General features: G+C 42.0%; 60 protein-coding genes, 2 tRNA genes, 2 pseudogenes and 1 riboswitch (2 of these 65 only partly in view). Of the genes and pseudogenes, 26 read left to right on the top strand and 38 right to left on the bottom strand.

The genetic code is table 11. The annotated features are described in order from the left end of the window. Window positions 1–416, top strand: the 3' portion of a protein-coding gene (locus ACRQ5D_RS23820; protein WP_432326816.1) for a S1 family peptidase. The gene continues 706 nt to the left of window position 1, outside the view; only the last 416 of its 1122 coding nucleotides appear in the window; its start codon lies beyond the left edge, outside the window; the stop codon is at window positions 414–416. Further along, a complete protein-coding gene (locus ACRQ5D_RS23815; RefSeq protein ID WP_431200584.1) occupies window positions 332–673 on the top strand; it encodes a PDZ domain-containing protein in 342 nt (113 codons plus the stop codon). Before ACRQ5D_RS23820 ends, ACRQ5D_RS23815 begins: the two co-directional genes overlap by 85 nt. A gap of 298 nt (window positions 674–971) precedes the next feature. Here ACRQ5D_RS23815 and ACRQ5D_RS23810 read toward each other — a convergent pair whose 3' ends face one another. The 10 genes from ACRQ5D_RS23810 to ACRQ5D_RS23765 all read right to left on the bottom strand — a co-directional run bounded on the left by ACRQ5D_RS23810 (window position 972) and on the right by ACRQ5D_RS23765 (window position 8818). Next, a complete protein-coding gene (locus ACRQ5D_RS23810; protein WP_218134380.1) occupies window positions 972–3428 on the bottom strand; it encodes a M1 family metallopeptidase in 2457 nt (818 codons plus the stop codon). 145 nt (window positions 3429–3573) lie between these two features. Continuing rightward, on the bottom strand, window positions 3574–4371 hold the full coding sequence (locus tag ACRQ5D_RS23805) for an ISAon1 family transposase (RefSeq protein WP_256337374.1): 798 nt from the start codon (window positions 4369–4371) through the stop codon (window positions 3574–3576). A 6-nt stretch (window positions 4372–4377) separates the two neighbouring features. After that, a complete protein-coding gene (locus ACRQ5D_RS23800) occupies window positions 4378–4557 on the bottom strand; it encodes a hypothetical protein (RefSeq protein WP_256337375.1) in 180 nt (59 codons plus the stop codon). Continuing rightward, on the bottom strand, window positions 4550–4906 hold the full coding sequence (locus ACRQ5D_RS23795) for an ISAon1 family transposase N-terminal region protein (protein WP_091164422.1): 357 nt from the start codon (window positions 4904–4906) through the stop codon (window positions 4550–4552). Before ACRQ5D_RS23795 ends, ACRQ5D_RS23800 begins: the two co-directional genes overlap by 8 nt. Before the next feature lie 166 nt (window positions 4907–5072). Further along, a tRNA-Ser gene (locus ACRQ5D_RS23790) sits at window positions 5073–5159 on the bottom strand. Window positions 5160–5257: 98 nt separating this feature from the next. Continuing rightward, on the bottom strand, window positions 5258–6238 hold the full coding sequence (locus ACRQ5D_RS23785; RefSeq protein ID WP_091164424.1) for a YihY/virulence factor BrkB family protein: 981 nt from the start codon (window positions 6236–6238) through the stop codon (window positions 5258–5260). Between the two features lie 11 nt (window positions 6239–6249). After that, on the bottom strand, window positions 6250–6657 hold the full coding sequence (locus ACRQ5D_RS23780; protein WP_091164427.1) for an acyl-CoA thioesterase: 408 nt from the start codon (window positions 6655–6657) through the stop codon (window positions 6250–6252). Then, complete coding sequence (mltG, locus tag ACRQ5D_RS23775; RefSeq protein ID WP_091164431.1) at window positions 6657–7709, bottom strand: endolytic transglycosylase MltG; 1053 nt, start codon at window positions 7707–7709, stop codon at window positions 6657–6659. The genes ACRQ5D_RS23780 and mltG overlap by 1 nt, the downstream gene beginning before the upstream one ends. Before the next feature lie 28 nt (window positions 7710–7737). Continuing rightward, window positions 7738–8046 (bottom strand): rhodanese-like domain-containing protein, encoded by a 309-nt coding sequence (locus ACRQ5D_RS23770; RefSeq protein WP_091164434.1) that lies wholly within the window; start codon window positions 8044–8046, stop codon window positions 7738–7740. Further along, window positions 8024–8818 carry a PASTA domain-containing protein gene (locus ACRQ5D_RS23765; RefSeq protein ID WP_090525919.1) on the bottom strand — a complete coding sequence of 265 codons (795 nt, stop codon included), beginning with the start codon at window positions 8816–8818 and terminating at the stop codon, window positions 8024–8026. The genes ACRQ5D_RS23770 and ACRQ5D_RS23765 overlap by 23 nt, the downstream gene beginning before the upstream one ends. 254 nt (window positions 8819–9072) lie before the next feature. Between ACRQ5D_RS23765 and ACRQ5D_RS23760 the strand changes: the two genes are divergently transcribed. The 3 genes from ACRQ5D_RS23760 to ACRQ5D_RS23750 all read left to right on the top strand — a co-directional run bounded on the left by ACRQ5D_RS23760 (window position 9073) and on the right by ACRQ5D_RS23750 (window position 11921). Beyond that, window positions 9073–10062: a D-alanine--D-alanine ligase gene (locus ACRQ5D_RS23760; protein ID WP_091164440.1), complete on the top strand. Its 990-nt coding sequence runs from the start codon at window positions 9073–9075 to the stop codon at window positions 10060–10062. 114 nt (window positions 10063–10176) lie between these two features. Then, entirely contained in the window at window positions 10177–10812 is a 636-nt protein-coding gene (locus ACRQ5D_RS23755; RefSeq protein WP_091164444.1) for an ABC transporter ATP-binding protein, read from the top strand. Further along, complete coding sequence (locus ACRQ5D_RS23750) at window positions 10812–11921, top strand: hypothetical protein (protein WP_091164448.1); 1110 nt, start codon at window positions 10812–10814, stop codon at window positions 11919–11921. Before ACRQ5D_RS23755 ends, ACRQ5D_RS23750 begins: the two co-directional genes overlap by 1 nt. A 4-nt stretch (window positions 11922–11925) precedes the next feature. Here the strand turns inward: ACRQ5D_RS23750 and prmC are convergent, their stop codons facing one another. Continuing rightward, the gene (gene prmC, locus ACRQ5D_RS23745) at window positions 11926–12789 is read right to left on the bottom strand and encodes a peptide chain release factor N(5)-glutamine methyltransferase (RefSeq protein WP_176844405.1); all 864 of its coding nucleotides are present in this window, start codon (window positions 12787–12789) and stop codon (window positions 11926–11928) included. 33 nt (window positions 12790–12822) lie between these two features. Between prmC and ribD the strand changes: the two genes are divergently transcribed. The 6 genes from ribD to bioB all read left to right on the top strand — a co-directional run bounded on the left by ribD (window position 12823) and on the right by bioB (window position 18047). Beyond that, window positions 12823–13878: a bifunctional diaminohydroxyphosphoribosylaminopyrimidine deaminase/5-amino-6-(5-phosphoribosylamino)uracil reductase RibD gene (gene ribD, locus ACRQ5D_RS23740; protein ID WP_431200583.1), complete on the top strand. Its 1056-nt coding sequence runs from the start codon at window positions 12823–12825 to the stop codon at window positions 13876–13878. Beyond that, window positions 13879–14481 (top strand): hypothetical protein, encoded by a 603-nt coding sequence (locus ACRQ5D_RS23735; protein WP_431200582.1) that lies wholly within the window; start codon window positions 13879–13881, stop codon window positions 14479–14481. Continuing rightward, entirely contained in the window at window positions 14478–14756 is a 279-nt protein-coding gene (locus ACRQ5D_RS23730) for a hypothetical protein (RefSeq protein ID WP_431200581.1), read from the top strand. Before ACRQ5D_RS23735 ends, ACRQ5D_RS23730 begins: the two co-directional genes overlap by 4 nt. 9 nt (window positions 14757–14765) lie before the next feature. Then, a complete protein-coding gene (locus tag ACRQ5D_RS23725; RefSeq protein ID WP_091164463.1) occupies window positions 14766–15380 on the top strand; it encodes an IMPACT family protein in 615 nt (204 codons plus the stop codon). Between the two features lie 88 nt (window positions 15381–15468). Next, window positions 15469–16821 carry a magnesium transporter gene (mgtE, locus tag ACRQ5D_RS23720; protein ID WP_090525911.1) on the top strand — a complete coding sequence of 451 codons (1353 nt, stop codon included), beginning with the start codon at window positions 15469–15471 and terminating at the stop codon, window positions 16819–16821. A 218-nt stretch (window positions 16822–17039) separates the two neighbouring features. Continuing rightward, window positions 17040–18047, top strand: a complete 1008-nt coding sequence (bioB, locus tag ACRQ5D_RS23715) for a biotin synthase BioB (protein WP_090525910.1) — start codon at window positions 17040–17042, stop codon at window positions 18045–18047. A gap of 92 nt (window positions 18048–18139) precedes the next feature. Here bioB and ACRQ5D_RS23710 read toward each other — a convergent pair whose 3' ends face one another. Then, on the bottom strand, window positions 18140–18631 hold the full coding sequence (locus ACRQ5D_RS23710) for a YajQ family cyclic di-GMP-binding protein (protein ID WP_090525909.1): 492 nt from the start codon (window positions 18629–18631) through the stop codon (window positions 18140–18142). 193 nt (window positions 18632–18824) lie between these two features. Here ACRQ5D_RS23710 and ppk1 point away from each other — a divergent pair, with 193 nt between their 5' ends. The 6 genes from ppk1 (at window position 18825) to ACRQ5D_RS23680 (ending at window position 26319) form a co-directional block, all read left to right on the top strand. Next, window positions 18825–20870, top strand: coding sequence for a polyphosphate kinase 1 (gene ppk1, locus ACRQ5D_RS23705; RefSeq protein ID WP_091164470.1), 2046 nt, complete (start codon window positions 18825–18827; stop codon window positions 20868–20870). A gap of 186 nt (window positions 20871–21056) precedes the next feature. Beyond that, the gene (locus tag ACRQ5D_RS23700) at window positions 21057–21749 is read left to right on the top strand and encodes an exopolyphosphatase (RefSeq protein WP_432326809.1); all 693 of its coding nucleotides are present in this window, start codon (window positions 21057–21059) and stop codon (window positions 21747–21749) included. 173 nt (window positions 21750–21922) lie between these two features. Beyond that, complete coding sequence (locus ACRQ5D_RS23695) at window positions 21923–22486, top strand: UbiX family flavin prenyltransferase (RefSeq protein WP_176844406.1); 564 nt, start codon at window positions 21923–21925, stop codon at window positions 22484–22486. Window positions 22487–22883: 397 nt separating this feature from the next. Beyond that, on the top strand, window positions 22884–23495 hold the full coding sequence (locus tag ACRQ5D_RS23690) for a hypothetical protein (protein ID WP_432326807.1): 612 nt from the start codon (window positions 22884–22886) through the stop codon (window positions 23493–23495). A 68-nt stretch (window positions 23496–23563) separates the two neighbouring features. After that, window positions 23564–23857, top strand: coding sequence for a helix-turn-helix domain-containing protein (locus tag ACRQ5D_RS23685; RefSeq protein WP_432326806.1), 294 nt, complete (start codon window positions 23564–23566; stop codon window positions 23855–23857). Window positions 23858–23913: 56 nt separating this feature from the next. After that, window positions 23914–26319 (top strand): ABC transporter permease, encoded by a 2406-nt coding sequence (locus ACRQ5D_RS23680; protein ID WP_431200579.1) that lies wholly within the window; start codon window positions 23914–23916, stop codon window positions 26317–26319. A gap of 153 nt (window positions 26320–26472) precedes the next feature. Here the strand turns inward: ACRQ5D_RS23680 and ACRQ5D_RS23675 are convergent, their stop codons facing one another. From ACRQ5D_RS23675 to ACRQ5D_RS23640, 8 genes are all read right to left on the bottom strand, one after another. Beyond that, window positions 26473–28644 carry a TonB-dependent receptor gene (locus ACRQ5D_RS23675; RefSeq protein WP_091164477.1) on the bottom strand — a complete coding sequence of 724 codons (2172 nt, stop codon included), beginning with the start codon at window positions 28642–28644 and terminating at the stop codon, window positions 26473–26475. Window positions 28645–28693: 49 nt separating this feature from the next. Continuing rightward, a complete protein-coding gene (locus ACRQ5D_RS23670) occupies window positions 28694–29092 on the bottom strand; it encodes a hypothetical protein (RefSeq protein ID WP_091164479.1) in 399 nt (132 codons plus the stop codon). A 63-nt stretch (window positions 29093–29155) separates the two neighbouring features. Then, a complete protein-coding gene (locus tag ACRQ5D_RS23665) occupies window positions 29156–29500 on the bottom strand; it encodes a DUF1259 domain-containing protein (RefSeq protein WP_256337377.1) in 345 nt (114 codons plus the stop codon). Window positions 29501–29549: 49 nt separating this feature from the next. After that, window positions 29550–30134 carry an NAD(P)H-binding protein gene (locus ACRQ5D_RS23660; protein ID WP_091164483.1) on the bottom strand — a complete coding sequence of 195 codons (585 nt, stop codon included), beginning with the start codon at window positions 30132–30134 and terminating at the stop codon, window positions 29550–29552. A 17-nt stretch (window positions 30135–30151) separates the two neighbouring features. Then, a complete protein-coding gene (locus tag ACRQ5D_RS23655; RefSeq protein ID WP_176844407.1) occupies window positions 30152–30592 on the bottom strand; it encodes a nuclear transport factor 2 family protein in 441 nt (146 codons plus the stop codon). 17 nt (window positions 30593–30609) lie between these two features. Beyond that, window positions 30610–31596: an aldo/keto reductase gene (locus ACRQ5D_RS23650; RefSeq protein ID WP_091164490.1), complete on the bottom strand. Its 987-nt coding sequence runs from the start codon at window positions 31594–31596 to the stop codon at window positions 30610–30612. Between the two features lie 38 nt (window positions 31597–31634). Further along, complete coding sequence (locus tag ACRQ5D_RS23645; protein ID WP_091164494.1) at window positions 31635–32477, bottom strand: SDR family oxidoreductase; 843 nt, start codon at window positions 32475–32477, stop codon at window positions 31635–31637. Between the two features lies 1 nt (window position 32478). Next, on the bottom strand, window positions 32479–33459 hold the full coding sequence (locus tag ACRQ5D_RS23640; protein WP_091164497.1) for an aldo/keto reductase: 981 nt from the start codon (window positions 33457–33459) through the stop codon (window positions 32479–32481). 166 nt (window positions 33460–33625) lie between these two features. Between ACRQ5D_RS23640 and ACRQ5D_RS23635 the strand changes: the two genes are divergently transcribed. Beyond that, window positions 33626–34519, top strand: coding sequence for a helix-turn-helix domain-containing protein (locus ACRQ5D_RS23635; RefSeq protein ID WP_091164500.1), 894 nt, complete (start codon window positions 33626–33628; stop codon window positions 34517–34519). Between the two features lie 204 nt (window positions 34520–34723). Here ACRQ5D_RS23635 and ACRQ5D_RS23630 read toward each other — a convergent pair whose 3' ends face one another. From ACRQ5D_RS23630 to ACRQ5D_RS23620, 3 genes are all read right to left on the bottom strand, one after another. After that, window positions 34724–35596, bottom strand: coding sequence for a serine hydrolase domain-containing protein (locus ACRQ5D_RS23630; RefSeq protein WP_091164503.1), 873 nt, complete (start codon window positions 35594–35596; stop codon window positions 34724–34726). Next, on the bottom strand, window positions 35593–36075 hold the full coding sequence (locus ACRQ5D_RS23625; RefSeq protein WP_432326801.1) for a serine hydrolase domain-containing protein: 483 nt from the start codon (window positions 36073–36075) through the stop codon (window positions 35593–35595). Before ACRQ5D_RS23625 ends, ACRQ5D_RS23630 begins: the two co-directional genes overlap by 4 nt. A 219-nt stretch (window positions 36076–36294) precedes the next feature. Beyond that, window positions 36295–36367 (bottom strand) — tRNA-Lys (locus ACRQ5D_RS23620). A 266-nt stretch (window positions 36368–36633) separates the two neighbouring features. Between ACRQ5D_RS23620 and ACRQ5D_RS23615 the strand changes: the two genes are divergently transcribed. Continuing rightward, window positions 36634–36816 carry a hypothetical protein gene (locus ACRQ5D_RS23615; RefSeq protein ID WP_091164514.1) on the top strand — a complete coding sequence of 61 codons (183 nt, stop codon included), beginning with the start codon at window positions 36634–36636 and terminating at the stop codon, window positions 36814–36816. A gap of 64 nt (window positions 36817–36880) precedes the next feature. Here the strand turns inward: ACRQ5D_RS23615 and ACRQ5D_RS23610 are convergent, their stop codons facing one another. The 3 genes from ACRQ5D_RS23610 to pyrE form a co-directional block, all read right to left on the bottom strand. After that, a complete protein-coding gene (locus ACRQ5D_RS23610) occupies window positions 36881–38509 on the bottom strand; it encodes an ABC-F family ATP-binding cassette domain-containing protein (RefSeq protein WP_091164517.1) in 1629 nt (542 codons plus the stop codon). 382 nt (window positions 38510–38891) lie between these two features. After that, a complete protein-coding gene (locus ACRQ5D_RS23605; RefSeq protein ID WP_091164520.1) occupies window positions 38892–39293 on the bottom strand; it encodes an orotate phosphoribosyltransferase in 402 nt (133 codons plus the stop codon). Window positions 39294–39393: 100 nt separating this feature from the next. Continuing rightward, window positions 39394–40053: an orotate phosphoribosyltransferase gene (pyrE, locus tag ACRQ5D_RS23600; RefSeq protein WP_091164523.1), complete on the bottom strand. Its 660-nt coding sequence runs from the start codon at window positions 40051–40053 to the stop codon at window positions 39394–39396. Between pyrE and ACRQ5D_RS23595 the strand changes: the two genes are divergently transcribed. Then, a complete protein-coding gene (locus ACRQ5D_RS23595) occupies window positions 40052–40690 on the top strand; it encodes an NUDIX domain-containing protein (RefSeq protein WP_091164526.1) in 639 nt (212 codons plus the stop codon). The genes pyrE and ACRQ5D_RS23595 overlap by 2 nt on opposite strands. Here the strand turns inward: ACRQ5D_RS23595 and coaD are convergent. Both coaD and nudK read right to left on the bottom strand, forming a co-directional pair. Then, window positions 40659–41120 (bottom strand): pantetheine-phosphate adenylyltransferase, encoded by a 462-nt coding sequence (coaD, locus tag ACRQ5D_RS23590; RefSeq protein WP_091164529.1) that lies wholly within the window; start codon window positions 41118–41120, stop codon window positions 40659–40661. The genes ACRQ5D_RS23595 and coaD overlap by 32 nt on opposite strands. 125 nt (window positions 41121–41245) lie before the next feature. Continuing rightward, window positions 41246–41821: a GDP-mannose pyrophosphatase NudK gene (gene nudK, locus ACRQ5D_RS23585; RefSeq protein ID WP_091164533.1), complete on the bottom strand. Its 576-nt coding sequence runs from the start codon at window positions 41819–41821 to the stop codon at window positions 41246–41248. A 59-nt stretch (window positions 41822–41880) separates the two neighbouring features. Between nudK and ACRQ5D_RS23580 the strand changes: the two are divergent. Further along, window positions 41881–42632, top strand: a pseudogene (locus ACRQ5D_RS23580) (DeoR/GlpR family DNA-binding transcription regulator). On the opposite strand, the gene rsmD reads toward ACRQ5D_RS23580, so the two are convergent. The 4 genes from rsmD to ACRQ5D_RS23560 form a co-directional block, all read right to left on the bottom strand. After that, a complete protein-coding gene (rsmD, locus tag ACRQ5D_RS23575; RefSeq protein WP_091164540.1) occupies window positions 42629–43165 on the bottom strand; it encodes a 16S rRNA (guanine(966)-N(2))-methyltransferase RsmD in 537 nt (178 codons plus the stop codon). The pseudogene ACRQ5D_RS23580 and the gene rsmD sit on opposite strands and share 4 nt — an antisense overlap. Further along, window positions 43141–43953: a DUF3822 family protein gene (locus ACRQ5D_RS23570; RefSeq protein WP_091164544.1), complete on the bottom strand. Its 813-nt coding sequence runs from the start codon at window positions 43951–43953 to the stop codon at window positions 43141–43143. Before ACRQ5D_RS23570 ends, rsmD begins: the two co-directional genes overlap by 25 nt. Window positions 43954–44074: 121 nt before the next feature. After that, entirely contained in the window at window positions 44075–44278 is a 204-nt protein-coding gene (locus ACRQ5D_RS23565; RefSeq protein WP_432326796.1) for a hypothetical protein, read from the bottom strand. Further along, window positions 44236–44493, bottom strand: a complete 258-nt coding sequence (locus tag ACRQ5D_RS23560) for a hypothetical protein (RefSeq protein ID WP_432326794.1) — start codon at window positions 44491–44493, stop codon at window positions 44236–44238. Before ACRQ5D_RS23560 ends, ACRQ5D_RS23565 begins: the two co-directional genes overlap by 43 nt. A 57-nt stretch (window positions 44494–44550) precedes the next feature. Between ACRQ5D_RS23560 and ACRQ5D_RS23555 the strand changes: the two genes are divergently transcribed. Further along, entirely contained in the window at window positions 44551–45972 is a 1422-nt protein-coding gene (locus tag ACRQ5D_RS23555) for an ATP-dependent DNA helicase (protein ID WP_091164553.1), read from the top strand. Window positions 45973–46059: 87 nt separating this feature from the next. Next, complete coding sequence (locus ACRQ5D_RS23550) at window positions 46060–46497, top strand: DUF5675 family protein (RefSeq protein ID WP_091164557.1); 438 nt, start codon at window positions 46060–46062, stop codon at window positions 46495–46497. Window positions 46498–46731: 234 nt separating this feature from the next. Here the strand turns inward: ACRQ5D_RS23550 and ACRQ5D_RS23545 are convergent, their stop codons facing one another. Then, on the bottom strand, window positions 46732–47391 hold the full coding sequence (locus tag ACRQ5D_RS23545) for a sensor histidine kinase (RefSeq protein ID WP_431200574.1): 660 nt from the start codon (window positions 47389–47391) through the stop codon (window positions 46732–46734). Window positions 47392–47530: 139 nt separating this feature from the next. Beyond that, the gene (locus tag ACRQ5D_RS23540; protein ID WP_431200573.1) at window positions 47531–48070 is read right to left on the bottom strand and encodes a hypothetical protein; all 540 of its coding nucleotides are present in this window, start codon (window positions 48068–48070) and stop codon (window positions 47531–47533) included. A gap of 190 nt (window positions 48071–48260) precedes the next feature. Here ACRQ5D_RS23540 and ACRQ5D_RS23535 point away from each other — a divergent pair, with 190 nt between their 5' ends. Then, window positions 48261–48692: a hypothetical protein gene (locus ACRQ5D_RS23535; protein ID WP_143020716.1), complete on the top strand. Its 432-nt coding sequence runs from the start codon at window positions 48261–48263 to the stop codon at window positions 48690–48692. Between the two features lie 367 nt (window positions 48693–49059). Next, window positions 49060–51679, top strand: a pseudogene (gene clpB / locus ACRQ5D_RS23530) (ATP-dependent chaperone ClpB). Window positions 51680–51754: 75 nt separating this feature from the next. Here the strand turns inward: clpB and ACRQ5D_RS23525 are convergent. The 4 genes from ACRQ5D_RS23525 to ACRQ5D_RS23510 form a co-directional block, all read right to left on the bottom strand. Next, entirely contained in the window at window positions 51755–52990 is a 1236-nt protein-coding gene (locus ACRQ5D_RS23525; protein ID WP_091164571.1) for a homoserine dehydrogenase, read from the bottom strand. Continuing rightward, the gene (locus ACRQ5D_RS23520) at window positions 52990–54045 is read right to left on the bottom strand and encodes a homoserine O-acetyltransferase family protein (RefSeq protein ID WP_091164575.1); all 1056 of its coding nucleotides are present in this window, start codon (window positions 54043–54045) and stop codon (window positions 52990–52992) included. The genes ACRQ5D_RS23525 and ACRQ5D_RS23520 overlap by 1 nt, the downstream gene beginning before the upstream one ends. Window positions 54046–54135: 90 nt before the next feature. Then, the gene (locus tag ACRQ5D_RS23515; RefSeq protein WP_091164579.1) at window positions 54136–55455 is read right to left on the bottom strand and encodes an O-acetylhomoserine aminocarboxypropyltransferase/cysteine synthase family protein; all 1320 of its coding nucleotides are present in this window, start codon (window positions 55453–55455) and stop codon (window positions 54136–54138) included. A 246-nt stretch (window positions 55456–55701) separates the two neighbouring features. Beyond that, window positions 55702–55812, bottom strand: a riboswitch (SAM riboswitch). Between the two features lie 226 nt (window positions 55813–56038). Continuing rightward, window positions 56039–57154 (bottom strand): trans-sulfuration enzyme family protein, encoded by a 1116-nt coding sequence (locus ACRQ5D_RS23510; protein ID WP_091164582.1) that lies wholly within the window; start codon window positions 57152–57154, stop codon window positions 56039–56041. 96 nt (window positions 57155–57250) lie between these two features. On the opposite strand from ACRQ5D_RS23510, the gene ACRQ5D_RS23505 reads away from it, so the two are divergent. Continuing rightward, on the top strand, window positions 57251–57277 hold the 5' portion of the coding sequence (locus ACRQ5D_RS23505; RefSeq protein ID WP_432326791.1) for a hypothetical protein. The gene runs 492 nt beyond the window's last position; 27 of the gene's 519 nt are visible here — the first part of the coding sequence; the start codon lies at window positions 57251–57253; its stop codon lies beyond the right edge, outside the window.

Raw genomic sequence — 57277 nt, 5'->3', positions numbered from 1 at the left:
ATGATGTCAATGTAAAAACCGCTTTCAAAAATTCAGATATCATTTTGACTAAAAGTTCAATGATTGGCGAGGAACCTTTTATTACATTATCGGGCGGCAAGACTGTTAAGGCAAATATTATCAGACGAGACAGAATTAATGACCTTGTGATATTATTGCCCGTTTCAAAGTTAGGGAAGGAAGGTATCAGGCTTGGAATGTTATTGGCAGATACACTTAGTAATAACGATTTGGGTAGTTTTTTGATTTCTCTTCGCGCTGATTCTCCGTATTGTAGTAGTGTTTTGGGAAGCGTTGGCGTAAGCTTGCCAAAAAAACCAGCTACGGCTATTTGGGAGCTGTTGCCCGGCAAAAGGGACAGACGTTATTATTTACTTTTATTCAGCCCAACAGCGCGGCTGAGGCTGCCGGACTAATAACCGGCGATGAGCTTTTAGCAATTGATGACAAAACTGTAAATGACGAACTGGATATGTTTAAAGCCCTTCAAAAATTCCGCGCCGGAGATACTACTTTAATAACAATCAATCATAAGGGAGAAAAGTTAATAAAAAAAGTCGCCCTAAAATATCCAACCCAAAAAATTACCAATCATCCGGCCGACCACTTCATAGGGGGAAAAGCATTCGAAAAGATGGGTTTGGGAATGTATTTGTTCATGATGCAAGAATAAAACCGTGGGAGTGCGGAGGGGCCGTATTTGATATCACCGGAAAGTTTTTGGGCATTAATATAGCAAGATTGAGCAGAACAAGCACAATTACGATACCAGCCGTCGCAGTAAATCAATTTATAGTAACTGCCATTAACGACAGCAAAGAGGGTAATTAATTATCCGTACAAGAGTCCATTCGCATTGCTGCAGGTTCTTTCGGCCTACTTTAGATCTTGCTAACTCATTCAGAACCGTTGCTTTCGGATAACCAAATCTAGTTCGGAAGATGAACCGTACAGAGCAGGAAATTGAAAGCCTATTTAGCATTTTCGATCAGCTTCATTGCTTCTGTAATATCCTTTGAAGCCGTTATGTCATTTGTCTTATCCCGTGCTTCTTTAACCGCTTTTAAATATTTGATAATATATGGAGCTGCACCGTCTTTTTTGTAGGTTATTCCCATATACTTGAGCTCGGCAATTCCTTGTCGAACATATTCCGGATTCTTCAAACTTTCTATCATTCTGGAGAATTTTTCGGTCAGATGAATTTGTTCCTGCAAGGTTCCGTTAACATAGCGCTGATAAACATAAGGCCATTTGGCATCTCCTCCACTTGCTGCATACACCCTGACAATAGCTTGCGTCAAGTCGCCTATATTATCATCCTCAAATCTGGCCGCAAATTTCAGAGCGGCAACGGGATCGACCTCATTGATTCCAATAAGCCCCGCCGCGTCAACCTGGTAGGAAGGACTCGATAGGGCTTTTTTGAAAATCTCCATATACTTAAGGTTTTTTAAGCTGCCGAGTATTCTTAATGCATAAGTTTTCACTAAAGTGTTGTCATCATTTTTTGCCAGTTCCATTACTCGCGGCAGAGTGATGTCTTTTAGGTCTTTATCCAGAGTCATAAAGTCTTTTTTATCGCTGGCCAACGTTTCCAGGGCTTTGAGGCGTAAACCAGAGAATTTGTCGTTTAATGCGGCAAAGATTACTTTTTGAGCGCCTTTATCCCCTTGATTATTTCCAGAGACTTCAAGGGCTTCGTACCGGTCAAGATATAAAGGGGCGTTGAAGTACTGGAAAACAAATTGCTCCAAAGTTTTGTGATCAGTTTTTTGAGCCACCAGTACTTTATCCGCGTCAACATTGACCAGGTTTGGTTTGGCAATCAATTTAAGGGAAAGGGTATCAGCCTTTGCATTCAGCCAAATTTTATGGCGTTCTGTTTTGCCGTTAATGTAAATATCAATCGCTATTGGCAGTTTAAAAACTTGCCCATCTTGTTTCTGAGCGATGTAAACATATTCTGTTTTAGCGGATTCATCCCAGTGGTAGCTGATGTCCAAAACCGGGTGCCCGGCATTATAGTACCATTGGTTGAAAAACCAGTTCAGGTCAAGTCCGCAGGCCTGTTCCATGGCCAGCCGTAACTGCTGTGCTTCGGCACTTTTAAAAGAGTTTGATGTCAGGTAAATATTCAGTCCCCTATAAAAAGCCTCATTGCCAAGGTAATTACGAAGCATGTTGAGGATACGTCCACCTTTTTGATAGGTTACCCCATTAAAGGCATCATGTATAGCCTGGTAATGAAAGTTGACCAGCGGTATTTTAGCGTTGTCAGGATTGCTAAGATAGCCCTGTAATCCGTTTTGTAAATGTTCGTCAGCGGCATCTTTCCCATATTTATGTTCCAGCCACAGAATCTCTCCGAGGTCGGCAAATGATTCATTTAAAGTTATATTGCTCCAGCTTTCGCAAGTCACATAGTCACCAAACCATTGATGGAATAATTCATGCTCCACACCCGAACTGTAATATTGATCCAATAATTCGCGCCGGGTGCTTTGACTGCCGAAAACATTGGCGGTTGTGTTTTCCATGGCACCGCTGACGTAATCGCGCACCACAATGGCGGCATATTTATTCCAGGGGTAGTCAACGCCGGTAATTTTTGAGAAGAAACTTATGGCCTCCGGCACATCTCCAAACATATCCCTTGCATAAGAAGCATATTGCGGTTCAATATAATAGTTCACTTCTTTACCGTGCCAATGATCATGGTAAATTTTAAAATCACCTACTGCCATCATAAACAAATAAGGGGAATTGGGCAATTCCATTTTCCAGGTGTCGGTACGTGTACCGTCGTTGTTTTTCTTTTGCGAGGCGAGCCTGCCGTTGGATAGCGTGACATATTTAGCCTGTACGGTCATGCTGATCTCGGAAGTAGTCTTTTGATTAGGCTTATCGATTGTGGGAAACCAGCCGGAGGAGCTTTCTGGTTCCCCTTCGGTCCAGATCTCAATCGGCTTATTCTTTTCGGTACCATCCGGGTTAATAAAATATAATCCTTTCTCATTGTTGCGAAGCCCTTTGCGTTCATTAGGTTTAGCGGTGTAATTAATAAAAACGGTATAGGTCTCAGAACTATTATAAGTCCTGTTGAGCCTGATCGCCAAGCTAAGGCTATCGTAAGTAAACTTCAGCGGGCTTATCTTGCCACCTGCCAGGATCCCTATGGTGTGGATAGCCATCCCTTTCGCATCGAGCCTCAACGAATCCGTTGGATAAAAATGAGGCTTTATAGTAACCCATTCTTTACCATATAAATAGCGCTTTTTATAGTCAAAGCGTACATCTAGTTTGGTATGGACCAAATCATTTACCCTCGCCGGGCTTTGACGATAATTGTTGTCCTGGGCTAATGAGCAACGTACCATTGTCAGCAAAAAAACTCCGGATAATAAAAGGATATAGTATATTTTCATGTCCTACTGAATAATTAGGGTCAATATACAATATTTATAGTACTATTTATAACATAGTACTATAAATTTAAATTATCGGTTTTTGTCATCCCTCACCTTATCGCTCTTCTTTTGGGTCATGAGGAAAAGTTGTGGGATTAAAAGGTTAAGCATAGATTTTAGCTAATCTGAATAAGAAGAAAGTAGTATCCCTAACACCTCTTGAAGTAGCTCTGAAAGCTTTTATTTTCGCATTAAAAGATTCGGCAGAGGCATTTGTGCTCCTGTTATCAAAGAAATTCAGGATAGATTCATAATGTTGATGAACAGATCTTGCGACGGTCTTAAATGCATCAATTGCGGCATCCTCCACATGATTATACCATAGCGCTAATCTTTTAAAGGCGATTTGCTTGCTTTTGCAGATGGTGAATATATTACCCAATCCTATAGCCAGTTTATAAGCTTTGAGCAGTTCCGGGTATCGTGGAAAAAGCAGATCGGCTCTTTCTTTTTGTGCGGCAGTCCACCTGGACTCATGCTTAAACAACAGGTAGCGGCTTCTGGCAAGCAATTGTTTTAGTGTATCGCCATTGCTGAATAGCTCAGGCTGATAAGATTGCTTGTTTTGCCTGGCTTGTTCAATTGCCCTGCTTTCTGCATCCAGCGCTTCCCACCGATATTTTATACGAGCTTCCTGTAGTGCATCATATGCTAATTTTTGCACATGGAACCTGTCGATCACACGGCTCGCATTGCTAAAACACCTGCGGATAGCTTTGATCATGTTTGCCGCCATATCCATCGTCACTTCTTTTACTTTATTCCTTTTACGCAGCGGTATGCGTTCGATAACTTTTATGATCTGCTCCGTTTGTGTGCCCCTTAGCATAGCTACAATTGCCTTCTTGCCACCTTTAGCTTCCTTATTGGTGATAATGGTATAGAGTTCACCATTGCTCAATGTTGTTTAGTCTATGCTTAGCGATGACCCTATATTTTGTTCAAACAGCATCCATTCATCTGCATGTTCTTTTTGATCCCAGCTATGAAAATCGCTCAGAAAGTCTTTGTATTGCTGCTGTAGCTGTTTGCCATCAACTGTATAAAGCCGCCCTAACAAATGACAGCTGATCGGGTTATTATCCAAATATACCTTTTAAAAAAGTGCCGAATTCCGTTGTCATTCGCGCTCCTTTTCTAACTAAGTTCCAGTCCCTTGTGATGATCTCACCACTTGCTTTAACTTCCCATCTGCGCCTTTTAATGCAAAGAGCTACTTTGTGGCCCCGGATAGGAAAATCCTGGATAGCTGTCTCCGGTAAGAATCCTTTCGACTCAAGTTGTTGCTTGTCATAACCTGCTGGCGGAAGATTCTTTTCCTCAAGGTAAATGTCCAATTGGCCGTTCTCAGAGGAAAGGACATCAGTAAGTTCAAAGTATTCCAAAAGCCCTTCGGGCAAGATAAGACGGACAAGGGTTTCGTATGCAGCTGACAAGTGTGGACGTTTTTATTTCTGCCTGCAAAGCAACCATTTTTTTATTCCCCCACAATTTTTCTGCTTGATCCTGAATCGATGGTAATTTTGAGCATTTGATATAAAAACAAAAAGCCTGCAAATCATTTGATTTGCAGGCTTCTAAATACTTTGATATTAAAATCAGCGGAGAGTTAGGGATTCGAACCCCAGGAACCTTTCACAGTTCAACAGTTTTCAAGACTGCCGCAATCGACCACTCTGCCAACTCTCCGGGGACAAAAGTACAAATCCGGGGCGAATTGCCAAATTTCAATTTCACTTTTTTTGATTTAATTAAATAATCTATATAATCTATTGATTAATAATAAGTTAATTTTTTGACTGGTCGGTCTTTTTTGCCCGAAAAGTGTTAAATCTGGGTTTTACAATACGGATTGTACGCTTGGAAAGCTCTACGGACGCATTTAATTCGAACCCGATTATCAAAATTAATGAGTTTATATACATCCAGATCATCACAACGATGAGCGTACCAATGGATCCGTAAACTTTATTGTACGACGAGAAATTGTTGATATAATAGGAAAAGCCCAGTGAAGTTAAAACTGCCAGTGCCGTAGCCAGTATGGAGCCAGGGTTAATAAAATTCCATTTCTTTTTATGTGCAGGAGCGTAGCGGTATAAACAGCCTATGGTCACAAAAATAATTACTACAATAATTATCCACCTGAAAAGCATCACCGGGTAAACCCAGAAGTGATTTTCGGAGGCCACATGCGACTGGATGAACCGGATAATGGATTGCCCCAGGATGAGTATGGAAATGGCTAGTAATAACGCGAAGCTTATAGCTACGGTGATTCCTGTTGCTACCAGGCGCCTTTTGAGCCAGCTCCGCTTATCCTCAATTAATGAGGATTTATTAAAGGCCTTCATAAGATTAATAACCCCGTTAGTTGCAAAATACAAGGTTGTTAGGAAACCGAATGAAAGGAGCTTGCCGTTTTGATTGCTTACAATATCAAAAAGGGTTTCTCTGAACGCCATATAGGCATTTGTAGGCATTACAGAGGCCAGCACCATCATCAGGTTGCCTTTAAAATGTTTTATGGGCACGTAGGGGATAAGCGTGAACAAAAAAATAGTAGCCGGAAAAACGGCGAGCATAAAACTATAGGCTAGTGCATAGGCCCGGTTAATAAGCGAGTTATTGGTGATTTCCTTTACAAAAAAATCAATAACGGTGTATAGTGGCAACGGCCTGAAACCCGGAATGATGACAGACTTCGTCCACTCGATGATGTACCTGTAAAACGTAAACCGGATTAAAAAGCGGTGCAGCCATTTCATTTATACCAAATTTACTTAAAAAAGGTCATTAATCTATCGGTAAAATCCTGTGGTGGCAGGCATGGGCGATTGGTTTTCATGTTAATGAATACGAGCAGCGTTTCGCCGGTATTAATAAGTTCGCCTTTGGGGTTTGTAAGTTCGTACCTGAAATGGATGCGGATGCCTGGCAGCTTATCCATGATCACCCTGATGCTGATCTCCTCGTCATATAAAGCAGGCTTTAGGTATTTGCATTGAAGCTCGAGCACAGGCATCATAATGCCCGATTCTTCCATGCCTTTATAAGTAAGGCCAAGACTGCGAAGCATCTCCACACGGCCTACTTCATAAAATTCGGCATAGTTACCGTAATACATATAGCCCATCTGGTCGGTTTCGCCATAGCGCACCCGTATTTTAGTAGTGTGCTCAAACATTACCTTCGGATGTTACGCTCGTTAAGGGCTTGCTGAAATTTATGCGCGTTCACCAGGTGGTCGGCCACGTTAGTTGCAAATGCATGATAGCCTGAAAAATCGGCTTTAGCACACATGTAAATGTAATCGCTCTTTTGATAGTTTAACACTGCTTTCACCGCGTTAACCGATGGCATCATGATAGGACCTGGGGGCAAACCTGTATGCAGGTAAGTATTATATGGCGAGTTATATGAAAGGTAGCGGGTAAGCACGCGTTTTATAGTAAAGTCGTTCAGTGCAAAGATCACGGTAGGGTCGGCCTCCAGTTTCATTCCTTTTTTAAGACGATTAAGGTATAAACCTGCTACGGCGGGCATTTCATCATCATGCAGCGCTTCAGCATCAACTATTGATGCCAGGACAGATACTTCTTGTGGGGTTAAGTTTATTGCAGCAGCCAGTTGTTTACGTTCAGGTGTCCAAAAAGCCTGATAGTGGTCGTACATTCGTTTGAAGAACTTTTCCGGGCTCGTATTCCAGTACATCTGGTATGAGTCGGGCATGATCACGGTATAAACGTTATCGGTAGTAAAACCATATTTACTTACAAAACTCGCCGAATCAAGCAGCCGGATAATCGCCATTGAATCCGGTTCAATCTTTTTCGAGATAAATCCCGCAAACTGTTCTTTAAGCCGCAATCCGTGAAATTCAACTCTAACAGGCTCTTGTGTACCTGAGGCCAGCATATTGATGAGCTTGCGGTTCCCCATACCTTCATGCAGGCGATATTTACCTGGTTTTACACGGGTAATATAATTCATATTACGGGCGGCCCAGCCAAATGAAGCAGTATCTTTCACTGTGCCCTCATCTTGTATGGTTTTAAAAACATCGCCAAAAGTAGCGCCGGTGTGAATGTATAAGTACTCCTGTTTATCCGTAACGTTGGGGCCAAAGTATTTGAGGTAATAATTGAAACCTGTAAAGCCTAAAAGCACAACGATAATGATTACCAGCGCTATAATAATTTTTTTCAGCATGCCTGATCCTTGTTTTTCCGCGGTCATGATATTGAATAGATGGTGTTTGTTGTATTTATTTTAATTTTTGAACGGCAACTAATCCGCCGCTTAAATTACGCACGTTGTTATAGCCATGCCGCTCCAATATGTTTTGTGCAGTTTCGCTCCTTAAACCAACTTTGCACATAACGATTATCTCATCTGTTTTGTTGTAGGGTAAACTGTTAAGCGTATTCTCCAAATTTGAAAGTGGTATATTATCACCACCTATATTATAAGTATGGAATTCAATAACCTCGCGCACGTCGAGCAGGTTAAGGCTTTCACCCTTGCTTAAGCGCTCAAGCAGTTCGGAAGCTTTAATTTGCCGGTGGAGCTGCATCGGTTTTGGTGCCTTGTGAAACAGTAAGATTTATACGCGTGCCAATACTTGTTTTGCTTAACGAATCGGTCTTCATCGGGTACTGCGAAACAACAACCACATTGGTGGAATCGGTAATAGTCCCCTGGTAAGTAATGATCCCAACGGTTAAGCCGGCGCCTTTTATAGCAAATCGGGCGGCATCAAGGTCAAGGTTTACAAGTTCCGGTATTTCCACTTCGCTTGCACCCTCACCATCGCCCAAAACCAAATCTATTCTTGAGCCTTTGGGGATCTTGGTACCTGGTTTTATCACTTGTCCGCCAAAACGTACCTCCAGGATCCGGTCGCGGGCAATATCCGAACGGTACGTTGTATCGCCCAGTTTTAAGCCATAATTTGATATGGTAGCTATAGCTTCGCGATAATTGCTTTGTTCAAGATCGGGCAAAGCTACATTTGGTGCCTGCAGGGTTACCATGGTAAGGTAAATTACCCGGCTTTCTTTAACGTTGGTCCCGGGATCCGGGTCTTGTTCAACGATAGTACCAGGGGCCACGTCCTGTACATACACAGAATCTATTTTATAGCCAAATCCCTGCTCTTTTAAAATATCCATAGCTTTATCAATGGAAAGACCTTTAAGCTTTGGTACGGGTATGCCCGAACCATGACGGGTATAATAACCAAGGCTAAAAAAAGCTATTAAAACAACGGCTATCACGGTTACAATAGCCATTAATAAGTTATTCCGGAATGATTTTGATTTTAAGTAAGCCCCAAATTTGCTCATCAGTATATGTAAGGGTATCCTTTTTAATTAAGTATCAAACATAGGAATTATTTTGGATATGGGTGTTAGGATGTCGGATTTCGGATGTTCGATTTCGGAATTAATTATTATAGAATTTCAGGAGTTTTAGACTCAAAATTTAAACTTTAGTATTATTTGCAATGATATTTATTCTAATTTCGACTTCGAAATCAGGTCGCTTTCGTTGCTCCTGGAAATAAATTCGAAATCGAACATCCGAAATCCGAAATAAAATGAGTCTTAAAAATATTGCCCTTTTGGCCGGAGGCTTTACCGGCGAATATGAAGTATCCCTTAACAGTGCAAAAAATATTGCGGCTAACCTGGCATCAAACAGCAACTATAAGGTTTATACTATATTAATTACCCGCGACAGATGGTTTTTTGAAGCAGATGATGCAACAGTTGATGTTGACAAGAATGATTTTACCATCACCCTTAATCAGGAAAAAATAAAGTTCGACTTTGCCTTCATCACCATTCATGGCAGCCCCGGCGAGGATGGAAAGCTGCAGGGCTATTTTGATATGCTTGGCATCCCTTATAATACCTGCGATGCCACAACATCGGCCATTACCATGAACAAGGCTTATACCAAAGCTATCGTGAACGGGATCCATGGCTTGCATACCGCACATTCCATGCGTTTATTTGAGCGCGATGTGCATGACGTTGCCACCATAGCAGCTAATTTGAAATTTCCGTTGTTTGTTAAACCTAATAATGGTGGCAGCAGCGTGGGTATGAGCAAGGTTCAAAACATAGCCGGCCTGCCAGAAGCATTGAACAGGGCATTTCAGGAAGATGCTCAGGTGTTAGTAGAAGAATTTATTAAAGGCCGCGAGTTCAGTATTGGTATAGCACGCCTGCACGGTAAAATAAAGGTATTACCTGCTACAGAAATTATAACCTCAAAAGATTTTTTTGATTACGAGGCGAAATATACTTCTGGTGTAACACAAGAAATAACTCCGGCCGACCTTTCGGCTGAAAAGGTTAAAGAAATTGCTGGCATAGTTACCGAGGTGTATACCCGCCTCAACTGCCGCGGCATGGCCAGGATCGACTTTATTTTGCTTGAAGGCAGTAATGATTTTTATTTTATTGAGATCAACACCACACCAGGCCAGTCTGCCGCCAGTTTGATTCCGCAACAGGTGAGGGCTGCAGGTATGGATGTTGGCGAATTTTATAGCGCGCTTATTGAGGGAGCCACGTTATAATTTCGGAATTGAGGATTTCGATTTCGGATTTTATTTTGAATTCATATTTTAAGAGGCGCCTTTGATGCGTCTCTTTTAGTGTAACAACAAATTCATTTTGTTATCAAAGCAACGATGCTGCAATTTCAAAACTTTATAAAATCATACGGTAATTACCCTGCTTTAAAAATTGAGAGCCTGCAATTGGAGGGCGGCATTTACTGGATAAAAGGAGTAAACGGATCTGGCAAAAGCACCCTGCTAAAATCCATTGCCGGCATCCTGGCGTTTAATGGCGACATATTGCTTGGTGATAATATCAGCATAAAAAAACAACCGGTGGCTTACCGTAAGCTGGTTAATTTTGCTGAAGCCGAGCCGGTGTTTCCAGATTTTTTAACAGGTACTGAAATGGTCAGGCTGTTTGCTGATGCTAAAGACGCCCCGGCAGGACAGGAAGATAGGTACATTAAAAGTATGGGAATACAAAGTTTTGTCGACCGCCCGGTTGGCACTTACAGCAGCGGTATGATGAAAAAGCTTTCCCTGCTACTTGCCTTTTTGGGCAAGCCCAAATTGATCCTGCTCGATGAACCTTTGATCACTATTGATACGGCCTCGTTAGCAACATTAAATAGTTGGATAAGGGAAAGGTACGAGCAGGAGGGAACCGGCTTTTTACTGTCATCGCACCAGATACTTGAGAATGGCTCATTACCCGTATCAGGTGAACTTCTCGTCGAAGATCAAACGTTAAAGTTTATCAGTTGATGAAATCGCTAACCAATGTATTGTTAAAGATTTTTGCAAACGGTTTTTTCCGGGTGCATGCCGGGATTTTGCTATTTATATTTTTGGCAATGGTTGGCGTAGTGCCTCCCCAATATTTAATAGGCTATCACAAAGCACTGATGCTGGCTATGGACAGCAGTTCGGTTGTAATGATCCTGGTGTTTATAAGCTGGTTTATTTATGCCGTTAAAAGCTGGCATTACGTATCCGGGCAAATCTTTGCCCCCAGTCAACATTTTTTATTTTATAGCAGCAATGCCCTGAGCAAAGGGAAACAAATAATAAGCTGGTTTTGGGTACAGGCCGCTGTATTATCGCCGGTAATATTGTACGCAGTTATCGCTGTGGGGGTGGGTTTTTCCAATCATTATTATTTATTTCCGGTTTGCATTTTACTGTATTTAACCGCCTTAACTTATTTAAGTGCAGTTATTTATACAAAGCAAATTAACGGACTTGTTGATGGCAATGATCAATCTATATTATTAAAACTAAGCAGCAAATGGCGTAAACCTTATTTCAGCCTTTACGTTTACCACCTGTTAGATAAGCGCAAGGTTCCATACCTCATTACCAAGGCGCTTTCCTGGCTTATCATCACTGGGGTGTTTTACGTGTTTGCTGATGTAAAAACTGATGTCCGTGTTGCCGGTATAGCAATCCTTGCTGTTATAACGGCACATATTGTATTGATATTTGAGGAAAGGAAATTTGAAGAGAACGGCCTTTGCTTTTCCCGCAATTTGCCTTATAGCAGGCCACAGCTATTTCTAAATTTTATAGGCGTCTATTTCATTCTACTCATCCCCGAAAGTATCTGGCTGTTCAGCAGATTTAACTTGCTAATGGCTATTGAACTGCTGTTTGTTGGCTTAAGCACCGCGATGCTGTTTCATTGCCTGCTTTACTGGTTTGGCCTTAATATGGATAAGTACTTGCAATGGATCCTGGGGTTATTTATTGTATTGTTCTGGATCATTATGTTCAAGCTACTTTGGGTGCTGGTTCCTTTAAACTTTGGTATTGCTTACTGGCTGTTTTACAGTAACTATTACAAGTTTGAGGGCGTGGCAAGCGATAAGTTGTAACCTTTTAAAGCTGCGCTTTCACCATCCTGTCCCTGCCGCTCATATCTTTTCTTAACTCAATGTTTTTAAATCCTTTACCAGTTAATAGCTCAACAGTTTCATTGCCTAAATTTTCATTGATCTCGAAGAAAAGCAAGCCGCCGGCAATCAAATTACTGAGTGAAAAATCGGCTATGGCCCGGTAAAATATCAGCGGATCATGTTCTGGTACAAACAAAGCAGTATGTGGCTCAAAATCTGTAACATTACTATGCATCTGCTTTTTATCATCAAGCGTAACATAAGGAGGGTTGCTTACAATGATATTATATTGAGCCTCTTCTTTATTATGCTCAATATTTAAAATATCAGCCAGAATAAAATTAACCTCAACTTCATTTAATAAAGCATTTTCTTTGGCGGTTTCCAAAGCTCCTTCGGATATATCTATCGCAGAAACATCCGCATTTGCCAAATTCTTTTTCAGGCTGATGGCGATACACCCGCTACCGGTACCGATATCCAGCACAGAAAACCTTTCACCTTTTGCCTTTAACCTTTCGCCTTCTAAAATCCATTCCACCAGTTCCTCAGTTTCCGGGCGCGGGATCAGCACATATGGGTTTACTTTAAATGGCAAGCCAAAAAACTCGGTGATACCAAAAATGTATTGAATGGGTCTGCCTGTTTTTAGTTCGGCAAGGATGTTTTTCGCCTGTTCCGACTGTTCAGCAGTTAACGCTCTTTCGGGGAATGCCTTAACAGATGCCCTTGATAAACCGGTAACTTCGGCAATAACAAACAGCGTAATAGCTTCGGTTTCATTAGTATCATAAATGCCATTTATCTGCTGCCTGTAATCTTCAAAAACATCCTTAATCGTAATCATGCAACAAAGTAACATAAAAGCTACTTTTGCAGCATGCTTGAACATGAAAAATATATGCGCCGTTGTTTGGAGCTTGCTCAATTGGGTGCAGGATACGTTAGTCCGAACCCTATGGTTGGCGCGGTAGTAGTTCATGATGGCAAAATAATAGGAGAGGGCTATCATCAGAAATACGGCCAGGCCCATGCCGAAGTTAACGCTATTGAACAGGTTACGCAAAGGTTTGATAACTATGCCCAACTGCTGAAAAACTCGATTATATATGTTTCATTAGAGCCTTGTGCGCACTATGGTAAAACGCCGCCCTGCGCCGATCTGATCATCAAACATCAAATCCCTGAAGTGATTGTTGGTTGCCGCGACCCATTTGCTCAGGTCGACGGAAAAGGTATTGAAAAATTGCAGGCTGCCGGCATTCAAGTAGTAACCGGCGTATTAGAACAGGAATGTCAATGGCTTAATCGTCGCTTTTTTACCAAGGTACAAAAGCACAGGCCATATATTATATTAAAATGGGCACAAACACAGGATGGCTTTTTTGCTCCGGCTGATGGCAGCCAGTTCTGGATCACCGGCCCCGAATCACGCAAGCTAGTGCACAAGTGGCGTAGTGAAGAAGATGCTATACTGGTAGGCAAAAACACGGTACTAAGTGATAACCCGCAATTAAATACCCGTTACTGGGATGGCCCATCACCCAAACGTGTGGTGATAGATCGAAGGCTGGAACTAAATAAAGGGTTGAATGTATTTGATCAGTCGGCCGAAACGTTAATATTTAACGAGCTTAAGTTTGATGTTGACGGCAAAAACAGGTATATAGCACTGGAAGATTTTGAACGCTTTGTGCCTCAATATATTTTATACCAGTTATACCTGCAGGATATCCAATCGGTTATTATTGAAGGCGGCGCGCGTACACTTGATGCTTTTATTGAGGCTGGCATTTGGGATGAGGCACGGATATTTACCGGTGATAAAGTTTTGAACAAGGGCATAAAAGCACCGCAAATAACAGGTATACTTGCCGATGAATATCCTGTAGGCGCCGATCGCCTCCAATTGTTATACAATAAGCCGGTTATATAAATGCTGTTCGTTTTTTTAAGTATTTGCTGTAGTGTTATCGTTTCCATTTTGCTGAAACTGGCAAAACGCTACCATGTGGACGTTTACCAGGCCATTACCTGGAATTACTCTATGGCTGTTCTGCTCACCTGGTTCTTTTTTAAACCACAGCTGAGCATTATCCAAAACGGGCCTGTTTATAATTACGTGGCCCTGGGCATCCTGTTTCCCGCTATATTTGTAATCATGGCAAACTCGGTGCGCAAGGCCGGTATTGTTCGTACAGACGTAGCGCAACGCTTATCCCTGTTTATCCCCATACTGGCAGCATTTGTTTTATTTGGCGAAGCCACCGGCACAATTAAAGCAATTGGCATTATACTGGCCTTCATTGCTATCATTTGCTCTATACCCTGGCAAAAATCTGCCGGTAATAAAGTTGAAAAGGGATCATGGATTTACCTGTTAATTGTTTTCCTCGGTTTTGGCGTAATTGATGTATTGCTAAAACAGCTTACCAAGGTAAATAATGTGCCTTTTACCACAGCCATTTTTGTCATCTTTATTATTGCGTTTATATTAACCCTTGCTGGTTTGATTTACCAGGTATCCGCAAAAAAATGAAATTTTCATTGCCGCATATCCTCATAGGCTGGGTATTAGGGATAGCCAACTTTGGCAATATCCTGTTTTACTTAAAGGCGCACCAGGCGCTGGCGAACAGCCCTTCGGCAGTGTTTTCGTCGGTAAATATTGGCGTTATTGTGGTTGGTACGCTGGTTGGCATCTTTGTATTTAAAGAGAAACTGAGCCTGCTTAATAAAATCGGCATAGCTATAGCGGTGCTTGCTATTATCATTATTTATTTCCCGCAAACATTGGGCTTCCTGCACCTGTAATATTTTTGAATGCTTTTTGACGATACTTATAAAACCATAGAAAACCCTGCCGAAGGTGTTTTTCGCGACCGCGGCAGCAAGTTCCTGGCCTATGCTTATCCCATCGGTTCTGAAAATGATATCAAGGCAATAGTTGCCCGACTAAAATCAGAACATCCCAAAGCCAATCACCATTGCTGGGCTATGCGCTTAACCATCGACCGTTCGGTGTTCAGGGTTAACGATGACGGTGAGCCTTCAGGTACTGCGGGTCGACCAATCCTGAATACACTGCTGTCAAAAGACCTTACCAATCTCCTGGTTGTGGTAGTCCGATATTTCGGCGGCACCTTATTAGGGGTTCCGGGTTTGATTAATGCTTATAAAGCAGCCACAGAGGATGCATTAAACCACTCGGTTATCATTTCAAAAACGGTAAATGACGTATACACTATCTCATTTGATTATTTGCAAATGAATGATGTGATGCGGATCATTAAGGAAGAGGGCCTTGGTGTACTTAATCAGCAATTTGACAATGATTGCAGTATCCAGCTTTCTATCCGAAAAACGCAGGTTGAGCAGGCGCTTTTTAAATTAAGCAAGGTGAACGGTTCGCAGGTTAAATACAACCACAGTATCTAACTATTCCATTACAACAGCCACTTTAGGCACTCTTTTTGTGTCCATTTAATTCCTTAATTGTGGTCTAATTGTTTTAATTTAGTCGGGTATGCAATCTTTTGAATTAGATAAAACCGACCTGCTCCGCATTAAAACAGCGCTCGAAGCCGATGATGCTGAGTTAGAGAATGTTCTGAAGGAATATCACGCCTCGGAGATTGCTATACTATTTGAAAAACTTCAGCAGGAAGAAAAAGAAAGGATCATCAATATCCTCCCGGCCGACGTCGCTTCGGAAGTTTTATCCGAAATGGACGAAGAGCATGGCCCTGCCGAATTGCTTGTAAACCTCGATCCTGAAAAACGTACCGAGATAGTTGAAGAGCTTGATTATGATGATGCTACCGACATCATTTCCCAGTTGGATGAAGAACACCAGGAAGAGATCTTAGAAGACCTCGATCATGAAGATGCCAGCAGCATCCGGGCATTGATGACCTATGCCGAAGATACTGCCGGTGGTTTGATGAACTCCGAGATTATCAAGGTAAACATCAACTTGGATAAAAAGGATGCGCTTGATGAGATCATCCGACAATCGGAAGAGATGGAAGAGTTTTATACCATCTGCGTAGTTGATAATGACGATATACTGAAAGGGATTCTCTCCATTAAAACAGTTATCAAGGCCCGCGCCGATGCCCGCATCAGCGATTTGGTAACTACCGATTTTGTTTATGTAAAAGCCGAGCTTGACCAGGAAGAGGTAGCCCGCCTCATCAAGCAATATAACCTTACTAGTATCCCGGTTGTTGATGATCACATGAAACTGCTCGGACGCGTTACGGTGGATGATATTATAGACGTAATGGAAGAGGAAAACACCGAGGACATCCTGAAGATCTCCGGTGTATCTGAAGATGAAGAATTGAGCGGTAACTGGCTGGAGGCAGTAAAAAGCCGTTTGCCATGGCTGGTGATCAACCTGGGCACAGCATTCCTTGCTGCATCCATTATCCGAACATTTGATTCGACAGTTGCCAAGCTTTCCATTATCTCGGCTTATATGACCATTATAGCAGGTATGGGTGGCAATGCCGCCACACAGGCATTGGCGGTAACTGTAAGGCGTATTTCGTTAAGCGATCTTTCCGACAAACAAGCCTATAACACCGTATTAAAAGAGTTTTTAGTAGGCCTGATCAACGGCGCCGCCAATGGGCTCATCGTGTTTATAGTAGCGTTCTTTTACGATGCCAATCCGCTGCTTGGCCTGGTATTGTTCTTAGCCATGACAGGCAACCTGATCATAGCAGGCTTAACAGGCGCTTCCATCCCGTTGATATTGAAAAGGGTAGGGATTGACCCCGCAGTAGCATCATCCATCATCATCACTACTTTTACCGATTGTATTGGGTTTTTATTACCGCTTTGGTTGGCTACCAAGCTTTTGTTGAAGTAATATATCCCGCCGGTTATGCCTGTCCCCACAGCAACTCATAAGGAGATAGCGTAGTTTCGAACCCCGGAAGCACTAAGCTGCCAAATATTTAAAACCTTGTTATATAGCCAGTTTCTTTTTGAGGGCTGTCAAAATGTTATATTTATAAATAATCTTTGAATATTTGCGTGTTTACAATAACTCAATAACATTGTTGGGACGAATTTAATCTGAAACTGATGACAGAAGTTAGACATAACTGGACTAAAGAAGAAATAGCCGAAATATACCATACACCATTGCTTGATCTTGTATACAAGGCCGCTACAATCCACCGCGAGAATAAAGATTATGCAGAAGTGCAAATCAGTTCTTTGATCTCGATAAAAACAGGCGGATGTTCTGAAGATTGTGCTTACTGCCCGCAGGCTGCCCGTTATAATACGGGTGTAAATGTACATGCCATAATGCCGAAAGATGAAGTAATTGCTGCTGCCGAAAAGGCAAAAGCCGGAGGTGCATCACGTTTGTGTATGGGGGCGGCCTGGCGCGAGGTTCGTGATAACCGCGATTTTGATAAGGTAATTGATATGGTTAAAGCGGTGAACAGCCTTGATATGGAAGTGTGCTGTACCCTTGGCATGCTTACCGAAAGCCAGGCGCAACGTTTGGCCGATGCCGGTTTATATGCCTACAATCATAACCTTGATACATCCGAAGAAGATTACAAACGGATCATCACCACCCGTACCTATGATGAGCGTCTTAAAACGCTTGAACATGTGCGCAAAGCGAAGATCACCGTATGCAGCGGCGGCATCATTGGCTTGGGTGAAACGGTAGAGGACAGGGTATCCATGCTCAAAACATTGTCGAACCTGCCCAAACACCCCGAATCAGTGCCTATTAATGCTTTAGTGCCGGTAGCAGGAACTCCGTTAGCCGATCAGCCCCGTGTTTCTGTTTGGGATATGGTTAGGATGGTGGCCACAACAAGGATCATTATGCCTAAAACCGTAGTGCGTTTATCTGCCGGTCGTACGGAGATGAGTACGGTTGAACAGGCTTTCTGTTTTATGGCAGGAGCTAATTCAATTTTTGCCGGCGAAAAGCTGCTTACCACGCCAAACCCATCATTTGATACCGATATGGCTATGTTTGAATTGCTTGGTTTATCGCCGCGTAAAGCTTTCAAAAATGGCCGGCCTAATGAAGTTAATAAAGAAGAAGTTGAAGTTGCGGGCTAATAGCGCTTTCAGATAAAACAAAAGGAGCCGTAGCAAAATGCATGGCTCCTTTTGTTTTAATAGGATCTTTTACATTAATATCAGAGATTCTATTAGTCTCTCATATTAATATATTGCAATGGCTGGCCAAAATCCTCCGCGCGGCAAAGGCTGATAACAGATTGCAGGTCGTCAATCTTCTTTCCTTGCACCCGCACCTGATCGTCCATGATAGAGGCTTGCACTTTAAGGCCGCTATCTTTAATTTTCTTTACTATTTTTTTAGCAGCTTCCTTATCTATGCCTTCCCTGATCTTGATTTCCTTGCGAATCATGTTGCCCGATGCATATTGCTCTTTGCCAAAATCCAGCGCTTTGGGATCAAGATGTTGTTTAACCATCCGGCTTATGATGCTGTCTTGTATGGCTTTAAGGCGCATATCGTTTTCAGTAACTATGGTAACCTGGTTTGTTTTTTTATCAAGGTCAATAGTGCTTTTTGAATCGTTAAAGTCGTAACGGTTCAGGATCTCTTTTTTGGCGGTATTTATCGCGTTATCAAGCGTTTGCCCGTCTATTTTACTAACTATATCAAATGTAGGCATAAGTAGTGTGTTGGTTATAAATGTTTTGCAAAACTAATGTATTGTAAACATACAGCGCAATATTGCAACAAATTGTTTAATTTCTGCAATAAATAATGATGAATGAAAACAGGTTAATTCCTCATGAGTTAATATTAAGTTAACAAATAAATAAGCAGATTTGTAACATCTGGCTGTAAAGCGAGAAATTTTTATGGATAAACAGGTTCCCTTAATTAACAGAGAAATAAGCTGGCTATATTTTAACGATAGGGTTTTGCAGGAAGCGGCCGACCCGACCGTTCCCCTGATAGACCGGATTAGGTTCTTAGCTATATTTTCATCTAACCTCGACGAATTTTACAGGGTGAGGGTTGCCACACTAAGCCGTTTAGCTGCACTTAATGAAAAATCGAAAGAGATACTTGGTTATAATCCTAAAAAGATACTTAACCAGATCAAGAATATTGTAGTAAGGCAGGAACGCAAATTCAACAACCTGTACGAAAACATCATTGTTAAACAGCTGGCCGAAGAAAAGATCTTCATCCTGAATGATAAACAGCTTAACGTAACCCGAGGTACTTTCGTTAAAAATTATTTCAGGGAGAAGCTGTTGGCTACATTGGTGCCTATTATGCTTAATGACACCTTACCGCTGCCTGAGCTTAGGGACAGGGCCGTTTACTTTTTTGTAAAGCTTACCACCAATAAAAAAACAAGGTTTGCCCTTATTGAGTTTCCGGATAACCTTTCGCGTTTTGTTAAACTGCCCGATACCAATAACCTGAAATTCATTATTTTGCTTGATGATATTATCAGGTACAGTTTGGAGGATATCTTTTTCATTTTTGAACATGATAGCATAGAGGCTTACTCCATCCAGCTTACCCGCGACGCGGAGCTTGACCTGGATAAAGAGGTGAGCGAAAAATTTGTAGATTCATTGGCCAAGAGCCTTCAAAAGCGCAAAAAAGGTAAACCGATGCGTTTGTTGTATGACTCAGAGATGCCTATGGATATGCTGAAATACCTGGTAGGCAAAATGGGCCTGCATGGCGAAAGTCTTATCCCGGGTAACAGGTACCATAATTTCAAAAATTTTATTTCGTTCCCCAACGTTGGTGGGCCGGAGCTTGAGTATAGCAAATATATAGCACTCCCTGTGGCCGACCTTTCATTCGGTAAAAGCCTTATAGGGCTCATCGCCAAAAAGGATTACCTGGTAAGTACACCTTATCAATCGTATGATTACGTGATCCATTTTTTGCGCGAGGCCGCAATAGACCCTAAGGTAAAAGAGATTAGCATTGCAGTATATCGTTTGGCCGAAAACTCAAGAGTGGTCCATGCTTTAATAAATGCCGCTAAAAACGGCAAAAAGGTAAACTGCCTTGTAGAGTTAAGGGCCCGCTTTGATGAGCAAAACAATATTCACTGGAGTAACAGGCTTGAAGAGGAGGGTGTAACAGTATTGTACGGTGTACCCGGTTATAAGGTGCACTCGAAAATATGTTTGGTTAGCCGTACCGAAAAAGGTAAGCTGGCTTATTATGCCTGCCTTTCAACCGGTAATTTTAATGAAAAAACAGCGCAGATCTATGCCGATCACACCTTGTTTACAGCTAATAAAAAAATCACCGATGACCTGGTAAATGTTTTTAAAGCAATTAATAAGGGATTATTGCCTAAGGGGCTCAAAAGCCTCATCGTGTCGCCAATTGACTCGCGGCCTGCCATTTACAGGCTAATAGATAACGAGATCAAAAACGCCAAAGCCGGCAAACAGGCATATATGATCCTGAAGATGAACAGCCTTGCTGATGAAGATCTCATTAGCAAGTTATACCAGGCCAGTAATGCAGGCGTAAAGATCAAAATGATCATCAGGGGGATGTGCTGCTTAATTGCCGGTGTGAAGGGTTATAGCGAAAATATAGAGGTGATTAGTATTGTAGATAAATATCTTGAACACGCCCGGGTGCATATTTATTGCAATGGCGGCAAGGAGCTCATCTACCTTACATCGGCCGATTTCATGACCCGAAATATTGACAACCGTGTTGAAGTTGGCTTCCCGATATATGATGAAAAACTACAACAGGAGATAAGGGATATTATTGATATCCAGCTTGAAGATAATACCAAAGCACGTGAAATCAACAGCCAGAACACCAACAAATACCACAAAACAAACTCGCCCGAAAGCCACCGGGCGCAAATTGAAATATATAATTATTTAAAAAATAAAACGAAATAACATTGAGATACGCCGCTATTGATATAGGTTCAAACGCCGTGAGGCTGTTAATTGCCGACATAATTCAAAACACCGGATCGGTGTCGTTCAAAAAAACACCTTGATCCGTGTTCCGTTGCGTTTGGGAGACGATGCTTTTATCCAGCAGCATATATCTGAGAAAAAACGACAGAGCTGGTAAAATCAATGGTTGCTTTTCGTAACCTGATGGATGTATATAAGGTTACCGATTATTTAGCCTGTGCAACATCGGCCATGCGCGAAGCCAAAAACGGAGAAGATGTTGTAAAGCTGATTAAGGATGAAGCTAACATCGATATTGAAATTGTACATGGATCTAAAGAAGCCAGTATCATTTATGCCAGTCATGCCGAGCAAAACATCGATAAAAGCAAAAACTACCTTTATATTGACGTAGGCGGCGGCAGTACAGAGCTTTCGCTGTTTTCGGCAGGGGAGCTGATCGTTTCGCGTTCGTTTAATATTGGCACCATCCGCATTCTTGATAACCAGGACACCGAAGAAACCTGGAACGAAATGAAGGATTTTGTGCGCGACAATACCCGTAACTTTAAGCAATTATCAGGCATAGGTACCGGCGGCAACATTAATAAACTGTTCAGGCTATCCGAAGAAAAAGAAGATATGCCGCTAACTTTTGCTAAACTAAGATCACTATATACCTACCTGAGCTCTTTTTCATTAAAAGACAGGATCAACGTACTTGGCCTAAACCAGGATAGGGCCGATGTAATTATTCCTGCCTGTGAAATTTACCTTACGGTAATGAAAAATGCCAACATTAAAAACATATATGTGCCCAGGGTAGGTATGGTTGACGGAATTATCCAAACTTTAATAGAAAAAAATATTCAATAAACAGGTTAAAATTATTTTAACAAATTGTTTAATAATTTAAAAAGTGTTATTATATTTGTAGTGCCCTCTCAAGGGCATGTTTTTCATAGGTAGATGTAGGGTCGGGTACAAGTTATTCGACCCTTTTTTGTGCCCCTAACTTTTTGTGTGTTTGGGTTGTTGAAGGAGTAATTATGAAGAAAAAGATAGTTGTTGCTATTACGGGCGCCAGTGGCTCAATATATGCCAGTCTGCTGCTAAAAAAACTAACTCAATTGCAGGATCAAATTGCCGAAGTGGGCGTTGTTATGTCAGATAATGCCAAAGATGTTTGGAAGTTTGAACTCGGCAACGAAGAATACAGCCGGTTCCCTTTTAAATTTTACGCCAAAAATGACTTCATGGCACCCTTTGCTTCGGGTTCGGCAAAGTTTGATACCATGATAATTGTTCCATGCTCAATGGGGACGCTTGGAAGGATAGCAGGAGGGATCTCTGACGATTTGATCACCCGTGCGGCCGACGTGATCCTTAAAGAGCGCCGTAAGCTGGTATTGGTAGCCCGTGACACGCCGCTCAATCTGATCCATATCCGTAACATGGCAACTGTTACGGAAGCAGGTGGGATCATATGTCCGGCGATTCCATCATATTACAGCAAGCCCCAAACTATAGAAGAGCTGGCTATGACAGTAGTAAACCGGGTTATTGATTTAATAGGGCTGGAAAGTAAAAGCTATGAGTGGAAGGGGATCTGAATTCCACATCGTTTCTGTTAAGCAATTGCGGTTACGTGCCGTTTTAATTACCCGGAATATATCCGAACTTTAACGGGTAGCCCGTCTAATGGAAAACTACAAAGGTATTTCTATTATCACTGTAAATTCTTATGCGGTTAGTTAAGTTTGTTAGGGTATCCTTACCAAAGGGGGCAGCCCCTATTACGGGGTATAAAGCCGCATTAGAAAGTAAGGCGATTTTTTTATTAGGTCATTCATCCGTGATAATACCATAAACGACGAAACAAAATCACGCTACTACCACAAAAGTAACTTGTTTTTTTCGTTTATCTTACAGGAAAACATTTTTATGATCCCATGATTTGTATGGGGCAATATTGTAAATTTGGGACACTCCTTACACTTATCAAATAATTTGAATCCGGATATATTCCATGTTAACTTATCCCATGTGGCTGCCATGGCAACCCTGTTTTCGGGTTTTACGCTTGCATTGCTTTTAGCTTTCGCAAAAAGACAAGGCCAAAGAGCTAATCTGTTTTTAAGTGTCGCTTTAACTGTAATTGTACTGAAGACTGGCGGGCTTTCGCCGTTTTTTTTACCGGCGCTGGGACCGTTGTTGTATCTTTATGTACGGCAACTAACATCTCCCAACCTGAAATTTAACCGAAATGATCTCCTTCATTTTTGCCCCATGTTGGTTACATATTGGATACCGGGATGGCTGGTGCTAATATCTGTTGTTATTTATTTATACATGTCGCACCGGTTGATCCAGCAATTTTATAAACGCTTGCAGCCAACACTAATGGATAGATCGCGGCTTACCTTCCGCCCATTGGAAAAAACCATTTACTTGCTCGGGTTGCTTTGCGTGTTATGGCTGTTTAACGACGCTTTGAGTTTTATCGTTGCTTTTGTACTCATTGGTGTGGCGGCCGAAGTGATGCTAAAATTAGATGATGGCACAGAAATGGCCATGCCGCTAACCGATAGATATATCGCAAGGGAAAAAGCCGCAGACTAAAGGAAGCTGTAGCCTCAAACCGTTTTTACGAGGATGCCGAATTAACGTTAACCACCCTGGCCATAAAGTTGAATATCCATCCGCACGATTTATCACGGATCATTAATGTGGGAATGGGCAAGAACTTCAACGACTTTATTAATGAGTTCAGGGTTCGTGAAACTGCCCGGAAGATGAGGGACCCCGCACACGCCCATCTCACGTTACTGGGAATAGCCTACGAGTCGGGGTTTAACTCCCAGAGAACCTTCAACCGCGTTTTCAAAGAGATGACCGGCAAAACCCCGGCGGAATATAAAAATAGCCTAAAAAAGAGTTGCCAAATGATAAGTTGGCCATTCTCTCACACTTACAGCCGGTAATATTGCGTTCAGGAAGCCCACCCAATTGGGCTTCTGTAATATTAAACCGCAATTATATGTTTAAAAACTATTTAAAAATAGCGCTTCGCACGCTGGCCAAGCAAAAGACATTATCGTTCATTAACATATTTGGCTTGTCTGTTGGAATAGCCTGTTTCAACCTATTCATGCTTTATGCTATCAATGAATTTAGTTTTGATGGGTTTCACAAAAATGCTGCTAACACTTACCTTGTTTTAGACAAAAATGGGAAAGAAAACGTAAAGGCACTTGCAGGAGTCATTTATACTCCTATGCCCCTGGGGCCTGCCATGAAACAGGAACTGCCGGGAGTAGAGAATTATGTCCGTTATATTCAGCCTTATGAAACATTTATAAAAATAAAAAATGACGCGAGACGGGAGAATATTGCTTATGCCGATTCCTCGTTCTTCAATGTGTTTTCGTTTAAATTTAAATACGGGAATGCCAAATCGGCTATCAGTGGTTTGCACAGCATGGTTTTAACCGAAGAAACCGCTAATAGGTTATTTGGTAAAACAAATGCCATTGGTCAATCATTCCAGGTAAAGATTGGCGATGTGTTTGAAACTTTTACAGTTACGGCTATAGCAGCAAATCCGCCATCTAATTCTTCCTTCCAATACAGCATGCTTGCCAACTTTGATTGTTTTGGTAACACAAAATCAGGGAAAATGGGCGCACATGACTGGTGGATGAATATATTTGTCACCGTGGTTCAGCTAAAGCCCGGAAGCAAACTGGCGAATAACAACAAGTTGCTGGCAAATTTCTGGCACAGGCATTTTCCAGATGCAGGATCAGGCGGGTATAACCTGGTGCCAATCAGGGATGTGCATACAAGCCCGGCGTTGATGGGTATTAAGGTCCCGCCTGTCGATCCAAAATCGATTTGGATATTACTAAGTATCGCTGCCGGTGTATTATTAATCGCCTGTATTAATTTTACAACGCTTTCCATAGGCCGTTCAGCAAACCGCGCAAAAGAGGTAGGCGTCCGCAAAGTTATTGGCGGCACCAAAAAGGCTTTAGTAGTTCAGTTTTTAACAGAATCATTTTTGCTTGCTGTCTTTTCGACGCTGATAGGCCTCGCACTTGTATACCTGCTTTTGCCATACTTCAACCAATTGTCAGGCAGGGAGCTGAGTTTCTCTTTTAAGCAATTTCCACAGTTGACCGGCCTTATTGCCGGCTTAATACTGATTGTTCCCCTGCTCTCAGGATGCTACCCGGCGTTAATATTGTCAGGCTTTAATACGGTGGACGCGTTGAAGGCTAAAATTAAGTTAGGCGGCGCGAATTTTTTCACAAAAGCATTAGTCACTTTTCAGTTTGTACTTTCCGCAGTGCTGATTGTTTCTGCTATAATCATCATGCAGCAGTTACACTACATGGAATCAAGAAATCCTGGTTTTAGTAAAGAGAATGTACTTGTTGTGCAAACATTCGGCGTTCCGGATACTAAACATCTATTCCAGCTTTTTAAACAGGAAGTTTCCGGCCATCCCGGTGTTTCGGTTTTAGCCAGCGCCGACAACGGCCTAGGTGAACATGAGGGGACCGGTTTTACAGATTTTAGTTACCAGGGTAAGTCTATTAATACAAAGCAATTTCACGTCGACGCCAACTACATACCTACATTGGGAATGCAACTGGTTGCAGGAAGAAATTTTAACCCGGCAATTACTTCGGATACTGTGAACGCAGTGATCATTAATGAATCTATGATGAGGGAATTAGGATGGAAGCCTGAAAACAGTACTGGTCGCCAATTGGAAGGCTATGGGAAGCTTGGCTTTAAAAACCCTACGGTGATAGGCGTGGTTCGTGATTTTAATTATGAGCCTCTTACAGATCGTGTAGCACCGGTCTTGTTTCATCAGTTCGCCAGAAACTCTGGAGGTCTTAATTTGTTTTATGTTCGCCTGCAGCCGGGTAATCCGTCGAAGGCTTTGGCAGCAGTACAATCGGCTTGGAAAAAGATTGTACCCGATTACCCTTTAGAATATAATTTTCTTGACGAAGATATAAACCGGTTCTTTAAAGCAGAAACCAGGTTGGGAAATATTATTAGCTGGATTGGTGGAATCGCTATCTTCCTGGGATGCCTGGGCCTGCTGGGGCTTTCAGCGCTTGCAGTTGCCAATCGCACCAAAGAGATCGGCATCCGCAAAGTGCTGGGGGCATCCGTTTCAGTTATCATCGGCCTTATTTCAAAAGATTTTTTAAGGCTTGTTGTATTAGCTTTATTCATTTCAACTCCAATTACGTGGTGCTTAATGAACAAATGGTTGCAGGCCTATGCATACAGGATAACTATTGAATGGTGGTTTTTTGGCATAGGTTGCATGGCAATCATTGTTGTGGCATTGCTTACCGTGTGTTTTCAGGCGATTAAAGCGGCCATAAGTAAACCGGTGAAGAGTTTGAGTACAGAGTGAGGATTCAAGTATTATTTGCCAAAGGGCTGGTGTATGCATGGTATTAGGGCTGTCGTAACAGGTATTGTAAAGTTATTAGCCAGGTAAGGTAGTGGTGTTTAATCATAAAAAAGTTGCCAATAAAATTGACAACTTACCGAGGGGGCGTTTCTTTTATTTATTGTTAAGCAGCTTTATTATAACTCCGGCATTAATAACTCTACCGTCCAACGGCGCATAAATATTTTTGAACACGGGATTAGAAATCGAGCCAGCATAAATCGTTCCCCATTTATTTTGTCGTTGATCAGTAAGATTCTCGGCATTAATGAAAATTACAAAATGCTTCCACATCTTTTGCACAAGCAGTCCGAAAGTCCAATAATCACGCCCTGTTGTGCCACCATCCAATAATTGTGAACCTGTATAAAATCCCTCAACGCCTGCCCGGAAACTGTTTTCCACTTCGTAGGTCAGGTCTGCGTTTAACTGGTGTTTGGGTGTTAATGCCTGAGCACTGCTTAACCCGTTAAAATGGCGTTGTACATTTGTATAGGTATAACCGAGGTAAATCCCTAACTCATCCATCAACAGCTTAACATTGGTTTCGGCCCCTTTGCTGATCAGGTAACCCGGAGCGTTTATAAAGGCATTGTTTTGTAATATCAAAGGGTCATTCACTTTGGTGAGGAAGAATAGGTGATTAACCTGCAAAAAAGCATCGCCTACTGCGCCCTTATAATTTACATCTGCGTTAGCACCGGCCGAACGTTCGGCTTTGGTTGCGCCAATATTTAATGGCTGCAAATACCGGTAGCCCTGTTCTTCGGCATCGTCATTAAAAATATCTGGCATCTTATAGCCCAGACCGCCGCCGACACGGCTACTCCAATGTTTACCGAGCGTGAACAGCGTGTTAACGCGTGGTAAAAGGAATAACCCGTTTGAGCTTGCAGATGACGGCGAGTTTTCGTCAAGCCGAATGCCACTTTCTACAGCTAACCATTTTGTGGGCTTGAAGGTGTTTTGAGCAAAAATTCCGTAAGTGTTGTGGCTATAGCTCAGATCTACACTTCTGTCTCGTTGCGGCAAATGATCTGTCCAAACATCCGCACCGGCTACCCAGCTTGCAATTTTGCCATTACGGACATAGTTAGCTTCGGTATAAGATGATAATTGATCGCCCTTAAATAGAAACTGCGGCTCAGCGATTGTCCTATAAAAATAGCCAACCGTACTTTTAAAGTTCAGTTGGTTGTTAGAGTCAAGCTTATGCGTGTAGGAAAACTGCGTGGAAAGACGGTCGCTTAGGTTACGCTCGAAATATTGGTGCTGATTATCCGCATGGCCGTTGATGACCTGCATATCGCCACCTAAACGATCTTCGTGCATGAAGTTAACACCAAACCAAAGTTGATCGCGGTTGCCTGGCTTTAAGAATACTTTTGGCGCAAGCGTGAAGCGATTGGTTTTAGGCACCGCGGAGAGCCCTGTATTACCCGGATCGTAAGCACCATTATAGTTATAAGAACTAAAAATTGTTGTTCCAATGAGTGTCCATTGCTGGCTGTAAAAACCGCTGGCATCGGTGCCTTTGGCTGAATTCTGGTTAAGCAATAAGGTCAATTCGGGTTTAGCCGCTGGCGTTTTGGTGATCAGGTTAACTAAACCGCCAATAGCCCCACCACCGTAAAGTGTTGATGCCGAACCTTTAATAATCTCGGCCTGCTTCAGGTTAAGCGGCGAAACCTGCACCAAGCTTAACCCACCCGAAAAGCCATCGTACATTGGCAATCCATCCTGCAATAGCTGCGTATAACGACTATCCAGCCCCTGGATGCGAAAACTTGCTGTGCCGCTTACCGCCGAAGTCGCTTGTACGTGTACACCCGTGATCTCCCCCAACAGCATTTTGATATCGCCGGGGCGCATGGTGCTTTTTTCGTCCAGTTCTTCAGCAGGCAATGCTTCGATACGGGTGGGCACATCACTGCGGTTCTGATTGGTGCGGTTGGTTTGCACCACCACCTCCGCCAATTCACCTGCCATCGGCTCCAGGTAAACTTCTATAACGGGCTCAATATTTTTGAGTGGTAACACGAAAGTTTTTTCCTGCGGCAGATAACCCACCATACTGAATTTGATCTCGTATTTTCCGGTGGGCAGGTTGAACTGAATGTGCCCGCTGCTGTCCGCAGCAGCGCCTCTTTTTAATTCGTTGATATAAGCCGTAACACCGGCTATGGACTGTTTGGTCTGGTCATCTTTGACCAGAATAGATAAAGTATGCTGTGCACGTGTGGCCACTGAAGTCAGCAGCACGGCGCATAAAAGTAAATAGCGCATGAAATAGCTTAAAACGTAAGAATTGATGATTAAGAAAATGAGGGTTTTCTTACGCTAAAGGCGGACGAAATAAAGAAGGGTGGTAATAGCTCAAAGCACCGGAGCTATGATGTAACGAAGCTGTGGTAACGGAGTCTAATGATACAGGTTCAGCCAAAAACGGGCTAACCGGTTGAATAATGGCCGCAAAGGATGGCGTGCCCTGGAATTGCAGCGCACCGGGTTTTGATGGCTGGTCATGCTGGTTATGGTTTAACAGATCTTTGCCGTTCAGCAGGTAATCACCGATGAAATCCAGCACGCCTTTTTCATCCGGTGTGACCACCTTTTCATAAGCCTGGTACATGCGCGGCAATTCGTTAAGCAGCGAGAAATCCCCCAATGGCAAAGCAATGCTGCCAAAGAGCAAATATCCGATCATCCAAAAAGCCGCGATCCTTTTGAGCATGAGCGTAAATTAACTAATAAATTCTGTAGGAAAACTGAAAAACCGTAAGCCAGATTGGCTGGCTTACGGTTCAATATCATTGACAATACATTGCATTTTCTTATTACCCCTACTGACGCTTTTCTTGCCTAAATTCCCTGACGCTGCTTTAAAGCACTTCGCTAACTCCGAAGCTGGGCCTTTAACCAGGTGATGTAAAAAGATCATGTGCTGCTCATCACCCGACATGTGATAATGTATTGCCACCACCTCAATATTGTTAGCGCGGAGGGTTCGGATCACGCTATTTACTTCCGTTTCCGGCATCGCCACAGCACCTGCGATATGTGCCTGCTCCATCGTGCCGGTAAACGAGGCCCAGGTATTTAAGCCGATATTTGGCGCCATTTCTACGCCCGTTACCTTCACTTCAGATCGGCGCGATGCCTGGTTTTAAAATTATGATAGATTATTTTGTTTACTCACGGCAATCAGGCGTGCTTATGCCGACATTCTCTTTATTATATTCATTCGGGTTTCCGATGAGGTGAGCTACGAATGCAGCTATACTCTTGCGGGAAATGGCCCCGCCGGATTCCGGCTCCCCTTTTTGGGTAATTGTAAAATCGATCTCGCTACCGTTCGTAAACCAATCTGGTCGTAAGATCGTATAGTCCAATGTTGACACTTCTATAATATCGGCAAGTTTTCTGTACGGGACGAGCATTGAACTAAGCGGTACATTGTATATACCGATTGAACTTACAGCGATAATTCGATTGACACCGGTTTCAATCATTGCTTTCACAATATTCTGAGTCATTAACTCAAGGTCACCCGCAAGATTCACATAAACAATATGTTGTCCGGCTATCGCGTCTTTAACCAATGTAAAGTTGGTGGCATCGGCTTCGATAACCCTGTGTTTGTTTCTCGCACCTTGCTGTAACCTGTTTTTGTTACGAACAAAAAGGGTTAGTTCCACGTCGTCTAGCTCTTCAATCGCATCTATCACATATGATGCAAGGCTTCCGCTTGCACCGAAAATAATTACATTTTTCATTGATATTGTTTGGCTAATTAGCGCTTTTCAGGCAAACTGCTGGCATGCATAGCCAGCAGTTTCCAGGGATGGCTTTTACCTGTTCGGGTAAACACTTCGATGTAAGAAAGCTTCAAAACAACCTTGTGGCCGTTGCTGGTTACGGTAAAGGTGCCTTTGCCGAACACTGCTCCGGTATTATCTGTTATCGCCACAACACTTTCGTCTACTATGATAGCATTGTGAACGAAATTTCCGCTTTGCAATCTGGCGATATAAGCTGCCTTCGATTGTGCTTCGCCGCTCGATCCGACAACCTGAAATTTCTTGTGAAATATTTGCTCAAGGGAATCGATTTTTCCGGCTACTTCCCACTCAAAAATGCGATCTGATAAGGAAAGTAAGTTTTTTTCTTGAGCTGTTTGAGCAGAACAATCAAGCGAAACTATAATTAACAGGATTAAAATTAACGGTTTCATAAATTTAAGGTTCATGTTTATTCAGACATAGACAGCAAACCCGCATCCAGGCGGTCGCCCTGTATATTGATCTTTGACAGCTGTTCGTCGATCTCATTCAAATCTTCGGTAGTAAGTAGCAGGTCAACTGATTTAATATTGTCATCGATATAGGCGATTTTATCCATACCAGGTATCGGAACGATCCAGGACTTCTGCGCCAAAAGCCAGGCTAAAGCGATCTGAACAGGGTTCGAGTTTTTCTTAGCTGCAATATTGCGTAGCATATCTACCACAGGCATATTCGCTTTGATGTTTTCTTGGCTGAAGCGGGGGAAATTGGCCCTAAGATCTGTACTGGCGTCAAATTTTGAACTAGTATCGATAGTGCCGGTAAGAAACCCTGTACCCAATGGTCCCCACGGCACAAAGCCGATGCCCAATTCTTCGCACACAGGCAATACATCTGCTTCCGGTTCTCTCGTCCAGATGGAGTATTGATTTTGAACAGCTGCTACAGGATGTATCGCATGAGCCTTGCGAATGGTATTGGCGCTTACTTCAGAAAGTCCGTAATAACTGATCTTACCTTCCTGTATCAGGTCTTTTAATGTACCGGCGACTTCTTCAATTGGAACGGAAGGGTCAACGCGATGCTGATAGAACAGGTCAATATAATCTGTTCTTAATCTTTTGAGTGATGCCTCGGCTACCTCGCGGATGTTTTCAGGGCGGCTGTCTAATCCGGTGATTTGGTTATTTTCCAGTTTGAAGCCGAACTTTGTGGCAATGGTCACATCTTTACGGAATGGCTCTAAAGCTTCACCCACAAGTTTCTCATTAGTATAAGGCCCATAACCTTCAGCTGTATCAAAGAAAGTGATACCTCGCTCAACAGCAGCACGAATAGTAGCCAGACCATCATTGATATCGGCGGCCGGGCCGGTACCAAAACTTAAATTCATACAGCCCATACCTAACGCAGATACTTCGAGGCCGCTATTTCCTAATTTTCTTTTTATCATAATCTTGTTTTTTGCACTTGCGCGCGTTGCTGTTCTTATTATCTATTTTCCGGTTGAAGTGGACCGTAGAAGTAGGATGCCGTTGCACCACCGTCTATCAGAAAGTCAGAACCAGTAATAAAAGCGCCAGCATTGGACAATAAAAGTTCCGCAACATTTGCTACTTCGTCCGCAATTCCGGGACGTCCTGCCGGGCTTTTAGCAAACATGTTCCTATAAAAGTCTCCTCTCGGGCCATTGATCTCATCAAGCGCAAGAGGCGTAATGATAATGCCAGGTGATATTGCATTAACTCGAGCACCACGTTCGCCCCATTTTACAGCTTCCGCCATAACTCGCTTGCCGTTAGCACGTTTTGCCATCTGATAGGCGTGAAGCGTGTCTTTGATATTTTCTGGCTTAAGCAATTCAAGTTGCAAAAGTTGTTCTGTAGGTGTTGTTGCAAGCAACCTGTCCTCATCGGCGGTTAACGCGGGCATCCTGTAACCTGACTGGCTGGAGATCACAACGGCCGTACCACCGTATTTGATCACCTTGCCAAACTCCTCCAATAAAAGTGAGGTTCCGTATAAATCAACCTTTAATATTTGCTCAATGGATGCCTGACTTGGTGAAACTCCTGCTGCGTTGATGAAGATAGCAATCTCACCTTCCTTTCGGGCGGCTTTAATCAGTGACTGAACAGATTCCCGTGATGAGATGTCCACTTTAAACGGTACTACGTCAAAACCAGCCTCCGTCAGCGTTTTAGAAATTGCTTGAGCATTCTCTATTTTCCAGTCCGCTACAAAGATCTTATTACCGTAACCCATTCTGCGGGCGATGGCCATACCTAATTGACCGGCCCCGGTCAATACGATTACGTTTTTTGAATTTTTCATATTACCGTCCTTGCCTTGCTGCCAAATGTTGAGGGTAACGGGCACCAATAACTTCGATATTACCAAGTGCAATTTGTATATCATTCAGGTCCTGTTGGCTCAATTTCACACTGGCAGCAGACATATTTTCTTCCAAACGGTTGATCTTTGTGGTACCAGGAATCGGCACAATGTATGGTTTTTGTGAAAGTAGCCAGGCAATCGCTACTTGTGCATTCGTTACACCTTTCTGTTTTGCAATTTCCGCTAAAGCATCTACAATGCCTTGGTTCGCCTGCCGGTTCTCTTCTGAGAAACGGGGTACAACATTGCGGAAATCGGTCTTATCAAAGGTCGTCTTCTCATTAATCGCACCGGTCAAAAACCCTTTACCAAGTGGACTGAAAGGCACAAAACCGATTTTTAATTCTTCCAATAACGGTAAAATCTCTTTTTCAGGCTCACGCCACCAAAGTGAGTATTCGCTTTGCAACGCCGTAACGGGTAGAACGGCATGTGCTTTACGAATACTTTCGACACCGGCCTCAGACATACCGAAATGCTTAACCTTGCCTTCGGCAATCAGGTCTTTAACAGTGCCCGCAACATCTTCCATAGGTACATTCGGGTCAACACGGTGTTGGTACAACAGATCGATCCGGTCAGTCCGCAGACGTTTCAATGCCGCTTCAGTGTGCGCACGGATATTTTCAGGTCGGCTGTCAAGACCATCACTGGTTTTACCATTCTTAAAGCCAAATTTGGTTGCAATTACCACCTCATTTCGGAAAGGTTCAAGCGCTTCGCCAACGACTTCTTCGTTAAGGTAAGGGCCGTAGGCTTCTGCGGTATCAAAAAAGGTTACGCCAATTTCAAACGCATGACGGATCAAACCGATCACTTCTGTTCTTTCTGTTGCCGGGCCGTAACCGTAACTTAAACCCATGCAGCCTAAACCGAGTGTGGAAACTTCTAAGTCTTTCCCTAATATTCTTTTGTCCATAATTAAATAATTTTGTTTAAATAGATGATGGTACAAAGGTCAAGCCTATTTTTTAAGCTTAACTTATACAAAACACGGTATTGCTTACCAATTTCACCGATAGGGCACTAACGGTGGTATAAAAAGATTTTCGCTTTTTACATTTGTTCATAGAAAAGAAAAAGACATGGAAGATATAGTTCGTTTTGAGACAGTTAAGTCCTATAATGACTTCAATAACGAAGAAACGCTGCATCCATTGGTGAGCGTAATCGACTTTTCAAAAGCGTCACCGCGCAATCGCTACAAAATGTACTTTGGGCTCTATGTAGTTATTTTAAAGGATGTCGACTGTGGCGATCTTACTTACGGTAGGGCGAATTATGACTATCAGGAAGGAACACTGGTGTTCTTTTCTCCGGGACAGGTAGCAGGAGTCCGAAAAGAGGAACTGTTTCAACCGAGCGGCCATGCGCTGGTATTCCATCCGGATTTCATCCGCGGCACTTCGCTCGGTCGTCATGTCCAGGATTATGGCTTTTTTAGCTATAACGTCAACGAAGCTTTGCATTTGTCACAGCGCGAGCGCCAAATTGTATTAGATAGCTTCAGTAAGATACGCTATGAACTCGAACACGCTATTGATAAGCATAGTAGAAAGTTAGTGATCAGCACCATAGAGTTATTTCTGAACTATTGTGTTCGCTTCTATGACCGCCAGTTTATTACGCGGGAAGATATTCATAAAGGCATTCTGGAAAAATTTGAGACGTTACTCTACAACTATTTCAGGTCAGACAATTTACAGAATATGGGATTGCCGACAGTTGGTTATTGTGCTGATAGCCTCCACCTTTCAAGTAACTATTTTGGAGAGCTCATCAAAAAGGAAACGGGAAAATCCGCGCACGACTTTATACAAGAAAAAGTCATTGACCTTGCAAAAGAAAAAATATTTGATCGAAATAAATCGGTCAGTGAGATCGCTTACGAACTAGGCTTTAGATACCCGCAACATTTTACAAGGTTATTCAAACAGAAGACTGGCACGACACCTTTAGAGTACCGTTCGCAAAACTAAAAGAATTAACACCTTTTATTAATATTCATAAAAACGGTTGTAAGGGGTTGCCAAATAAAAAAGGTGATTAATCGATTGCCTATCTATAAGGGCGCTCTGTAGCTGACACCCGGAGCACTTTTTTGATTGAAAAAATCCCAGTTTAATTATAAGCATTTAGGTAAGCTAGTCATGCAAGATCAGCTACCAATTCTCAATTTGCCTCTATTTGTCAGTTTTGTTAAATAAATAGGTATTCCCCTTTTGTATTAAAGTGAAACGTCTTTTATCCGGTTCAAATTGAAAGGTGGCGTCGGCAGAAGCATAAACAAATTTATTGTCACCTTTGGCTTCCATGGGAAATGCACTTTGACCCGAGGCTTGCGCAAACAGCGTGATGTCTTTTTTTGTTATAGTAATTTTCAAGGGTATTTGTGTACTGGAATATTCCCCGACATATTTATCAAGTTCAGCTGAGTTTAATGTAATTGTTTTGAACTCTGGAATAGTAAACGACTTATTAAAATATATATTCAATGCTCCCATGACTACATCATTATATGAGTATCGTGTTCCATTGGAAGTGTAAGCTATTGCTATCTTCTCTTTCGGTAAATATAAAAGCAAACTTAAAAACCCGTCGATGCCTCCGGAATGTCCATAGCCTTTTATATCATAAAAAGGCATAGCAAACATGGCCATACCATAACTGTCCCTCATCGTTGTCATTAGCTCTAAGTTGGCGGCACTAATAAGTTTGCCTTCGAAAAGTGCATTTATAAATTTAACCAGATCGGCGGGCGTAGAAACAATAGCACCGGCACCGCCCGGAATACTCATATCTGTTTCCGGCATTTGTGTCCACTGTCCTTGGTAAATGTAGGAGTATGCTTCGTTTTTGGTTGAATTGGCTTTAGTGCCGTAATAAGTTTGTTTCAAGCCTATTTTTGAAGTGACCCGTTTCTTTAATTCTTCGCCATACGTTTTACCTGTCAATTTTTCAATAATATAACCCAGTAATACAAAGTTAGTATTGCTGTATTCGGCCTTTAAATCCGGTTCAAAATCGGATTTTTGTCTGCTAAAGATGGCAATCATTTCAGCTTCAGACTTAGGCTGCCCATATAAGTGGAATAAAGTGAGTCGCTCGTAAAATTATGAAGCCCGCTACGGTGGTCAAGCATTTCCCTTATATTGATCTTACTTGCATTGGGAAGCTGTGGGAAATAACGTGCCAAAGGTGTTTCAAAGCTAAGCTTACCTTCATCTATCAACTGAAAGATCATAACAGCAGTAAACATCTTAGTGATAGAGCCTACCCGGTATTTTGTATCAATGGTAGCAGGTGTTTTTGCCCCTTTGTTTATTTGGCTAAAACCGATAGCGTTTTGATAAACCAACACTCCATTCGCGGATATGGCGATATTGCCCATGCTTTGGTCATTCTTATTCAGCGCTACAAAAAAGCTGTCTAACTTGGCTTTATTGAAAGTTTGTGCTTGAGTGCAACTTTGTAAAATAAGAAAAAGCAAGAAGCGATACGCTTTTTTTGAATCATTGTGAAAATGTTTAGACAATTAAAGATAGAATTTATAGAGATATAACGAACAAGGTTAACATCGCATTTTTACAATAAATAAAAAACTATGATCTTTCGCCTTGAAGCTTCTACTTTAATCTGATAGACAAGGGGAGAAGCTTTTCAAAATTCAATTTTGTTAGCAGGTGAACTAAATTTATTGAATTTGAAGCCATAAAAAAAGTTGCCAATAAAATTGACAACTTGCCTAAAAAAGTGACCCCGGAGAGATTCGAACTCTCGACCCAATGATTAAGAGTCATTTGCTCTACCAGCTGAGCTACGGAGTCATATGTACCAGCTTTTGCCGGGTTGCAAATATGCAAATTATTTTCTTTTTCAGCAGGCGGAATTACTCATAGTTAACAATTATTTTAATCTGCTTATTGTAAAATTAAAGGTTGGAGTAATAACCCGCTTTCATCTTCCTGGTGTTCATTTTATTCCCGGCTCGGCCAAAAAAGTTAATTATAGCAACTTCCTAACAAAATGTTAGTTTTTTTGTTGGAATTTTAACAAAAGCTACTTAAATTGTAAAACTTAATATCTATCTCTCATGAAAAAAAGAAAATTACTTAAAATTAACAAGCTCCTATATGAAAGCGTTGTTAAAGATTTTATTGCCCAAAACGGTTTAAATGTTCAATATTCGTACACTAAAGATCATTTTTATCTGTTTAGCGACGAATCTACTATTAATCAGCTCGAAACGCAGGCCTCCGGGTTTAACTTATTATAAGTTATAAAATATAAAGGCCCGGTAGTATTATGCTACCAGGCCTCATATATTCCCTTACCAGTTATTATACAGCAGCGTATAAATCTTCCTGTTGTTTTTGCACTACAGGGCTGTTGATATATTCATCATAGGTCATGAGTTTATCAATGTAACCACCTGGTGTTAACTCAATAATCCGATTGGCTACCGTTTCAACCAGTTCATGATCCCGTGAGGTGAACAGGATTGTGCCGCGGAAATCTTTCATACCATTATTAAGCGCTGTAATCGATTCCAGGTCGAGGTGGTTGGTTGGTTCATCAAACATCAGCAGGTTGGCTTGCTGCAGCATCATACGGCTAAACATGCAGCGCATTTTTTCGCCACCCGATAGCACACTGCATTTTTTCATAACTTCCTCACCCGAAAATAGCATACGGCCTAAGAAGCCGCGGATAAATTGATCGTCTTTTTCGCCAGGCGAATATTCGCGCAGCCAATCAATCAGGTTGTCGCTTTTGCCATCGAAGTATTCGCTGCTGTCGTTAGGGATATCAGCCGCGTTAATTGTCACACCCCATTTAAAGGTGCCTGTAAAATCTCTATCGCGGCCTGTTAAAATATTATAGAAAGCGGTAGTTGCCAAACTGTTTTGCGACAGGATAGAAATTTTATCGCCTTTGTTTACAGTGAAGGTGATATTATTGAACAGCACCTCACCATTAAGGGTTTTGCCCAGGTTTTCAACGGTCAGGATCTGATCGCCGGCTTCACGGCCCAGGTTGTTGAATATAATACCCGGATATTTACGGTTTGATGGCTGAATTTCATCCAGGTTGATTTTATCCAATGCTTTTTTACGGCTGGTTGCCTGTTTTGATTTGGACGCATTGGCACTAAACCTGCGGATAAACTCCTGAAGCTCTTTAACTTTATCTTCGGCTTTCTTATTTTGTTCGGCACGTTGTTTAAGGGCCAATTGGCTCGATTCGTACCAGAAGGTATAGTTACCTGTATAAATGGTCATTTTGCCAAAATCAATATCTACTACGTGGGTACATACAGTATCCAGGAAGTGCCTGTCGTGCGATACTACCAGTACAATAGCTTCATATGACGCAAGGAAATCTTCCAGCCAGCTAATGGTGTGGATGTCCAAATCGTTGGTAGGCTCATCAAGCAGCAGTATATCTGGCTTGCCAAAAAGTGCCTGGGCTAATAAAACACGTACTTTTTGGGTGTTATCAAGGTCTTTAACCAGTTGATAATGAAATTCTTCTTTAATGCCAAGGTTGCTGAGCAGGGTAGCGGCATTGCTTTCGGCATTCCAGCCGTCCATTTCGGCAAAAAGGTTTTCCAGTTCACCCGCGCGTTCGCCATCGGCATCGCTAAAATCTTCTTTAAGATAAATAGCGTCTTTCTCCTTCATTACGGCGTACATTTCCTTATGGCCCATCATCACCGTTTCGATAACTGTGAATTCGTCAAAAGCGTAATGGTTTTGGCTCAAAACAGCCATGCGTTCGCCGGGAGTGAAGCTCACCGAGCCGCTGGTTGGGTCAATATCGCCCGAAAGAATTTTCAGGAATGTTGACTTACCCGCGCCATTGGCGCCAATAATACCATAACAGTTGCCCTGTGTAAATTTCAGGTTTACGTCTTCAAACAAAGTACGCTTACCGTAACGTAAAGAAAGATTGGATACCGTGATCATGCTGCACCTCTAATTTGGCGCAAAAGTACGGTAAAATCTTCATTTTAACGATATATGGTGCTGATATTATGGATGGGGATTTTTTGAGCAGCAATTTTCCCCATAAATTAAATCCATGGGTATACAATTACACAGAAATGATAATGTAGTGTAAACTAAAAGTATATTTAATACGTTTAATCGCTATATCTAACCAGTTATAATATAATGGTACAGCCTTTGACTAACATACAGTGTAACAATTTATTTAAATTATTTAACAATGGTCATGGGAGCATTAATTATAGGTTTAATTATCATCAATGTGGTAATAGCCATCAACAATACACAAAAGCGCAAAGTATATTAAAAATATATTAATTATAAGCTTTAGGGCAACGCTTTAAGCTTTGTTTAAAATATTAAATAAGCTTTGCGTTTCATGATCGGCCAATTTTTGAAGCGGACCTGATGCCAGCATTTTCATCATCATGCTAAGCTCTGCGCCAATGGTGAATAAAATATCAGTATGGTCGTTATTAAAAGATAACGACCATTTTAGTTCCAGGTCAAATGGTGGTTTCTCAGCAGGTATGATCCTTACCATCTGGTTGGGCACACGCTCCTCAATTTTCAAAGCAAGCTTGGCCATATTCTGGATACTGAAACGGGCTTCATCCCGGGTGGATGTCCATTCCTGGATATTATCAGGCATCAGTTGCCGGTGATTATTAAAATCGGCCAGGAAATCGTAAACCTCCGTTAAAGGCTTGTTAATACTTATCGTACTGGTGAATGTATTCATGGATAGATTTGAGATATTAGATTTGAGATTTGAGACAAATTACGCTGACAGAACAATCTAAAAATCAGCGCAATCATCGAAATCAAAAAAATCAACGGTCTTAACTTGCAGCCATTTCGCCCCAGGTTGATGGGTTTTCGCGCCACTGCCTGAGCAGGTTTACATCTTTTTCATTAATGAATTGATGTTCTTCCGCGTATTTAATAAGCGCGTTATAGTTTGACAGGGTTACGTATGGGCAGTTGGCCTGTTTAAAGTTTTCGTCGGCAATATCAAAGCCATAAGTAAATATAGCTGCCAAGCCTGCAACGTCATAACCTGCGGCACGCAACGCTTCAACGGCCTGCAGACTGCTTTTACCGGTTGAAAGCAGATCCTCGATAACCACAACCCGCTTGCCTGAAGTAGTAGCGGCATCGCCCTCAATCATGCTACCTGTGCCATGCTCCTTAGGTTTTGAACGTACATAAATAAATGGAAGGCCTAATTCCTGGGCTACTAATGCACCTTGCGGTATACCTGCAGTTGCCACACCCGCAATGCAGCCAACCGACCCGAATTTATCCTGTATGGCTGCGACTAATTGCTGCCTGATGTAAGTGCGGATAGTTGGATGAGAAAGTGTAACACGGTTATCGCAGTAAATTGGAGATTTCCAGCCCGATGCCCATGTAAAAGGATTATTGGGTTGTAATTTAATTGCTTTAATTTGCAGCAGGAATTCGGCTACTTGTTGTTCGATCTCATTATTAGTAAACATGGCTCAAAAATACAGAATTTATATTAACGAAAAGGTTATCCTGCTCACAGAATCTGAACCAAAGCATGCAGATAATTTTGAAAGGCTTGATGCAGAGACCTTTGACCTTAAAATTATATATACCTGGATCCTCGCTAATCCTAACAAATTGTTCTACATAAAAACAGCAAACGCTAAGGTGTATCTTAAAGCTATTAAAAAGAATATTACACTTATTGAAGCGGCAGGCGGCCTGGTTATGAACACTAAGGGGCAATATTTATTCATTTATCGTAATGATAAATGGGACCTGCCCAAAGGCAAAATAGAAAAAGAGGAAAAAGTGAAAGAAGCGGCAGTGCGTGAGGTAGAGGAGGAGTGCGGTATAAAAGTGAGCGAACTAGGAGAAAAAATTTGTAAAACATACCATGTATATGTTAACCGCGGCGAGGTAGTGCTTAAGAAAACGCATTGGTTTGCCATGACAAGTAAGGGTAAAGAAAAGCTAAAACCTCAAAAAGAAGAGGGTATTACCGATGTGCGCTGGTTTGAACACCATCATATTGAACCAATAATTGAAAACACCTTTCCATCTATTATGGATGTGTTGCATAAGGAAAAGCTGGTTACAAATAAGGTAATGCCTCTTTCGGAATAAACTGGCTTACATCGCCATTATAGCGGATAATTTCGCGCACAATGGTTGAACTGATGGATGAATAGCCTGGTTTGCTTACAATAAATATGCTTTCGATGTCGGGTGCCAGCGAATGGTTCATCTGGGCAATCGCTTTTTCATACTCAAAGTCTGATACCGTACGGATTCCCCTGATCATGTAAGCGGCGCCTATGCTTTTGCAAAAATCGACAGTAAGGCCTTCATAGGCTATCACGTGGATCCGTTCATCATGCTCAAAAACCGCCCTGATCATTTGTTCGCGCTGTTCAACACTCAGCAACCCCTTTTTGCTGCTGTTTACGCCGATACCTATGTAAAGCTTGTCAAAAAGCTCAACAGATCGTTTCACAATATCAACGTGAGCTTTAGTAAGCGGATCAAATGAACCTGGAAAAAGGGCTGTCTTCATGCAGTAAAATTAATGAATAGTTGATTGGGTTCTTTAAATGAACAGTTGTTTTTTGCCTTTTATCGGCATTATTTAATTAGCGACTTTATATCTGACAAGTTGAACCATTCATTTGATCACTCCCCCTAAACCAGCGAAGCCAACTGAGCATACTGCAAAAGCATAATTGTTTTGCCATCTTTTATTTCCCCGGTTTTTACCATTTGCAGGGCTTCGCTGAATGGCAGCTCTAAAACTTCAATATTTTCATTTTCGTGGGCGAGCCCACCGCCATCGCTAACTTTCATTTCTTTGGCATATTCGGCAACAAAAAAGTAAAGGATTTCGGTAACAGAACCCGGCGACATATAAGCTTCAAAAACCTTTTTAACATCCGTTATTTTATAGCCGGTTTCTTCCTCGGTTTCCTTACGGATGCAATCTTCCGGATTATCCTTATCAAGCAAGCCGGCACAACATTCAATCAGCATTCCATCGGGGTTGCCGTTGATATAGGTGGGCAGCCTGAATTGCCTGGTTAATATTACAGATGATTGTGCTTTATTATAAAGCAAAATGGTTGCGCCGTTGCCGCGGTCATAAGCTTCACGGCTTTGCACAGCGGTATTACCGTCTTTTTCCGTAACCTCGTAAGTTACTTTTTTAAGGATGTACCAGTTATCTGATAAAATATCGGTATTAAGAATTTTGATCTGAATCATTTTTTTTGATCGTTTATGATTGATAATGATTATTTTTGAACGAAAATAGGATTAATAAAATGAACTTTCCAAAAAGAAAACAAAAAATAATTGAGCAGCTCAGTCAAAGCGGAGAGGTTGATATAAAGCAATTGGCTGCCGAACTGAATATTTCAGAAATTACAGCACGGCGCGACCTGAACCAGTTAGCAGCCGATGGATTGCTTTACCGTACTCATGGAGGAGCAACAAAAGTTAATCCTCACGAAAGGCCACATAGCTTTGTGAATAAAAGCGCTCAAAACGCAACTGTTAAAGATGCCATTTGCCGCAGGGCCGCATCACAAATCCATAACGGGGATGTTATTTTTATGGATTGCGGGAGTACTGTTTTTAGGTTATGCCAGTTCATTAAAAACAAGAAGATAAAGGTGATAACAAATTCATTACCTGTAGTATATGAGTTGCAGGATAGCGCTGTGAGTGTTAATATAATAGGAGGGGAGCTGGATAAAGAGCGACAGGCTGTACATGGAACTACAGCTATTGAGCATATTCAAAAGTATAGGGCAACCAAAGCTTTTTGGGCGTTGACGGTATTTCGGAAGCAGGATTGTTTGCCAATAGTGAATATGAAGCATCCATTACAACAGCTTTCGCCGCAAACAGCGCGTTTATCTATATTCTGTGTGATGCCAGCAAAATAAGCAAGGAAACCTACCTTAATTTTGCAGGCTTAGATATCATCAACGCGATCATTACCGATGCAGATCCTGAGCGGTTAAAGGGCTTTAAAGAAAGCGGGGTAGTTATTTTAAAGGCAGGTATCTAAACCGGTCTGAAAAACGAAAATGACGAATGCCCGTATTTTCTTTGTTCAATAAAAGCGGGATGATTGCTCAAATTTTGCAGGGACTGGTGTTCAACAATCAACAGGCCATCAGGTTTAAGCAGGTTCTTTTCAAAAATAACTTTTGGCAAATCGGGGATCCTGTTTAGGTCATAGGGCGGGTCGGCGAATATCAGATCGTATTGTTCCGTTTCAACATTTAGGTATTTGAATACATCTTCGCGGTAAGTTTTTATTTGCGCAAGCTTATGCTGCCGCGAGGTATCTTTAAGATAATTAACGCAATGAATACTCCTGTCGACAGATATAACTTCCGAAGCGCCGCGTGAAGCAAATTCAAGCGATATGTTGCCGGTTCCGCTAAACAGGTCAAGTACTTTAATGCATTCAAACTCAATTTGGTTAAGCAGGATATTAAATAAAGCTTCTTTTGCCAAATCGGTTGTAGGACGAACAGGAAGATTTTTTGGCGGATTAAGCCTTAAGCCTTTTAAACTGCCTCCGATAATGCGCATAATGAAAGAGCCGCTATTGATAACACCCTGTGAGCAACAACCTCCGCGGGTAATTGTAATACCTGTAAATTATTGACTTCGGCCACGTTAAAAAATTCGGCCAGGCGGCTTAATCCTTTACTGCCGGCATCAATGTTACCGCTTACATATAAGCTGGTATGTTTAGCTTCGAGGTTAAGTTCATTAGCAACCAGTACAGTAAAGTAAACCAGTTCATCATTGCCATTAAAATCAAATGAGTTATAGAAACGCAGTTTGCCTGATGCAAAATGAGCTATCTCCAGCTTTTCTTTTTCAATATTGAGGTAAAGGCAGTCGTTGCCGGGATTGTTTTGGGCAATGGCAGTTAACCAGCCTTTTGATGTAAAAACGGTATTACGGATGCCAAATTCTTCTGCGGTACTCACAATGGCTTCGCTGGTATTGTATATGATGATGTTTTCCTTATCTAATACCTGGGCTATAACTTTGCTGTCGGCTCTCACATCCAGGAAACGGGCCAGGTTCGGCAGGCGCTCACCGCTAAACAATTCTGCCGGCACCAGCGTAAAACTGTGAGCAGGTAAACCGATAATCATTTGCCCGTACTTGGCCGACAGCAGGTCAAGCAATTCCTGCGGATCGCTTAGCTCGTCAAACGGATAATTTTCGGCCCAGGCTATTAGCTTGCCGTTATTACTTATGGCGTACGAAAACGATTTGTCTTCAACCTGTATTAATAAAGTATAATCCTCAGTTTTATCTAAACTAAAGTTATCATCGTGGTAAGTATAATTGTGTTCGTTCATACCGGTTTTAACAAAAGTAATATTTTTTGGCAGATACAGTAATTACCGCAGCCCAAATTGGTATGCTGTTATAAAATGCGGGTTAATATCATCAGGATGATAAAGATCAAAATCGGCAATCCTACAGGCTTAGGATAATAATCATTATCCGGAAAATATCTCCTGAAAAAAACTGGCTTAGAATTAAAGCACCAATCAGGCCAAAACCTATGTTAAGGCCTGCTACCGAAAGCATTGCTGTAACCTGTGCGGCCGTTGGCTGGCCACCTTTAGCCGTTACGTTCATGGCGTCAACAACCTGTTGCAGGTCAACGCCCGAATGCATGATAACAAAGTAGGAGAGATAGGAAAAAATAATACAAAGGCCAGCACCACCGGAACCGCCTTTCTGTAACCTGCATTGTATAAATTGATAACCAGCAGCACCCCGCCAAATATCAGGTTAAAAAACGAAAACCAAAATATCGCCCTTTTGGAGTAAATATCTACATAATCGTCTTCGCTGTATTTTTCTTCCTCTTTGTTTTCGTCAAATTCCATGGGTCAAATGTAAAACTAATCTTACTGAATTAAATTACTTATCATCATTTTTGCAGGGTGTCAAGTCCCGATCATATCCGCCAGTCATTCCCGCATGAGCCAACAGGTCAGCAAACAGAACTTTTTAGCAAGCTGCATGCCTTTTTAAAAAGCACCGAAGGCGACGAATGCTTTATTCTGAAAGGCTATGCCGGCACCGGGAAAACAACTATAGTAGGTGCGCTGGTAAAGGCACTGAGGCATTATAACTATAAAGCCGTGCTGCTTGCCCCAACCGGACGTGCCGCCAAGGTCATTACCAATTATTCCGGGCGCAAAGCTTTTACAATTCATAAGCGCATCTACCGTAAAAAATCGGCTTTAACAATCGATGATGGTTTTGCCCTTGCTGATAACCTGGCCAGCGATACGCTTTTTATTGTTGATGAGGCCTCCATGATCTCGGATGAGGCCATGGGCAGCAATCACGTGTCATTATTATTTGATTTACTAAGATATGTTTATAATGATAAAAACTGCAAGCTGATACTGGTAGGTGATACCGCACAGTTACCGCCTGTAGGAGCCGACGATAGCCCTGCGCTTGACGTGCAGCTCATGGGCGATAAATTTGGCCTGTCGATATTCAGTTATGAGCTTACCGAGGTTTTGCGCCAGCAAAAGAATTCGGGTATCTTATATAATGCCACCAATATCCGCGATCTGATCCGTGAGGAGATCATAGAAATCCCTAAAATTGTAACCAAGGGATTTAAAGATGTTTTCAGGATGACCGGTGAGCGATTACCCGAAGGGTTGGAGTACGCTTACCGTAAATACGGCTATGACCGCACACTTATCATTTGCCGCTCAAACAAAAATGCCAATTTGTATAACGGGCAAATTCGAAACCGCATTTTATACCGGGAGGAGGAGCTTACCGGCGGCGATCAGATCATGATAGTGAAGAACAATTACTTTTGGCTGCAGGATAAAGATGAAAATAGTACCGCGTTTATTGCCAACGGCGATATTGCCCGCATAGTAAAAGTACGCCGCACCGAAGAGATGTATGGTTTTCGTTTTGCCGATGTGCAGCTGGAATTTATTGACTATGCCGAAGACCCAACCCTTGATTGTAAGGTTTTGCTTGATACGCTTTATGCTGATTCGCCCGCGTTAAGTCAGGACGATCAGAAACGGTTTTACCAGGAAGTAATGAAGGATTATGAACATTTACCTAATAAAAGGACCATGCACAATGAGCTAAAGCTCAATCCTTATTACAATGCCTTGCAAATAAAATTTGCCTATGCCATTACCTGCCATAAAGCCCAGGGCGGCCAATGGGATGCTGTTTTTGTCGATCAGGGCTATGTAACCGATGAAATGATCAATATGGATTTTCTGCGGTGGTTTTATACCGCGCTCACCCGAGCTACCACCGAATTATTTTTGGTTAATTTTGATAGCAGGTTTTATAAATTAAAGGAAGAATAATCTTCAAAGATAAATTTACTTTTATCAATACAAACTATTGATAATTAGTATTTTAATTGTTAATATTAGCAATTAAAAACCGGTATCATGAACCTAAACTTAAAACTCGAAAGAAAAATCAAAACCAAACAATCAACCATTGGCGAACTATCAATAAATGGCGCCTTCGAATGTTTTATACTGGAGGACGTAGATAGAGGGCTAAATAGCGGTATGAGCCTTGCCCAAATTGCATCAATAAAAATTAAAACGCAAACAGCCATCCCTACAGGAACTTATAATGTAGTCAAATTTTTCAGCCCCAAACACAACGAAAACCTGCCATTATTAGAGAATGTACCCGGTTTCGCCGGAATTGAGATCCATGTTGGCAATTTTGCCAAGGACACCGACGGCTGCCTTCTCCCTGGTGAAGATAAAGGCGTTGATGCTGTTCTGCATAGTACAATGGCTACAGCTAAACTCAACACAAAGATTTTTGAGGCCCTTAAGGCGGGAAGTACCGTGACCATTGAGGTTATTTAATATAGCAAATTATAAATGCTTGAAGGTGAAATGACGCATCTACGCCGTTATGCTGAGTGATTAAAATCCATGGGCTATGAAGGTTAGATGACAAAGAGGGACTGTCAGTCTGAGCCCGTCGAAGACTCGTGCGCAGAGGCCCTGTCCGCCATACTTCGACGGGCCCAGTATGACACCCTTTTTAGTGGTCATTTGAGAAGACTACCTTGGATAAACAAAGACTTGTTTAATATTCTAAAACGAATTAACTGCCGGCAAGGTGATCCTGAATGTTGAACCCTGTCCCTCGGTGCTGGTAACGCTGATAGTGCCTTTATGCTTTTCAATGATCTGGCGTACAATACTCAACCCAAGCCCGGTCGACTTTTCGCCGCGTAAACCGGCTCGGCCTGCTTTTGAAAATTGGTTAAAAATTTCCGGCAGCATATTGGCAGGGATGCCCATGCCGTAATCCTGAACTTCAATAACTACCGTATCATTTAGTTTAAGCAGGCGCACATCCACATTATCCCGGTCTTTAGAAAATTTCACCGCATTGCTGATCAGGTTATCAATAACCCGGTGAAATTTTTCGTGATTTATGAGCGCATGGGCAACACTTACCGAACTGCTGAAAAGTACATTAACTTTATTACCCAGCTGTAATTTCCATTCGCCCACTATGTTGTTAAGCCATTGGTTAAGCTCGATATCTTGAGTTTCAATAACCGCTATGTTCTCGTTTCGGGCTGCTTCCAGTAAGTCATCAATAATACTCCGCGCTTTTACGCAGGATGCCTTCATCATATTGATGTTGTCTTGTGTCTCCTCATCTACCTCATCAAGTTCCATCATCATGGCAATTGATTCAACAGCAGCTATCGGGTTACGCAGGTCATGTGCAACCATACCCAAAACCTGGTTTTTAAACTCGCTTGCTTTTTCAATTTCCGAGTTTTTTTCGCGGATTTCTATCAGCTGAAAATAATAGTTGGCTTTGTAGGAAAAAAGTACCTTGATATAAAATAAAAGCCGGAAAGTAAGATAGCTGAGATCAACTGGTTATACAACATATCCGTAGCCGGCGTTTCACTGTAAAATAGCAGGGAAGTAAAAAAAGCTCAATAGCAATAAGCAGCAATACGGTTTCATAGTATTCAAAAACAATTATCACGCTGATCAAGCTTAATGCAACAAGGTATAAGGTGAGGGCATTACTCGGATTAGAGGTGGCTATAAAGCTGGAATACATGCCGCAAACAATAATATAAAGCGCAAACAAAAATACAAGCAATGACATGCCTGTTGTAGCTTTTTTATGGCTTTTGAAACTAACGATAAAAAGGTTACTGGCTATCAGGAAAACAGGAGTTATAATAATGAAAACCCAGTTGCTGAAATTAAACTCGGGAAAGTTTTGAGCTTTCGTTAAGCTAATGGGGAATACAAGATAAAGGATCCGGATAATTACATTAAGCAATAAAAATACTATACTGGCACCCCTTATGGCCACCAGGTTTTGGTAAGTATAATGCAAACGGTATTGCGACCGGTATTTTACCGGGAGACTGTTAAAAAAGAAATGGGTGTTCAATTAAATTTTATGGGTTAAACAAAATTATAAAAATATTTTCAAATAATGTAACAGAAATGTGACAAGGTATAGTTAACCCTTTTACGAAATATTCGGTCAATGAAAATATAAGCCTATTTTGATGAACCTTGATTGTTTTTTAAAAAAGGATAAGTATAATTTACACATCATAAAACCAAGTCACATGTTAATGAAATCTCTTAAATCTATCGCAATTGTCATTACTGTATTAACAACTTTTTCCTGCAGAACTGTAGAAAGAGCTAATCAGAAAGAAATTAAACCGTTTGTAGGCATCTGGAAGGATACAACCAATCCGGGATCTCAAGTCGTATTCATGTCAGACGGCAGCTTTTATAACATTGCAAAAGAAAATAATGTGCAGATTGTTACACACAGCGGTACTTTTAAAGTCTTATCCGACAGTATTTATGTATTGACGATTACAGACGCGAGGCCCAACGCCACATATGATCTCAAAGGAAGGCAGTACGCCAATTATTACACTTTAAGCAGCGATAGAAAAACGATGAAGACAAGTGGTGTGGTTGACGGAAGAAATGGCGGAAAAGGGCTTGCCTGGACCTGCAATTTAGTTAAAGTTGATAAATTGGATAATTAAACCCGCGACCGGCTGACTGACTAAAACTCATCACATTATAGCCCTCCATTTACAGACAACAAGAGTTGCACCCTCGCAATTATCTTTATCCATTACGCAGTATTTCACTAACAGGCAAGCCCACGCCTGTCTGTTAGTGAAGTGTTTTTTAAGCTCATCTGATTTATTTAGCGTCTTTAAACATCTTCACTTGACGCATACTTTTATTATTGTTTTAATGTATTAAACGACAAATTGCCTCGTACTATTGTTAATAGTAATTCGTAAATTGCTATTAATTATGGCAAAGTGTCATTGCGATTTAATTTAAAATGACAATTTTTCACTATGGATACTATGGCCGATAAATTGACTAACCATGAGTACTATGAATTTTAACAACTTTACCATAAAAGCTCAGGAAGCCGTACAAAAGGCATCTGAAATTGCTGTTGGTAACCAACAGCAAGCAATCGAGACCGCGCATCTGCTTAAAGGCTTATTGCTGGTTGATGAAAACGTAATTACCTACTTACTAAAAAAACTAAATGTTAACCTGAACAGGTTAAATGATACGTTAGATGCGCAAATTGCATCGTTCCCCAAGGTAAGTGGCAGCAACGTATACCTTTCGTCTGAAGCAAATTCGGCTTTGCAAAAAGCGTCGGGATATTTAAAAGAATTTAAAGACGAATTTGTATCAGTTGAGCATGTGCTGTTAGGCATTTTAGCCGCCGGTGGTGCGGTAAGTAGCATCCTAAAAGATTCGGGTGTTAATGAAAAAGACCTAAAAAAAGCAATTGTTGAACTCCGCGGCGATAGCAAAGTAACTGATCAAAACGCCGAAGCTACCTATAACGCCCTTAACAAGTATGCCCGTAATTTGAACGAATATGCGGGTTCGGGCAAGCTGGATCCGGTTATTGGCCGCGACGATGAAATTCGCCGGGTTATCCAGATTCTGTCACGCCGTACCAAAAACAACCCGATTTTGGTTGGCGAGCCTGGCGTTGGTAAAACTGCCATTGCCGAAGGAATCGCTTTCAGGATCATCAAAGGTGATGTACCTGAGAGCCTTAAAACCAAAGTGGTATACTCGTTGGATATGGGCGCACTCATTGCGGGCGCCAAATATAAGGGAGAGTTTGAAGAACGGTTGAAAGCTGTTGTAAAAGAGGTTACCCAAAGCGATGGAGAGATCATCCTTTTTATAGATGAGATCCATACGCTTGTAGGTGCAGGCGGGGGAGAAGGCGCTATGGATGCGGCCAATATCCTGAAACCGGCCCTGGCCCGTGGCGAGCTTCGTTCGATTGGTGCTACTACCCTTAATGAATATCAGAAGTATCTTGAAAAAGATAAAGCTTTGGAACGCCGTTTCCAGAAAGTGATGGTTGAAGAACCTGATGCTGCTGATGCTATATCTATTTTACGTGGACTGAAAGAACGTTATGAAACCCACCACAAAGTGAGGATCAAAGACGAAGCGATCATCGCCTCTGTCGAAATGTCACAACGCTATATTTCCGACAGGTTTTTACCGGATAAAGCTATCGACCTGATGGACGAGGCAGCATCAAAACTTCGCCTGGAAATGGATTCGGTACCGGAAGTGGTTGACGAACTGGAACGCCGCATCATGCAGCTTGAAATTGAGCGTGAAGCTATCAAACGAGAAAAGGACGACCGTAAGGTTGCCGAACTAAGTGAAGAAATAGCCAACCTGTCGCAACAACGCGATTCATTACGTGCCAAATGGAAAGGTGAAAAAGATCTTGTTGATGGCATTAACACTAAGGTTGAGCTGATAGAAAATTACAAGCTCGAAGCCGAACAGGCCGAACGTGCGGGCGATTACGGTAAGGTAGCCGAATTACGCTACGGTACTATAGTTGAAGCCCAGGCCGAAGTTGAAAAGCTGAAAGCTGCCCTGCTTGAAAATCAAAGCGACAGCCGTATGCTTAAAGAAGAGGTTACCGCCGATGATATTGCCGGTGTAGTAAGCCGCTGGACAGGAATCCCGGTAAGCAAGATGATTCAGAGCGAGCGCGAGAAATTGCTCAACCTTGAAGATGAATTGCACAAACGTGTGGCAGGACAAGAAGAAGCTATTGAAGCAATAAGTGACGCCATCCGCCGCAGCCGCGCAGGTTTGCAGGATAAACGCAGGCCAATAGGTTCGTTCATATTTTTAGGTACAACCGGTGTAGGTAAAACCGAGCTGGCTAAGGCCCTGGCCGAATACCTGTTTAATGACGAAGGCGCGCTTGTGAGGATAGATATGAGTGAATACCAGGAACGCCATGCTGTTTCAAGGCTGATAGGAGCGCCTCCGGGCTATGTTGGGTATGATGAAGGCGGGCAGTTAACCGAGGCCGTTCTGTCGCAAGCCTTACAGCGTGGTACTGTTGGATGAAATTGAAAAAGCCCATCCTGATGTATTTAACATCTTGTTGCAGGTACTGGATGATGGCCGTTTAACAGATAATAAAGGCCGTGTGGTGAATTTTAAGAATACCATCATCATCATGACCTCCAACATCGGTTCCAACATCATCCAGGAAAACTTCCAAAACCTGGAAGATGAAAACCGCGATGAACTGATAGCAAAAACCAAGAATGAGCTGTTCAATTTGTTAAGGGCAACTATCCGTCCGGAGTTTTTGAACAGGATAGATGAGATTATTATGTTTACTCCACTTAACCGTGATGAGATCCATGATATTGTTAAGCTACAGTTTAAACAGGTACAGCAAACGCTTGCCGAAATGGGTGTAACTATCGAAGCATCCGATGAAGCCTTAGATTGGTTGGCCCAGTTAGGTTATGATCCTCAATTTGGTGCACGTCCGTTAAAACGCGTTATCCAGAAAAAGATCCTGAACGAGTTGAGTAAACAGATCCTGGCGGGTACAGTTGATAAAGACAGCGTTATTAAAATAGATATGTTTGATAACCAGTTCGTGTTCCTGAACTCGGCTAAAGAAGCTACGGAACCAGCTAAATAAGCTGTAGAAAAATAATTAAATGTAAAAAGGCTTCCCAATTTGAGAAGCCTTTTTTTATTAACAACCGAGAATCTATTAAAAAACTTCAGCTGTTTGTTTAGTTACCGATGCTAAGCTGACCCCCGTAAGCTGATCGGCAAAGGCTACGAAAGCCTTACTCTCAAATATACGATGTTGATTAGCGATCAGATTTTGCAAATTGATTTTTCCTATCACAAATTTATAACTACCTGAATAGTAGCGCTCATTGATGTGCTCAAAATTCAGCGCTTCAACCAGTTCCTCGTCATCATAACGCAGGTAAATGGTTAATTCAATGTTATTGGTAAAATTAAGGTCTGTTTTTTCTTTAGCTTTTTTGTATTCATACTGGTAGTTATAGCGCAACGCGGCAATATCCGACAGTACAGCCGAACCGGTAGGGTGACCGCCCGCGCCTTTTCCGAAAAAGAATTGCTGATCGGCAAAGGCGGCTTGTACGGTTACGCCGTTATATTCATACTCAACGTTGTATAAAAACTCTTTGTCGTTTACAAACTTAGGTAATACAAACAGGGCAACGTTGCGGTCGTCAAGTTCTTTGGCTACCGGCACCAGTTTAATTTTGAGGTTCTTTTCGCGGGCATATTGCAAATCGGCAGCTGCAAGGTTCTGAATACCCAGGTTAAATACCTCATCGGGCTGTACAACTACACCATAAGCATGCGCTGCGGCAATAACCAGCTTGTATTTGGCGTCAAAACCACCAACATCACTGGTTGGGTCGGTTTCGGCAAAACCCAGGTCCTGGGCTTGTTTCAATGCGCTATCATAATCGAGCCCTTCAATAAAGCCTTTTGAAAGGATATAGTTTGATGAACCATTGAAAATACCGCTGATGGAATGCAGTAGTTCATTATCATAATACTCTTCCAAATTGCGGATAATAGGGATACTACCGCAAACAGCGCCTTCATATAATAATGATGTGCCGTATTGATGCTGGATTTCGATTAGTTCGTCCAGATGCAGGGCGATCATTTTTTTACTGGCAGATACTACGTTTTTTCCAGATTTTAAAGCCCTTGAAACAATTTCAAAAGCAGCTTCGGTATCATTGATCAGTTCAACAATGGTATTGATCTCCGGGTTATTAAGCAGTTCTTCTTTGTCGGTAGTAAATAAATGTGCCGGTAAAGAACGTTTTTTATTAGGGTCTTTAATAGCAAATTTTACTATCTCGATATTTAAATGCTTTGTTTTGATGATATCATATAACCCCTGGCCAACAACTCCAAATCCGAAGAGGCCGATATTTAACTTTTTACTCATTACGCTGTACGTTGCAGTTCTATAATTTTTCCTTTCACATCGGTTTTAAAAAATGATGTGAATATTTTTGTTAATGCTTCTGTTTCAATTAAAAACCCATCGTGCCCATAAAACGAATCCAGCTCGGAAAAGGCAGCTTTTGGGATATGCCTGAACAGGTATTGCTGTTCTTCAACAGGGAACAAAACATCCGACGAGATGCCAATAACTAATGTTTTTGCCTTGATGAGACTTAACGCTTTATCTACACCGTGACGGCCCCGGCCCACATTGTGTGAGTCCATCACTTTGGTCAGGTACCAATAACTATAGGCGTTAAAGCGGTTCACCAGCTTTTGCCCCTGGTAATTTTGGTACGATGAAGAACGGAAATTGTCCTGCACATCGTCGGCTTCTTCCTGTTGGGTAATGCCGTAAGTTTTATAAGTACGATAACTTAAAAGCGCGATACTGCGCGCAGCTTTTAAGCCTTTCTGACCGCCTTCGGGCGTATTGCTGTAAAAGGTGCGGTCGGTTGTGATAGCTAAACGCTGCGACTCGTTAAAGGCGATGCCCCATGGCGAGTGCTTGGCGTTGGTAGCTATCAGGATCAGATTTTTGATCCGCTCTGGCTCAATAATAGCCCATTCCATAGCCTGTTGGCCACCTAACGAACCTCCAATTAATACACTGATATTATTGATGTTTAAATGCTGGGCAAGCAACTGGTGCGCTTTAACCATATCCCTTGTAGTAAACTGGGGATATGAAAGATAATATGGCTGGCCGGTAACCGGGTTAATGCTCAACGGACTTGTAGTGCCGTAAGGAGAACCCAAAATATTGGCGCAAACTATAAAATGCTCTTCCGGGTTAAAAAAATAACCCTCGCCAATAAGCCCTTTCCACCAGTCAAATACATCGCTGTTGGCAGTAAGCGCATGGCAAACCCAAACAACATTATTTTTCTCCTTATTTAACCGGCCATAAGTGTGAAAACCTATTTCTAAACCTTCAATTGTACGGCCCGATTCAAATTCAAAAGTATTAGTGTATTTAAATATCTCTGCGTTCATTCTGTTGTTTTGTTATTTCAGGTGCAACCGGTATTTCCGGCTGCAACCTGCAATAACGTTTACTATATCACTTAAAAAAACTATACATTATTAAACTAACTCACCCTCACCTTGCTTGATTTTTGCAAAAGCCTGCTCAAAATCAGCTTTGATATCGTCAATATGCTCAATACCAACAGCCACTCGCAATGAAGCTGGCGTAACACCGGCCGATAATTGCTCTTCATCAGATAATTGCTGATGTGTTGTTGCTGATGGTTGTATGATGAGCGTTTTTGCATCGCCCACATTGGCTAAATGACTAACCAGTTTCAGGTTGTTGATCAATCTGCTAGCCTGCTCTTTACTCCCCTTAATCTCGAATGACAATACGCCACCGAAACCATTCTTTAAATATTTTTTAGCCAGCTCATGATATGGCGATGATTCCAGTCCCGGGTAATTTACACTTGCCACCTGTGGGTGCTGCTCCAGCCATTTGGCCAGTTGCAGGGCATTATCAACGTGACGTTGCACACGCAGAGAAAGTGTTTCAAGTCCCTGGATATTCAACCATGAATTGAACGGAGCTTGCGACGGGCCGAAATCCCTTAATCCCTCAACACGGGCGCGGATAATAAACTGGATATTGCCAAACGGGCCTCCAATGCCAAATACATCGTTAAATATCAACCCGTGGTACCCCTCAGATGGTTCAGTGAATTGCGGAAACTTACCGTTACCCCAATTGTAATTGCCTGCATCAATAATGACGCCGCCAATACTGGTACCATGTCCGCCAATCCATTTGGTTGTTGACTCAACAACCACATCAGCGCCATGTTCAATAGGGCGGAAGAGGTAACCACCGGCACCGAAAGTATTATCAACAATTAATGGCAGGTCATGTCTTTTGGCAACTTCGCTCACCTTTTCAAAATCGGCAATGGTAAAGCCCGGGTTACCAATGGTTTCCAGGAAAATGGCCTTTGTTTTATCATCAATAAGCGCCTCGATACTGGCCGCAGTATCATCTTTGGCAAAGCGTACTTCGATACCCAGGCGTTTGAAAGCTACTTTAAACTGATTGTAAGTACCGCCATATAGGAAAGGTGAAGTAACAAAGTTATCGCCAACCTGTAAAATATTATTAAGGGCAAGGAATTGGGATGCCTGGCCAGAGGCTGTTGCCAGCGCAGCTACACCGCCCTCTAACGCCGCGATGCGTTTTTCAAACACATCGGTAGTAGGGTTCATAATGCGGGTATAGATATTACCAAACTCCTTTAATGCAAATAAATTTGCGCCATGTTCGGCGCTGTTGAATACGTATGAAGTAGTTTGATAAATGGGCACAGCGCGTGAACCTGTTGTTGGATCAACTTCCTGGCCGGCATGCAATTGTAAGGTTTCGAATTTTAAGGCAGACATAGTTGTAATTTTTTAATGTGTTTAATTTAGATTTTGAATGTTTAGATGAATTTGGAAAGCCGGTTTAAAAACAACCGGTTTAAAAACACGCTTTTTTCAGAGAATGAAAAACAGGAGCTTGCTAAGCATCAACAGCAGCAACACATACAAATACAGCCAATAGGGGAGCTAATACGTTGTATGTTACCGTTTGCGGTGTAAAAAGTGTTGCGTTGCGTAAATTTAATTAAACTTTTCATGGTTATAAATTTATATTCCCCGGTGTTATTTGCCGGGACAGGAATTGGCACCTTCTTCAACATTGAAGGGTTGCCAGCGGGTCATTGAGCCTGATCTCTCGCCGCTTCTTTATAAATCAACACCCGAACTATGTGCGGAGGATTGATCGACGTTGGTATCACTACCAAATAATGTTGCGAATATAAGGGATTGTGAGGTAATATACCAAATTTTATTTCTTTTTAAGGTTAAACGTAAAAGGCCAAAGGCAAAAGGTTCATTCGAGAACAATTTTAAGCTTAGACAAATGCAGCTACCTTTCGCCTTTAACCTTTATCCTTTTACCTTATTTACCTTAAAAGGCCTAAGCAAGGGCCTGCTCCATATCAGCTATTAAATCATCGATATGCTCCAATCCAACGGAAACCCTTAGCAGGTTTCGTGGTGTTTTGGTATCCGGCCCTTCAACAGTAGCGCGGTGTTCTATTAGGCTTTCAACACCACCAAGGCTGGTAGCTTTGATGAACAATTTAAGCTTATTAATAATGTTATGCGTGTCATTCTCATCGCCTTTAATAGTAAAGGATAACATACCGCCAAAAGCCAGCATCTGATCTTTAGCTATATCATGCTGTGGATGCGATGGTAAACCGGGATACATTACCTGTTCAACATGAGGGTGCTGTTCAAGATATTCGGCAAGTAATTGAGCGTTTTGTACATGGCCCTTTACGCGATATGGCAGGGTTTTGATGCTGCGTACCAGGTAATAACAATCCATAGGCGAGGGGATAGCGCCGCCCATTTCCTGCACCTGGCGAATTTTTATCCACCAATCGTTGTTCTCTGCAGTAATCAAAACGCCGCCCATCAGGTCGCTGTGTCCGCCAAAATATTTAGTGGCTGAGTGCATAACCATATCCGCGCCCAGCTCAATTGGTCGCTGGCACATAGGGGTGGCAAATGTATTATCGCACAAAACTTTAATGCCTTTTGCTTTGGCAATAGCAACCACCCTTTTAATATCGGTTATTTTAAGCAGGGGGTTCGATGGTGTTTCTATCCAGATCAAACCTGTTTCGGGCTTGATGTGCTGTTGTAAAACCCCGGTATCGTTTACATCAATAAAATCGAAGGTAAGGATGCCGGCAAAAAGGGTTTTAAGCTGATTACGTAAGCCATGATACATATCATCAGGAGCGATAATGTGCGTGCCAGGCTCCAATGATTGAAATACCGACATCCCGGCCGCATTACCTGATGAAAAGGAAGCTGCTTCAACACCTCCCTCTAACTTGGCCAGCACATGCTCCAATGCGTGACGATTGGGGTTCGATGAGCGACTGTAAATATAACCTGCCGGAAAACCGCCATCCTCACCGCGCTCAAACGTGGTTGACATAATAATGGGTTGTATAACGGCCCTTGTTGCTTCATCAACATGGTTACCGGCGTGTATGGCTATAGTTTCAATTTTCATGGCATAATGTGTTATCGCCCAAAATAAACAAGAATATTTGTTATTAGCTGTAGCGTTTTTATATTTTTTGCCGAATAGGTTTAAAAGCCAAACCGCATGAAAAAGTGCCTTATCTTCCTGTTT

The organism is Mucilaginibacter sp. P25 (genome assembly GCF_050859465.1).
Classification (GTDB): domain Bacteria; phylum Bacteroidota; class Bacteroidia; order Sphingobacteriales; family Sphingobacteriaceae; genus Mucilaginibacter; species Mucilaginibacter gossypii.
Note: the sequence above shows the minus strand (reverse complement) of the source record. Positions and strands in the feature narration are given on the sequence as shown.

Coding starts and splice junctions, on each gene's coding strand:
- ACRQ5D_RS23565 (WP_432326796.1), bottom strand. CDS start 44,278: ATGCATTCGGGCGTTGACCTGCAACAGGTTGTTGACGCCATGAACGTA.
- ACRQ5D_RS23645 (WP_091164494.1), bottom strand. CDS start 32,477: ATGAAAAATTCAAAAAACGTAATCGTATTGACCGGGGCCGGTCAATTA.
- ACRQ5D_RS23615 (WP_091164514.1), top strand. CDS start 36,634: ATGAAAAAAAGAAAATTACTTAAAATTAACAAGCTCCTATATGAAAGC.
- ACRQ5D_RS23655 (WP_176844407.1), bottom strand. CDS start 30,592: ATGAAACCGTTAATTTTAATCCTGTTAATTATAGTTTCGCTTGATTGT.
- ACRQ5D_RS23520 (WP_091164575.1), bottom strand. CDS start 54,045: ATGAACGCAGAGATATTTAAATACACTAATACTTTTGAATTTGAATCG.
- mltG (WP_091164431.1), bottom strand. CDS start 7,709: ATGACCGCGGAAAAACAAGGATCAGGCATGCTGAAAAAAATTATTATA.
- rsmD (WP_091164540.1), bottom strand. CDS start 43,165: ATGCGCATTATCGGAGGCAGTTTAAAAGGCTTAAGGCTTAATCCGCCA.
- ACRQ5D_RS23755 (WP_091164444.1), top strand. CDS start 10,177: ATGCTGCAATTTCAAAACTTTATAAAATCATACGGTAATTACCCTGCT.
- ACRQ5D_RS23695 (WP_176844406.1), top strand. CDS start 21,923: ATGAAGAAAAAGATAGTTGTTGCTATTACGGGCGCCAGTGGCTCAATA.
- ACRQ5D_RS23515 (WP_091164579.1), bottom strand. CDS start 55,455: ATGTCTGCCTTAAAATTCGAAACCTTACAATTGCATGCCGGCCAGGAA.
- ACRQ5D_RS23630 (WP_091164503.1), bottom strand. CDS start 35,596: ATGATTGCCATCTTTAGCAGACAAAAATCCGATTTTGAACCGGATTTA.
- ACRQ5D_RS23770 (WP_091164434.1), bottom strand. CDS start 8,046: ATGCAGCTCCACCGGCAAATTAAAGCTTCCGAACTGCTTGAGCGCTTA.
- ACRQ5D_RS23780 (WP_091164427.1), bottom strand. CDS start 6,657: ATGTTTGAGCACACTACTAAAATACGGGTGCGCTATGGCGAAACCGAC.
- ACRQ5D_RS23605 (WP_091164520.1), bottom strand. CDS start 39,293: ATGAATACATTCACCAGTACGATAAGTATTAACAAGCCTTTAACGGAG.
- ACRQ5D_RS23785 (WP_091164424.1), bottom strand. CDS start 6,238: ATGAAATGGCTGCACCGCTTTTTAATCCGGTTTACGTTTTACAGGTAC.
- ACRQ5D_RS23675 (WP_091164477.1), bottom strand. CDS start 28,644: ATGCGCTATTTACTTTTATGCGCCGTGCTGCTGACTTCAGTGGCCACA.
- ACRQ5D_RS23595 (WP_091164526.1), top strand. CDS start 40,052: ATGGCTCAAAAATACAGAATTTATATTAACGAAAAGGTTATCCTGCTC.
- nudK (WP_091164533.1), bottom strand. CDS start 41,821: ATGATTCAGATCAAAATTCTTAATACCGATATTTTATCAGATAACTGG.
- ACRQ5D_RS23535 (WP_143020716.1), top strand. CDS start 48,261: ATGAAATCTCTTAAATCTATCGCAATTGTCATTACTGTATTAACAACT.
- ACRQ5D_RS23610 (WP_091164517.1), bottom strand. CDS start 38,509: ATGATCACGGTATCCAATCTTTCTTTACGTTACGGTAAGCGTACTTTG.
- ACRQ5D_RS23670 (WP_091164479.1), bottom strand. CDS start 29,092: ATGCTCAAAAGGATCGCGGCTTTTTGGATGATCGGATATTTGCTCTTT.
- ACRQ5D_RS23735 (WP_431200582.1), top strand. CDS start 13,879: ATGCTGTTCGTTTTTTTAAGTATTTGCTGTAGTGTTATCGTTTCCATT.
- coaD (WP_091164529.1), bottom strand. CDS start 41,120: ATGAAGACAGCCCTTTTTCCAGGTTCATTTGATCCGCTTACTAAAGCT.
- ACRQ5D_RS23730 (WP_431200581.1), top strand. CDS start 14,478: ATGAAATTTTCATTGCCGCATATCCTCATAGGCTGGGTATTAGGGATA.
- ACRQ5D_RS23660 (WP_091164483.1), bottom strand. CDS start 30,134: ATGAAAAATGTAATTATTTTCGGTGCAAGCGGAAGCCTTGCATCATAT.
- ACRQ5D_RS23680 (WP_431200579.1), top strand. CDS start 23,914: ATGTTTAAAAACTATTTAAAAATAGCGCTTCGCACGCTGGCCAAGCAA.
- ACRQ5D_RS23570 (WP_091164544.1), bottom strand. CDS start 43,953: ATGAACGAACACAATTATACTTACCACGATGATAACTTTAGTTTAGAT.
- ACRQ5D_RS23640 (WP_091164497.1), bottom strand. CDS start 33,459: ATGGACAAAAGAATATTAGGGAAAGACTTAGAAGTTTCCACACTCGGT.
- ACRQ5D_RS23765 (WP_090525919.1), bottom strand. CDS start 8,818: ATGAGCAAATTTGGGGCTTACTTAAAATCAAAATCATTCCGGAATAAC.
- ribD (WP_431200583.1), top strand. CDS start 12,823: ATGCTTGAACATGAAAAATATATGCGCCGTTGTTTGGAGCTTGCTCAA.
- ACRQ5D_RS23635 (WP_091164500.1), top strand. CDS start 33,626: ATGGAAGATATAGTTCGTTTTGAGACAGTTAAGTCCTATAATGACTTC.
- bioB (WP_090525910.1), top strand. CDS start 17,040: ATGACAGAAGTTAGACATAACTGGACTAAAGAAGAAATAGCCGAAATA.
- ACRQ5D_RS23550 (WP_091164557.1), top strand. CDS start 46,060: ATGAACCTAAACTTAAAACTCGAAAGAAAAATCAAAACCAAACAATCA.
- ACRQ5D_RS23700 (WP_432326809.1), top strand. CDS start 21,057: ATGGTTGCTTTTCGTAACCTGATGGATGTATATAAGGTTACCGATTAT.
- ACRQ5D_RS23510 (WP_091164582.1), bottom strand. CDS start 57,154: ATGAAAATTGAAACTATAGCCATACACGCCGGTAACCATGTTGATGAA.
- ACRQ5D_RS23710 (WP_090525909.1), bottom strand. CDS start 18,631: ATGCCTACATTTGATATAGTTAGTAAAATAGACGGGCAAACGCTTGAT.
- ACRQ5D_RS23650 (WP_091164490.1), bottom strand. CDS start 31,596: ATGATAAAAAGAAAATTAGGAAATAGCGGCCTCGAAGTATCTGCGTTA.
- ppk1 (WP_091164470.1), top strand. CDS start 18,825: ATGGATAAACAGGTTCCCTTAATTAACAGAGAAATAAGCTGGCTATAT.
- mgtE (WP_090525911.1), top strand. CDS start 15,469: ATGCAATCTTTTGAATTAGATAAAACCGACCTGCTCCGCATTAAAACA.
- ACRQ5D_RS23750 (WP_091164448.1), top strand. CDS start 10,812: ATGAAATCGCTAACCAATGTATTGTTAAAGATTTTTGCAAACGGTTTT.
- prmC (WP_176844405.1), bottom strand. CDS start 12,789: ATGATTACGATTAAGGATGTTTTTGAAGATTACAGGCAGCAGATAAAT.
- ACRQ5D_RS23760 (WP_091164440.1), top strand. CDS start 9,073: ATGAGTCTTAAAAATATTGCCCTTTTGGCCGGAGGCTTTACCGGCGAA.
- ACRQ5D_RS23525 (WP_091164571.1), bottom strand. CDS start 52,990: ATGAGTAAAAAGTTAAATATCGGCCTCTTCGGATTTGGAGTTGTTGGC.
- ACRQ5D_RS23560 (WP_432326794.1), bottom strand. CDS start 44,493: ATGGAATTTGACGAAAACAAAGAGGAAGAAAAATACAGCGAAGACGAT.
- pyrE (WP_091164523.1), bottom strand. CDS start 40,053: ATGTTTACTAATAATGAGATCGAACAACAAGTAGCCGAATTCCTGCTG.
- ACRQ5D_RS23810 (WP_218134380.1), bottom strand. CDS start 3,428: ATGAAAATATACTATATCCTTTTATTATCCGGAGTTTTTTTGCTGACA.
- ACRQ5D_RS23725 (WP_091164463.1), top strand. CDS start 14,766: ATGCTTTTTGACGATACTTATAAAACCATAGAAAACCCTGCCGAAGGT.